This window comes from Micromonospora sp. C31 (genome assembly GCF_018070575.1).
In the GTDB taxonomy this organism is placed as follows: domain Bacteria; phylum Actinomycetota; class Actinomycetes; order Mycobacteriales; family Micromonosporaceae; genus Micromonospora.
This window is the reverse complement of record NZ_JAGPXN010000021.1, coordinates 57,202-111,834: the sequence shown is the minus strand read 5'-3', so window position 1 is coordinate 111,834 and position 54,633 is coordinate 57,202. Positions and strand designations below refer to the sequence as shown.

Annotated in this window: 56 protein-coding genes, 3 tRNA genes and 2 pseudogenes (2 of these 61 cut by a window edge); 25 read left to right on the top strand and 36 right to left on the bottom strand. The window is 73.8% G+C overall.

Annotation, left to right across the window (positions count from 1 at the left end; all coding sequences use genetic code 11):
- Positions 1–413, top strand: the 3' portion of a protein-coding gene (locus KBX06_RS23860) for a SigE family RNA polymerase sigma factor (RefSeq protein ID WP_374225673.1). The gene continues 115 nt to the left of window position 1, outside the view; the window shows 413 of its 528 coding nt (coding positions 116–528); the start codon falls outside the window, past its left edge; the stop codon is at positions 411–413.
- A complete protein-coding gene (locus KBX06_RS23855; RefSeq protein WP_210838813.1) occupies positions 406–1,254 on the top strand; it encodes a hypothetical protein in 849 nt (282 codons plus the stop codon). Before KBX06_RS23860 ends, KBX06_RS23855 begins: the two co-directional genes overlap by 8 nt.
- Before the next feature lie 9 nt (positions 1,255–1,263).
- On the opposite strand, the gene KBX06_RS23850 is transcribed toward KBX06_RS23855, so the two are convergent.
- The 3 genes from KBX06_RS23850 to KBX06_RS23840 form a co-directional block, all read right to left on the bottom strand.
- On the bottom strand, positions 1,264–2,700 hold the full coding sequence (locus KBX06_RS23850) for an MFS transporter (RefSeq protein ID WP_374225672.1): 1,437 nt from the start codon (positions 2,698–2,700) through the stop codon (positions 1,264–1,266).
- Between the two features lie 173 nt (positions 2,701–2,873).
- Positions 2,874–4,088: an acyl-CoA dehydrogenase family protein gene (locus KBX06_RS23845; protein WP_210838811.1), complete on the bottom strand. Its 1,215-nt coding sequence runs from the start codon at positions 4,086–4,088 to the stop codon at positions 2,874–2,876.
- 1 nt (position 4,089) lies between these two features.
- Positions 4,090–4,542, bottom strand: a complete 453-nt coding sequence (locus KBX06_RS23840) for an SCP2 sterol-binding domain-containing protein (RefSeq protein WP_210838809.1) — start codon at positions 4,540–4,542, stop codon at positions 4,090–4,092.
- 67 nt (positions 4,543–4,609) lie between these two features.
- Here KBX06_RS23840 and KBX06_RS23835 point away from each other — a divergent pair, with 67 nt between their 5' ends.
- Positions 4,610–5,254 carry a TetR/AcrR family transcriptional regulator gene (locus tag KBX06_RS23835; RefSeq protein WP_210838807.1) on the top strand — a complete coding sequence of 215 codons (645 nt, stop codon included), beginning with the start codon at positions 4,610–4,612 and terminating at the stop codon, positions 5,252–5,254.
- Positions 5,255–5,321: 67 nt separating this feature from the next.
- On the opposite strand, the gene KBX06_RS23830 is transcribed toward KBX06_RS23835, so the two are convergent.
- The 7 genes from KBX06_RS23830 to KBX06_RS23800 all read right to left on the bottom strand — a co-directional run bounded on the left by KBX06_RS23830 (position 5,322) and on the right by KBX06_RS23800 (position 12,627).
- A complete protein-coding gene (locus tag KBX06_RS23830) occupies positions 5,322–5,936 on the bottom strand; it encodes a DedA family protein (RefSeq protein WP_210838805.1) in 615 nt (204 codons plus the stop codon).
- Positions 5,937–6,018: 82 nt separating this feature from the next.
- Entirely contained in the window at positions 6,019–7,290 is a 1,272-nt protein-coding gene (locus tag KBX06_RS23825) for an adenylosuccinate synthetase (RefSeq protein ID WP_210838803.1), read from the bottom strand.
- Between the two features lie 46 nt (positions 7,291–7,336).
- The gene (locus tag KBX06_RS23820; protein ID WP_210838801.1) at positions 7,337–8,296 is read right to left on the bottom strand and encodes a hypothetical protein; all 960 of its coding nucleotides are present in this window, start codon (positions 8,294–8,296) and stop codon (positions 7,337–7,339) included.
- A 9-nt stretch (positions 8,297–8,305) separates the two neighbouring features.
- Complete coding sequence (locus KBX06_RS23815; protein ID WP_210838798.1) at positions 8,306–9,280, bottom strand: serine/threonine protein kinase; 975 nt, start codon at positions 9,278–9,280, stop codon at positions 8,306–8,308.
- Complete coding sequence (locus tag KBX06_RS23810) at positions 9,277–10,032, bottom strand: NUDIX domain-containing protein (RefSeq protein ID WP_210838796.1); 756 nt, start codon at positions 10,030–10,032, stop codon at positions 9,277–9,279. Before KBX06_RS23810 ends, KBX06_RS23815 begins: the two co-directional genes overlap by 4 nt.
- A gap of 172 nt (positions 10,033–10,204) precedes the next feature.
- Complete coding sequence (locus tag KBX06_RS23805; RefSeq protein WP_210838793.1) at positions 10,205–11,272, bottom strand: MaoC/PaaZ C-terminal domain-containing protein; 1,068 nt, start codon at positions 11,270–11,272, stop codon at positions 10,205–10,207.
- Positions 11,272–12,627: a 3-oxoacyl-ACP reductase gene (locus KBX06_RS23800; RefSeq protein ID WP_210838791.1), complete on the bottom strand. Its 1,356-nt coding sequence runs from the start codon at positions 12,625–12,627 to the stop codon at positions 11,272–11,274. Before KBX06_RS23800 ends, KBX06_RS23805 begins: the two co-directional genes overlap by 1 nt.
- Positions 12,628–12,682: 55 nt before the next feature.
- Between KBX06_RS23800 and KBX06_RS23795 the strand changes: the two genes are divergently transcribed.
- Positions 12,683–13,975 carry an acetyl-CoA C-acetyltransferase gene (locus KBX06_RS23795; RefSeq protein ID WP_210838789.1) on the top strand — a complete coding sequence of 431 codons (1,293 nt, stop codon included), beginning with the start codon at positions 12,683–12,685 and terminating at the stop codon, positions 13,973–13,975.
- Positions 13,976–13,991: 16 nt separating this feature from the next.
- Here the strand turns inward: KBX06_RS23795 and KBX06_RS23790 are convergent, their stop codons facing one another.
- Together KBX06_RS23790 and KBX06_RS23785 are read right to left on the bottom strand one after the other, a co-directional pair.
- On the bottom strand, positions 13,992–14,417 hold the full coding sequence (locus KBX06_RS23790) for a PIN domain nuclease (RefSeq protein ID WP_210838786.1): 426 nt from the start codon (positions 14,415–14,417) through the stop codon (positions 13,992–13,994).
- Positions 14,414–14,623 (bottom strand): type II toxin-antitoxin system VapB family antitoxin, encoded by a 210-nt coding sequence (locus tag KBX06_RS23785; RefSeq protein ID WP_121399140.1) that lies wholly within the window; start codon positions 14,621–14,623, stop codon positions 14,414–14,416. Before KBX06_RS23785 ends, KBX06_RS23790 begins: the two co-directional genes overlap by 4 nt.
- Positions 14,624–14,747: 124 nt before the next feature.
- Between KBX06_RS23785 and purB the strand changes: the two genes are divergently transcribed.
- Positions 14,748–16,169, top strand: a complete 1,422-nt coding sequence (purB, locus tag KBX06_RS23780; RefSeq protein ID WP_210838784.1) for an adenylosuccinate lyase — start codon at positions 14,748–14,750, stop codon at positions 16,167–16,169.
- Positions 16,170–16,305: 136 nt separating this feature from the next.
- Here purB and KBX06_RS23775 read toward each other — a convergent pair.
- Positions 16,306–16,870: pseudogene (locus KBX06_RS23775) on the bottom strand (YbjQ family protein).
- Between the two features lie 24 nt (positions 16,871–16,894).
- Positions 16,895–17,575 carry a trypsin-like serine protease gene (locus KBX06_RS23770; protein WP_210838780.1) on the bottom strand — a complete coding sequence of 227 codons (681 nt, stop codon included), beginning with the start codon at positions 17,573–17,575 and terminating at the stop codon, positions 16,895–16,897.
- 416 nt (positions 17,576–17,991) lie between these two features.
- On the opposite strand from KBX06_RS23770, the gene purS reads away from it, so the two are divergent.
- From purS to KBX06_RS23750, 4 genes are all read left to right on the top strand, one after another.
- Positions 17,992–18,255, top strand: coding sequence for a phosphoribosylformylglycinamidine synthase subunit PurS (purS, locus tag KBX06_RS23765; RefSeq protein WP_210838778.1), 264 nt, complete (start codon positions 17,992–17,994; stop codon positions 18,253–18,255).
- On the top strand, positions 18,252–18,935 hold the full coding sequence (gene purQ, locus KBX06_RS23760) for a phosphoribosylformylglycinamidine synthase subunit PurQ (RefSeq protein WP_210838777.1): 684 nt from the start codon (positions 18,252–18,254) through the stop codon (positions 18,933–18,935). The genes purS and purQ overlap by 4 nt, the downstream gene beginning before the upstream one ends.
- Before the next feature lie 67 nt (positions 18,936–19,002).
- Positions 19,003–21,708: a phosphoribosylformylglycinamidine synthase subunit PurL gene (purL, locus tag KBX06_RS23755; RefSeq protein WP_210838775.1), complete on the top strand. Its 2,706-nt coding sequence runs from the start codon at positions 19,003–19,005 to the stop codon at positions 21,706–21,708.
- A gap of 4 nt (positions 21,709–21,712) precedes the next feature.
- Positions 21,713–22,468, top strand: a complete 756-nt coding sequence (locus KBX06_RS23750; protein WP_210838773.1) for a 2-phosphosulfolactate phosphatase — start codon at positions 21,713–21,715, stop codon at positions 22,466–22,468.
- Positions 22,469–22,727: 259 nt separating this feature from the next.
- Here the strand turns inward: KBX06_RS23750 and KBX06_RS23745 are convergent, their stop codons facing one another.
- Positions 22,728–24,689, bottom strand: coding sequence for a hypothetical protein (locus KBX06_RS23745; protein ID WP_374225671.1), 1,962 nt, complete (start codon positions 24,687–24,689; stop codon positions 22,728–22,730).
- Between the two features lie 159 nt (positions 24,690–24,848).
- Here KBX06_RS23745 and KBX06_RS23740 point away from each other — a divergent pair, with 159 nt between their 5' ends.
- The 5 genes from KBX06_RS23740 (at position 24,849) to amcA (ending at position 29,600) form a co-directional block, all read left to right on the top strand.
- Positions 24,849–25,202: a sterol carrier family protein gene (locus KBX06_RS23740; protein WP_210838769.1), complete on the top strand. Its 354-nt coding sequence runs from the start codon at positions 24,849–24,851 to the stop codon at positions 25,200–25,202.
- Positions 25,203–25,372: 170 nt separating this feature from the next.
- Positions 25,373–26,911 (top strand): amidophosphoribosyltransferase, encoded by a 1,539-nt coding sequence (gene purF, locus KBX06_RS23735; RefSeq protein ID WP_210838767.1) that lies wholly within the window; start codon positions 25,373–25,375, stop codon positions 26,909–26,911.
- A gap of 58 nt (positions 26,912–26,969) precedes the next feature.
- Positions 26,970–28,124 (top strand): phosphoribosylformylglycinamidine cyclo-ligase, encoded by a 1,155-nt coding sequence (gene purM / locus KBX06_RS23730; RefSeq protein ID WP_210838765.1) that lies wholly within the window; start codon positions 26,970–26,972, stop codon positions 28,122–28,124.
- 170 nt (positions 28,125–28,294) lie between these two features.
- Positions 28,295–29,398: a cyclophane-forming radical SAM peptide maturase AmcB gene (gene amcB / locus KBX06_RS23725; RefSeq protein ID WP_305798310.1), complete on the top strand. Its 1,104-nt coding sequence runs from the start codon at positions 28,295–28,297 to the stop codon at positions 29,396–29,398.
- A complete protein-coding gene (gene amcA / locus KBX06_RS23720) occupies positions 29,367–29,600 on the top strand; it encodes a multiple cyclophane-containing RiPP AmcA (protein ID WP_210838761.1) in 234 nt (77 codons plus the stop codon). The genes amcB and amcA overlap by 32 nt, the downstream gene beginning before the upstream one ends.
- A gap of 144 nt (positions 29,601–29,744) precedes the next feature.
- On the opposite strand, the gene KBX06_RS23715 is transcribed toward amcA, so the two are convergent.
- Together KBX06_RS23715 and KBX06_RS23710 are read right to left on the bottom strand one after the other, a co-directional pair.
- Positions 29,745–29,960: a DUF3073 domain-containing protein gene (locus KBX06_RS23715; protein ID WP_089002617.1), complete on the bottom strand. Its 216-nt coding sequence runs from the start codon at positions 29,958–29,960 to the stop codon at positions 29,745–29,747.
- Between the two features lie 287 nt (positions 29,961–30,247).
- On the bottom strand, positions 30,248–31,330 hold the full coding sequence (locus KBX06_RS23710) for a Glu/Leu/Phe/Val dehydrogenase (RefSeq protein ID WP_210838759.1): 1,083 nt from the start codon (positions 31,328–31,330) through the stop codon (positions 30,248–30,250).
- Positions 31,331–31,503: 173 nt separating this feature from the next.
- Between KBX06_RS23710 and KBX06_RS23705 the strand changes: the two genes are divergently transcribed.
- Entirely contained in the window at positions 31,504–32,343 is an 840-nt protein-coding gene (locus KBX06_RS23705) for a hypothetical protein (protein WP_210838757.1), read from the top strand.
- Positions 32,344–32,594: 251 nt separating this feature from the next.
- Positions 32,595–32,804, top strand: coding sequence for a BldC family transcriptional regulator (locus KBX06_RS23700; protein WP_007073996.1), 210 nt, complete (start codon positions 32,595–32,597; stop codon positions 32,802–32,804).
- A 109-nt stretch (positions 32,805–32,913) separates the two neighbouring features.
- Here KBX06_RS23700 and KBX06_RS23695 read toward each other — a convergent pair whose 3' ends face one another.
- Positions 32,914–33,312 (bottom strand): PPOX class F420-dependent oxidoreductase, encoded by a 399-nt coding sequence (locus KBX06_RS23695; RefSeq protein ID WP_210838755.1) that lies wholly within the window; start codon positions 33,310–33,312, stop codon positions 32,914–32,916.
- A gap of 54 nt (positions 33,313–33,366) precedes the next feature.
- Between KBX06_RS23695 and KBX06_RS23690 the strand changes: the two genes are divergently transcribed.
- Positions 33,367–34,146 carry a bifunctional 2-polyprenyl-6-hydroxyphenol methylase/3-demethylubiquinol 3-O-methyltransferase UbiG gene (locus KBX06_RS23690; protein ID WP_210838754.1) on the top strand — a complete coding sequence of 260 codons (780 nt, stop codon included), beginning with the start codon at positions 33,367–33,369 and terminating at the stop codon, positions 34,144–34,146.
- Between the two features lie 91 nt (positions 34,147–34,237).
- On the opposite strand, the gene KBX06_RS23685 is transcribed toward KBX06_RS23690, so the two are convergent.
- Positions 34,238–34,534, bottom strand: coding sequence for a hypothetical protein (locus tag KBX06_RS23685; RefSeq protein WP_151455703.1), 297 nt, complete (start codon positions 34,532–34,534; stop codon positions 34,238–34,240).
- Between the two features lie 161 nt (positions 34,535–34,695).
- Between KBX06_RS23685 and KBX06_RS23680 the strand changes: the two genes are divergently transcribed.
- Both KBX06_RS23680 and KBX06_RS23675 read left to right on the top strand, forming a co-directional pair.
- Positions 34,696–35,553, top strand: coding sequence for a 3-hydroxyacyl-CoA dehydrogenase family protein (locus KBX06_RS23680; RefSeq protein WP_210838752.1), 858 nt, complete (start codon positions 34,696–34,698; stop codon positions 35,551–35,553).
- 55 nt (positions 35,554–35,608) lie between these two features.
- The gene (locus tag KBX06_RS23675; RefSeq protein WP_210838750.1) at positions 35,609–36,352 is read left to right on the top strand and encodes an enoyl-CoA hydratase/isomerase family protein; all 744 of its coding nucleotides are present in this window, start codon (positions 35,609–35,611) and stop codon (positions 36,350–36,352) included.
- 59 nt (positions 36,353–36,411) lie between these two features.
- Here the strand turns inward: KBX06_RS23675 and KBX06_RS23670 are convergent, their stop codons facing one another.
- Positions 36,412–37,761: an ABC transporter substrate-binding protein gene (locus KBX06_RS23670; RefSeq protein ID WP_210838748.1), complete on the bottom strand. Its 1,350-nt coding sequence runs from the start codon at positions 37,759–37,761 to the stop codon at positions 36,412–36,414.
- Positions 37,762–37,916: 155 nt separating this feature from the next.
- Between KBX06_RS23670 and KBX06_RS23665 the strand changes: the two genes are divergently transcribed.
- Together KBX06_RS23665 and KBX06_RS23660 are read left to right on the top strand one after the other, a co-directional pair.
- Positions 37,917–38,306: a hypothetical protein gene (locus tag KBX06_RS23665; RefSeq protein ID WP_210838746.1), complete on the top strand. Its 390-nt coding sequence runs from the start codon at positions 37,917–37,919 to the stop codon at positions 38,304–38,306.
- A 105-nt stretch (positions 38,307–38,411) separates the two neighbouring features.
- Positions 38,412–39,119, top strand: a complete 708-nt coding sequence (locus KBX06_RS23660; RefSeq protein ID WP_210838745.1) for a DUF2786 domain-containing protein — start codon at positions 38,412–38,414, stop codon at positions 39,117–39,119.
- A gap of 39 nt (positions 39,120–39,158) precedes the next feature.
- Here KBX06_RS23660 and KBX06_RS23655 read toward each other — a convergent pair whose 3' ends face one another.
- Positions 39,159–39,677 (bottom strand): SRPBCC family protein, encoded by a 519-nt coding sequence (locus tag KBX06_RS23655; protein ID WP_210838743.1) that lies wholly within the window; start codon positions 39,675–39,677, stop codon positions 39,159–39,161.
- 215 nt (positions 39,678–39,892) lie between these two features.
- On the opposite strand from KBX06_RS23655, the gene KBX06_RS23650 reads away from it, so the two are divergent.
- On the top strand, positions 39,893–40,984 hold the full coding sequence (locus tag KBX06_RS23650; RefSeq protein ID WP_210838837.1) for a hypothetical protein: 1,092 nt from the start codon (positions 39,893–39,895) through the stop codon (positions 40,982–40,984).
- A 39-nt stretch (positions 40,985–41,023) separates the two neighbouring features.
- Here the strand turns inward: KBX06_RS23650 and KBX06_RS23645 are convergent.
- The 5 genes and pseudogenes from KBX06_RS23645 to KBX06_RS23620 all read right to left on the bottom strand — a co-directional run bounded on the left by KBX06_RS23645 (position 41,024) and on the right by KBX06_RS23620 (position 44,069).
- A pseudogene (locus KBX06_RS23645) lies at positions 41,024–41,791 on the bottom strand (Stf0 family sulfotransferase).
- Between the two features lie 88 nt (positions 41,792–41,879).
- Entirely contained in the window at positions 41,880–42,320 is a 441-nt protein-coding gene (locus KBX06_RS23635; protein WP_210838739.1) for a hypothetical protein, read from the bottom strand.
- A 195-nt stretch (positions 42,321–42,515) separates the two neighbouring features.
- Complete coding sequence (locus KBX06_RS23630; RefSeq protein ID WP_210838737.1) at positions 42,516–42,950, bottom strand: VOC family protein; 435 nt, start codon at positions 42,948–42,950, stop codon at positions 42,516–42,518.
- A gap of 70 nt (positions 42,951–43,020) precedes the next feature.
- Positions 43,021–43,722, bottom strand: coding sequence for a cation diffusion facilitator family transporter (locus tag KBX06_RS23625; RefSeq protein ID WP_210838735.1), 702 nt, complete (start codon positions 43,720–43,722; stop codon positions 43,021–43,023).
- Entirely contained in the window at positions 43,719–44,069 is a 351-nt protein-coding gene (locus tag KBX06_RS23620) for a helix-turn-helix transcriptional regulator (protein ID WP_210838733.1), read from the bottom strand. The genes KBX06_RS23625 and KBX06_RS23620 overlap by 4 nt, the downstream gene beginning before the upstream one ends.
- A 72-nt stretch (positions 44,070–44,141) precedes the next feature.
- On the opposite strand from KBX06_RS23620, the gene KBX06_RS23615 reads away from it, so the two are divergent.
- Positions 44,142–44,468 (top strand): hypothetical protein, encoded by a 327-nt coding sequence (locus KBX06_RS23615; RefSeq protein ID WP_210838731.1) that lies wholly within the window; start codon positions 44,142–44,144, stop codon positions 44,466–44,468.
- A gap of 675 nt (positions 44,469–45,143) precedes the next feature.
- On the opposite strand, the gene KBX06_RS23610 is transcribed toward KBX06_RS23615, so the two are convergent.
- The 8 genes from KBX06_RS23610 to KBX06_RS23575 form a co-directional block, all read right to left on the bottom strand.
- A tRNA-Phe gene (locus KBX06_RS23610) sits at positions 45,144–45,217 on the bottom strand.
- Between the two features lie 99 nt (positions 45,218–45,316).
- Positions 45,317–45,393: transfer RNA gene (locus tag KBX06_RS23605), tRNA-Asp, on the bottom strand.
- Positions 45,394–45,425: 32 nt separating this feature from the next.
- Positions 45,426–45,498, bottom strand: a tRNA-Glu gene (locus tag KBX06_RS23600).
- Positions 45,499–45,652: 154 nt separating this feature from the next.
- Positions 45,653–46,456, bottom strand: a complete 804-nt coding sequence (locus KBX06_RS23595) for a polysaccharide deacetylase family protein (protein ID WP_210838730.1) — start codon at positions 46,454–46,456, stop codon at positions 45,653–45,655.
- A gap of 76 nt (positions 46,457–46,532) precedes the next feature.
- Entirely contained in the window at positions 46,533–47,483 is a 951-nt protein-coding gene (locus tag KBX06_RS23590) for a MerR family transcriptional regulator (RefSeq protein ID WP_210838728.1), read from the bottom strand.
- Positions 47,473–48,093 (bottom strand): isopentenyl-diphosphate Delta-isomerase, encoded by a 621-nt coding sequence (gene idi / locus KBX06_RS23585; RefSeq protein ID WP_210838726.1) that lies wholly within the window; start codon positions 48,091–48,093, stop codon positions 47,473–47,475. Before idi ends, KBX06_RS23590 begins: the two co-directional genes overlap by 11 nt.
- Before the next feature lie 34 nt (positions 48,094–48,127).
- Positions 48,128–49,636, bottom strand: a complete 1,509-nt coding sequence (gene crtI / locus KBX06_RS23580; protein ID WP_210838830.1) for a phytoene desaturase family protein — start codon at positions 49,634–49,636, stop codon at positions 48,128–48,130.
- Positions 49,636–50,790 (bottom strand): polyprenyl synthetase family protein, encoded by a 1,155-nt coding sequence (locus tag KBX06_RS23575; RefSeq protein ID WP_210838724.1) that lies wholly within the window; start codon positions 50,788–50,790, stop codon positions 49,636–49,638. Before KBX06_RS23575 ends, crtI begins: the two co-directional genes overlap by 1 nt.
- Before the next feature lie 65 nt (positions 50,791–50,855).
- Here KBX06_RS23575 and KBX06_RS23570 point away from each other — a divergent pair, with 65 nt between their 5' ends.
- Positions 50,856–51,794: a phytoene/squalene synthase family protein gene (locus KBX06_RS23570; protein ID WP_210838722.1), complete on the top strand. Its 939-nt coding sequence runs from the start codon at positions 50,856–50,858 to the stop codon at positions 51,792–51,794.
- 173 nt (positions 51,795–51,967) lie between these two features.
- Here KBX06_RS23570 and KBX06_RS23565 read toward each other — a convergent pair whose 3' ends face one another.
- Positions 51,968–53,032 carry a serine hydrolase gene (locus KBX06_RS23565; RefSeq protein ID WP_210838720.1) on the bottom strand — a complete coding sequence of 355 codons (1,065 nt, stop codon included), beginning with the start codon at positions 53,030–53,032 and terminating at the stop codon, positions 51,968–51,970.
- Positions 53,033–53,126: 94 nt separating this feature from the next.
- Here KBX06_RS23565 and KBX06_RS23560 point away from each other — a divergent pair, with 94 nt between their 5' ends.
- Entirely contained in the window at positions 53,127–54,581 is a 1,455-nt protein-coding gene (locus KBX06_RS23560; protein ID WP_210838718.1) for an NAD(P)/FAD-dependent oxidoreductase, read from the top strand.
- Positions 54,582–54,627: 46 nt separating this feature from the next.
- On the opposite strand, the gene KBX06_RS23555 is transcribed toward KBX06_RS23560, so the two are convergent.
- On the bottom strand, positions 54,628–54,633 hold the final stretch of the coding sequence (locus tag KBX06_RS23555; protein ID WP_210838716.1) for a crotonase/enoyl-CoA hydratase family protein. Its footprint extends 759 nt past the window's final position; 6 of the gene's 765 nt are visible here — the last part of the coding sequence; the start codon falls outside the window, past its right edge; it ends in the stop codon at positions 54,628–54,630.

The window sequence follows — 54,633 nt, the reverse complement described above, 5'->3', positions numbered from 1 at the left end:
TGGTGTCGACGGCGCTGGTCAGGTTGCTGCGGCACTGGCGGCGCGTGTCGCGGATGGACAGCCCCGACGCGTACGTCCGGCGCATCCTGCTGCGGGTGTGGCTGGACGAGCGGCGCCGGCCGTGGCGGCGGGAGGCCGCCTGGGCCGAGGTCCCCGATGCCACCGTCGGCTGCGCCACCGACGGCGTCGCGGATCGGCTGACCATTCTCGCCCTGTTGGCCGAGCTGCCCCCGCGCCGCCGCGCGGTCCTGGTGCTGCGCTACTTCTGCGACCTGTCCGTGGAGGAGACCGCCCGGGAACTCGGCTGCGCCACCGGCACTGTCAAGAGCCAGTCGGCGCGCGCGATCGAGGCGCTGCGGAGCCGCCTCGTGGGCGTGCCGGCCCGAGTCGAGGAGACCCGCACCGATGGATGAACTCGCCCAGCAGATGCGCAGCGCGGTGGCGTCGCCGCCGCCCACCCGAATCGACGTGGACCGGCTGATCGCCGACGACCGGCAGCGCCGCCGCCATCGGGCGTGGGTGGCGGCGGGCACCGGGGTCGCCGCGGTGGTCGCCGCAGTCGCGGTGACACCGACGCTGCTCGTCGGCCCGGCCACCGCACCGGGCGGGCTCACCCTGCCGGTTGGTGGCGGTGCGCCGTCCGCCGACGCGTCGCTCTGCCCGGTGGTGGAACCGGAGCCCAGCGGCCCACCGGCGCCTCAGCAGTCGTACGACACGGTGCGCGACCGGCCGACCGAGCGCCCTGACGCGGGCGTCGCCCGGCTGACCCTCGTGCTGCGTCCGGCGCTGGCGGCCGTCGTGCCGGCGGGGCTGTCGGTCGACGGCACGATTCCGGGCTGCGACCTGGTCCAGTTCACCTACGAGAAGAGCCACTGGCACTACTACGCACACGCCCGGCTGCACGGGAACGGCCAGGTCGACAACGTGACGGTGTCGCTCGCCCCGACGGCCGTCGACGCGCCTGCGGGATGCGCCGACGCGCCCGATCCCCGCACCTGCACGAGCAGCCGCCTCCCGGACGGCGGCACCCTTGCCACCAGCACCGCAGAACCGGGCGACGAGGGCTTCGTGCAGCGCTGGGCGCAGGTGCGCCGGACGGATGGCACGTCGGTGACGGTGACGACGGACAACTATCACGTCGAGGGCGGGGAGAACGGTGCGACACGTACGCACCGGTTCGGCCCGCCGCCGGTGCTCACCATGGTGCAGTTGACGGCCATCGCCACCACGCCCGGGTTGACGCTCCATCCCTGACCGGGGGCGTCATCTCCGGACGGGGACGTCCCGGTGCGGCGCGGGAGCCCACAGTTCGTCGAGCGGGGCGGGCCCCTGCGCTCCGGGCGCGTACCGGTGCGCCGCCGGAGCGCGTCGTCGCCGGGGCGGGGCGGGCTCCTCCGCCCGGCCCGCCGGGCCGCTGGGCGGGGTGGGTTCCGGTCTCGCCGGCGCGGTGGGCGGCACGGGGTCCGCCACCCGGTCGGGCCTGCCGCCGGGCGGGGCGGGCGGGTAGCGGGGCGGCTCGTCCAGCGCCCGCAGCGCCGGCAGCGGCGCGGCGGTCAGCGTCGCCACCAGCAGTGTCCCGGCCAGCACCAGGAAGGCGGTACGCAGCCCGAGCCACTCCACCAGCGGCCCGGCGAGCAGGTAGCCGGCCGGGCCGGCGGCGTACGCGAAGGAGGTCATCACCCCGACCACGCGCCCGCGCAACCGTTCGGGTGTGCGGGTCTGCATGGCGTAGTTGGACAGTGGGTTGACCGGCCCGTACGCGAGCCCGATCGCGACGGCGAAGCCGATCATGGCCGGAAACGGCGGCAGGGTGGCCAGTCCGACGAGGGCCACCCCGATGACGACGAGGGCGATCACCATCAGGGTGCGGCGACGGATCAGCCGGCCCGCCGCTCCGGAGGCGAGCGCCCCGACGACGCCGCCGGCGCTCATCGACATGAGCAGCGCGCCGAGCCGGGCCGGCTCCCCCTGACCGACGAACCACGCCGGCAGCAGCACGCCCTCGACCGGCAGGTAGAGCGCGGCCAGCACCATGGTGAGCAGCGCGATGGTCCGCAGCAGCCGGTCCCGCCAGACGAACCGCAGCCCTTCGGCGGTGCCGCGCCACAGCCCGGACGGGGGGCGTTCGGGGCGGCCGGCCCCCGGCAGGCGGACGGCGGCGATCATCGCGACGGCCAGCGCGAATCCGGCGGCGGTGACCCAGAGCGTCGAGCCGGGGCCGATCACGGCGATGAGCACGCCGCCGACGCCCGGCCCGATGAGGAAGGCGAGCCCCCAGACCGCCTCGTGCACCCCGTTGGCGCGTTCGATCCGCCAGCCGGCGGCCTGTGCGGCGGCCGGCAGCAGCGTCTCCCGGGCGGTCAGGCCGGCCGGGTCGAAGACCGCCCCGAGCACGGCCAGCGCCACGATCCAGCCGAGGTTCAGCCCCAGCAGCGCGTCGACCACCGGGATCGCGGCGACCGAGACGGCGGAGAGCGTGTCGGAGACCAGTGCCGTACGCCGCCGGCCGAGCAGGTCCACGACGGTGCCGGAGACGAGGCCGGAGAGCAGCAGCGGCAGGGCGGTGGCCGCCGCGACCACGCCGGCCGCGGTGGCGCTGCCGGTGCGTTCGAGCACCAGCCAGGGCAGGGCCACGTTGGCCACCCCGTTGCCGGTGTTGGACAGCAGCGTCGCCGCCTCGACCAGCAGCAGCGGTGCCATCCGGGGTCCTGGCTGGCGGTGCCGGGCATGGTGGCGGTGACGGGCACGGCGGCGAGGTCCGGAGCCGATCATGGTGCCGCCAGCCTAGGGGCAGCGGGGCATCCGGGCAGTAACGGCCGGGGAACGGTCAGCCGTGGTGAGCCGCAGCTCGCGGGCCGGCCGCCGGCGGCCGGTCAGCGGATCTGGACGCCGGAGATGGCCCGGGAGATGACCAGCCGCTGGATCTCGGAGGTGCCCTCGAAGATCGTGTAGATCTTGGCGTCCCGGTACCAGCGTTCGACCGGGTGGTCCCGCAGGAATCCGGCCCCGCCGAGCAGCTGCACGGCCTGCCCGGTGACGGAGACGGCCACCTCACCGGCCTTCAGCTTGGACATCGAGCCCTCGCCGGCGGTAAAGGGCCGGTTGTTGCGGCCCATCCAGGACGCCCGCCAGACCAGCAGCCGGGCGGCGTCGATCTCCGTCTTCATGTCGGCCAGCGCGAACGCGACCGCCTGGTTCTCGATGATCGGGCGGCCGAACTGGACCCGGTCCTTCGCGTAGTCGAGGGCGTACTCGTAGGCGGCCCGAGCCACGCCCAGCGCCTGCGCGCCGACGGTGGGGCGGGAGAGTTCGAAGGTGCGCATCGCGGCCTGCCCCGAGGCGCGCTTGCCGGAGCGGGCCCGGTCGAGGCGTTCGAGCAGGGCGTCCCGGCCGCCGAGCAGGCAGCGCCCCGGCACGCGTACGTCGTCGAGGAAGACGTCGGCGGTGTGCGACGCGCGCAGGCCCAGCTTGCGCAGCTTGCGGGTCGCGGTCAGGCCGGTGGTGCCGGGCGGTACGACGAACGCCGCCTGCCCCCGGGAGCCGAGCGACGGCTCGACCGAGGCGGTGACCACGTGCACACCGGCGATCCCGCCGTTGGTGGCGTACGCCTTCTGGCCGCTGAGCACCCACTCGTCGGCGGCCTCGTCGTAGACCGCCCGGGTGCGCATCGCGCCGACGTCGGAGCCGGCCTCGGGCTCGGTGGTGCAGAACGCGGCGACGGCCGGTTCGTCGACGGTGCCGAAGCACTGCGGCACCCATTCGACCAGCTGGTCGGGGGTGCCGGCGCCGTAGATGGCGGCCACCGCGAGGGAGGTGCCGAAGATGCCCAGCCCGATACCGGCGTCACCCCAGAAGAGTTCCTCGCTGGCGATCGGGAGGGAGAGGCCGGTGGGGTCGGCCCAGCAGGTGGCGAGGAACTCGAAGCCGTACAGGCCGACCTTCGCCGCCTCCTGGATGATCGGCCAGGGGGTCTCCTCCCGGGCGTCCCACTCGGCTGCGGCCGGGCGCACGACCTCGGCGGCGAAGCCGTGCACCCAGTCGCGCAGATCCCGCTGTTCCTCGTTCAGGTCGAGCGAGAACTCGGCCACGTCAGGCCTTGGGGATGTCGAACAGGTTGGCGATGTTGGCGGCCAGGCCCAGGTCGCCCTTGGCCTTGAGCTTGCCGGTCATGAACATCATGACGGGGTTCGCGCCACCGGAGACGATCTTCAGGAACTCGACCGGGCCCATCGTGAGGCTGAGCTTCGGGTCGTGCTGCGGGGTCTCGTTGACGGTGCACGTGCCGTCGGCGATGGCCACCTCGTAGGTGTCGGTGCCACCGTCGGGACGGCCGGTGATGTTCCAGTGGATGACCGCGTTGGTCGAGCCGGCCCGGTCGGCGCGGAAGAGCTGCGGCATCCGGCCGAAGACCTCGCCGAGGATCTTGCCGCGCAGGTCGCCGGACATCACCTCGGCGATCTTGTCGTCCGGGGTGGACTTGACCAGCTGGGCGAACTCCTTGGGGCCGACGTTCGCGAAGTTGGCCGGGTCGAAGTCAGTCATGGGGCTGCACCTTCCGGGTGTTGGCTACTCGTGCGTAACCTTACGGGCGAGTAGGTATGCTCGCAAGGTGTCCACCCCACCCACCTTCAAGCGCCTCCCCCGCGCCGTACGCGAGCAGCAGATGCTCGACGCGGCCGTGAAAGTGTTCTCCCGCAGGGGGTTCCACGCGGCCAGCATGGACGAGATCGCCGAGGACGCCGGCATCTCCAAGCCGATGGTCTACGCGTACCTCGGCACGAAGGAAGAAGTCTTCGTCGCCTGCCTGCACCGGGAGGGCACCCGGATGATGCAGGCCATCGCCGGGGCGGCCGCCCCCGACCTGCCCGCCGACGAACGGCTGTGGCGGGGGCTGCGCGCCTTCTTCGGCTTCGTCGGGGCGCACCGCGACGGGTGGGCGGTGCTCTACCGGCAGGCCCGTGGCGAGCAGCCCTTCGCCGGCGAGCTGGCCGGCATGCGGGCCCGGCTGGTCGAGGTGGTCTCCGGAATGCTCGACCACGCGTTGCGCGCCGAGGGCCGCGAGGTGGGCGAGACCGACCTGGAGGTCGTCGCGTACGCCCTCGTGGGGGCGACCGAGTCGCTGGCGGACTGGCTCGCCGACCATCCCGACGCGGACCCGGAGAAGACCGCGACCCGGATGATGAACGTCGCCTGGCAGGGCGCCGGCCAACTCCTCCGCGGCGCCACCTGGCACCCACGGACGCCCGCACCCTGACCGGCCCGCCGGGCAGCCGACCGGCGGCCCGCCCGACCGAACAGCAGGAACGGGGGCCAGGTGCGGTTCAGCGTTCCGGTGCGCCGCGTCGCCTGCGGTGGCGCAGCCAGCGGAACGACTCCAGCAGGAGCGTGATCGCCAGCGACAGGCCGACGCCGGCGAGGATGCCCTTGATCGGGTCGCGCTCGAAGGCCAGCCCGCCGAAGTAGCCGAGCCCGGTGCAGTAGAGCGCCCAGCTCACCGCCGCGACGGCGTCGAAGAGCAGGAACGACCGGAGCGGATAGCGGACCGCGCCCATGGTGAGGGTGACGGCCGTCCGGCCCCCGGGGACGTACCGGGCGGTGGTCAGCATCAGCCCGCCGCGCCGGTGCAGCGCCCGGCGGGCCCACTCGGAGCCGGCCCGGCGCCGGCTGCCGTCCGGGAGGCGGGCGAGCCGGCTCGCGCCGCCGCCGCGCCCGATGGCGTACGAGACGTGGTCGCCGGCGCAGGCGCCCAGTGCGGCGGCGACGATCACCGCCACCAGGTTGGGGTCGCCGCCGGTGGCGAGCACGGCGGCGCTGATCACGGCTGCCTCGCCGGGTACGGCGGGAAAGAACGCGTCGACCGCGGTGAGCCCGAAGATCAGCAGGTACACCCACGGTGAGGTGACCAGCTGCCGGAGCAGGTCGAGCGCGGATTCCATGCCTCCCATGCTGGCCGCGCGCGACCTGCCCGGTGGCCGAGTCGCCGGATCGACGGCCCGGAGCCTCCGACGCGGCCCGGCATCACGCCGGGGCCCCGGCCGGCGTGCTGGTCCGTGGGGCCAGCAGCGGGCCGTGCGTGGTCTTGTCGTGGGCCGTGGGGCCGTGCGAGGTCAAAACCACGGGGGCGCCCAGCTCCGCGTGCACCGCCTGCGCCCAGTCGGGCGGCGGGTCGTCGTGCACCGGGCGGGAGCGCAGCAGGCGGGCCGTGAGCGCGGCCTGCCGGTCCAGGTCCCCGGGCGGGCCCGGGGTGAGCCGGTCGGTGGTGTCGTAGCGGCGGCAGATCCGCAGCGCGGGGCCGACGAGGTCGAGGTGGGTCAGCGCCAGGCCGTCGACTCCGCCGGCGGCGGCGAGGGCGTACCGGTGGGCGACCGCGTCGAAGTGGCCGAACCGGAACCGCCCCTGCCACGGGTTGGTCGGGTTGTGCGGGTCGGTCAGCGGCAGGGCCGGGTCCTCGGTCACCAACGGACCGGGCCCGTGCCGGGTGGTGACCACGCGGAGCACCCCGATCCGGGTGGCGCCGCCCGGCAGGCCGGCCTCGGCGAGCAGGCTCTCGGCGTTGGCGAAGGTGGTGGTGCTCCACGTCGTGTACGGGTGGAAGCCGTGCCACTCGTCGAGCAGCACCCCCTGCGCGCCCTCGAAGACGCAGGTGCCGGCGCGCAGCGCCCCGGCCAGCCAGCTCCGGTCGACGATCGCGACCCGCCCGGCGAAGCCGGTGAACGCGGGCAGGCAGTCGGCGACGGGCGGCGCGTCCAACGGGCCGAGTTCGGCGGTCAGCCGGTCCCGCAGGGCGGTCAGTCTGCGGCGCAGCCGCCCCGGGTCGGCGCAGTCGGCCACCCGGGGCGCCTCGTCGGGGTGGGCGAGACCGTACGCGACGGCCTCACCCACCCCCAGCCCGCAGGAGCCGTGCCGGTCGGCTCCCCGGGCGATCTCCCGGGCCCGGTTGGCGGCCCGGTGGTACGGGGTGGCCAGCAGCGCCTCCCCGTCGACGGTCAGCCGGTCGAGCGCGTCGGGCACCCCGACCGAGGCGAGGTGGTCGGCCTCGGCGGCCAGCGCCAGCGGGTCCACCACCACGTGCCGCGACAGGTGCGTACGGACCCCGGGGTGGAACGTGCCGGCGCCGAACTGCGCGAACGTGTGGTGCCGCCCGTCGCGCAGCACGACGTTGTGCCCCGCCTGCGCGCCCCCGTTGAAGCGGACCACCGTGTGCACGGGCCGGGTGGCGCAGAGCCAGTCCACGACCGTGCCCTTGCCGGCGTCGCCGAAGCCGAGGTCGACCACCGCCACGTGTCTCATCGCCGGGTCACCTTTCCGGAGCCGAGGTCGACCACCGTCACGGTTCTCACAGCCGGGTCACCGCGCCGCCGGTGTCGCGGAAGGCGGGCAGCGTCGACACCTCGGCGTGCCGCCTTCCGCGCAGTCGGGCCAGCGCCTTGGACACGGTGCCGGTGGCGCCCGAACCCGCGCGGTCCAGGTCGCGCAGGCCCTCGTCCAGGTCGATGGCCTGTTCGCCGAGCCCGACGGTGAGCGCGATCGTCTCGCAGACCGCGTCGAGGTCGTCCAGCACGACGGCGTTCTGCCCGAGCAGGTCCCGCCAGGAGTCGAGCACCTTGGCGTTGCCGGAGTAGTGGCTGCCGGCGGGGAGCAGGTAGTAGGTGTCCCAGCGGCGGGTCAGCTCGTCGACGACCTGCCGCAGCGGCACGTCCTCGCGCAGGTCGTCGCCGACGACGCGGGCCACCTCCCGGGACTTCACCCGCGGGTACGCCAGCTCGTCGCCGATGATGAACAGGTAGCCGCGCCGGCCGCGCTTCTCCCAGGAGTCGGTCACGGTGTGCCGGGCCATGAAGTACATGGCCAGCTCGTACGACTCGGTCATCTGCCCGCCGCCGCCGCCCTCCAGCACGATGCGGCCCAGGTCGTCGTCCATCCGGTTGTCCGACTCGAACTGGCCGACCTGCAACGGCACCCGGTCGCAGGTGGCGTCGCCGATCGCGCCGAACATGATCTGCGGGTCGCTGGCGTAGCCCTGCCGTTGCAGCAGCCCGAGCAGCTGCGGCAGCTTGGTCTGCAGGACGCGCGGCACGTTGCGCATCGAGCCGGTGACGTCGAAGAGCACCGCGATGGGCGTCGACCGGGGGTGCTCGGCGGAGTCGCGGCTCTCCCGCACCGCGTCGCGCGGGTCGAGGGCGGGGTGCACGGTGCGCGCCCCGCTGTCGCTGTAGGAGAACGCGCTCCTGCCGGTGCTCCGGCGGTAGCGGTCGGCGGCGTCGTACACGTCGGTGGACCACATTCCACTGCCCATGACAGCTCCTTACGGGTTGAGGGTGAAGGGTCGGAAGGTGCGCGGCCCGTAGAGCCGGTCGAGCACCTCGTCCAGTTCGCGCAGCAGACGCCAGGCGTCGTCGGGCCGGGCGTCCAGGGCCCGCTGGCGGCAGCCCCGCGCGAAGGCGTCCAGCTCGCGGGGCGCGCGCGGCCCCATCAGCCAGCTCATGCATCCGCTGGCCATCGCGATGTCGGTGCCCGGCCCGCAGGGCCGCTTGCGGGGGATCTCGTCCGGGTACCAGTTCGCGTCGTAGCCGGGCACCAGCGCGGGGATCGTGCTGCCGACGGGCGCGGAGAAGCACCAGTCGACCAGCACCACGCCGTGCCCGTGCGGCTCGATCAGCACGTGCGGCGGCAGGACCGCGCCGTGCACGACGCCCGCCCGGTGGGCCAGGCCGAGCGCCACCAGCAGCCGCCGCCACATCCAGGCCACGTCGCGGGCGTCCAGCCCGTCCGGGTACGCGCGCCGCACCTCGTCGAGGTCGTGCAGGCCGGGCGCGGTGGCGAGCACGTTGATCCGCCGTTCGGCGCCGGTCGCGGCGTCGCAGTGCCGGAACTCGTCCACCAGCCGGGGCACGTACGGCAGGTAGCGCGGGTCGCCACGCTCGGCGATGGTGCGCAGGGCGTGCGCCTCGCGGGCCATCAGGTCGTTGTCGGTGGGCCGCCGGGGCAGCTTGAGCAGCCGGTCGTCCCCGACGTCGTAGAGGTCGGCGAGGTCGCCCGAGTGGGCCGGCGTGCCGAGCCGGTAGTCGCCGATGACGGTGACCTGCCGGGCCCGCCAGCGGGTGGTGACCCGGATGAACGCGTCGGTGGCCTCGGCGCGTACCGCCGGGTCGGCCGGCAGGCGGTCGGGGTGCAGGGCGGCGACCAGCTCGCGGTAGCGCCGGGCCGGCTCATCCGTGCCGAACAGGTCGGCGTCGGTGCGGGCTGCCGCGACCAGGCGGACGGCCTCCGGGGTCCTCACCGCACCGTCTCCTCCCGGGCGGGGCGCAGCAGCGCCGGGTGCAGCAGCCGGGCGTCGCCGGCCCGGTAGAGCCGGGCGCGGGGGCCGCCGCGGGCGCCGCCGCGCTCGGTGCTGCTGCCGGTGCTCTCCACGAGGCCCGGCACGGAGAGCACCTTGCGGTGGAAGTTGCCGGCGTGCAGCGGGTGGCCCCAGACCGTCTCGTAGACGGCGCGCAGCTCGCTGATCGTGAACTCGCCGGCGAGGAAGCGCGTGGCGAGCGGGGTGTATTCCAGCTTGGACCGGGCCCGCTCCAGGGCGTCGTCGATGATCCGGCCGTGGTCGAAGGCGAGCTGGCGGCTGGTCAGCGCGGTCACCGGCAGCCAGGTCGCCTCGTCGGCGTCGGTGCCGGCGGCCGGGTCCGGCAGGTCGGGGGCGAACGCGAGGTGGGCGACGGAGACGACGCGCATCCGCGGGTCGCGGTCGGGGGCGCCGTAACTGCCCAACTGCTCCAGGTGTACGCGGTGCAGCCCTTCGCCGCCGAGCCCGGTCTCCTCGGCCAGCTCCCGCCGGGCACCGGCGGTGAGGTCCTCGTCGGGGCGGACGAAGCCGCCGGGCAGCGCCCAGTGGCCCTCGAAGGGCGGCTGGCCGCGCCGGATCAGCAGCAGGTGCAGTGCGCCGTCCCGGATGGTCAGCGCCACCACGTCGACGGTCACGGCGACCGACGGGTAGGCCCGGGGGTCGTACGCGGCCAGGAAGTCCTGCTCGTCAACCATGTCTCTCTCATCCTGAGAACATCTCGTTATGAGAACAACCTAGCGCACGAGAACGCCCCTGCCAAGCCCGGGGCGCGGATCCGGCAGGGGGCGTCGGCCTGGTCAGGGGCGCCAGCCTCGGCGGGGACGGCTCAGCCTCGACGACGGCGGCTCAGCTTCGGCCGGGGGCGGCTCAGCGCACGAGGCCCGCCAGGTGCGGTCGGCCGCGCGGGTCGTGCAGGGCGAACCCGCCCTCCGGCAGCAGCCCGAAGCTCACCGTGCCCGGCAGCGGCACCGGCAGCTTGAAGGCCACCTCCACCGTGTAGGCGTCCGGCAGTCGGTTCTCCAGCGCGGCCAGGCAGCGCGCCTTGCTCCACATCCCGTGTGCGATCGGCCGGGGGAAGCCGAACAACCGGGCGCCGAGGCGGGAGGTGTGGATCGGGTTGTGGTCGCCGGAGACCCGCGCGTACTCCGTGCCGACGCGGGGTTCGACCCGCCAGCGGGCCGAACCGGCCGGTGCCGTGGGCCGCCCGGGCTGGTCGCGCCGCCCGCCGCCGCCCCCCTTGCCGTCCCTGCCGAGGTACGTCGAGACGCCCCGCCAGACCTCCTCGCCGTCGATCGAGCCGACCAGCACCACGTCGACCTGCCGCCCCCGGTCGTGCGGGCGCAGGTTCTCCGCGTACGTGTGGAAGTCGAGAGTCTCGTCGGCGGTGACCGGGCGGTGCACGGTGATCCGGTTGCCGACGTGCACCACGCCCGTCAGCGGGATGGGAAACTCCGGCGCGGTCATCAGCCGCAGGGCCAGCGGAAAGCCCATGACGTGCGGAAACGTCGCGGGTAGCCGATCGGTGAGCCGGAACCCGCAGACCCGGTCGTAGTCGGCCAGGTGCGTCCGGTCGACGGCGATCCCGCCGACGGCCAGCTCGACCGCCGGTACGCCCGCCGAGCGCCGCCCACCGCCGAGGCCGGGCAGCGCGCCGAGCAGCGCCCTTCGGTAGAGCGCCCCGGCCGCCGGCATCCGGGGCAGCTCGACTCGCTCCCGGGCGTGTCCGGCCGCGCCCCGGCCGGAGAGGTCCTGCGTCGCCTCGACCGAGGAGGCGGAGAGGTCGTGCGTCTGTTCGAGGCTCAGGTCGTGGCCGGACGCCTCCGGCCCGCGGATCGCGTCCAGGGTGTCCTGCGACAGGATCTCGGTCGGGCCGTCGATCAGCTCGTGCACCGACAGGTCGTCCGGCTCCGGTGCCGGCTGTCCTCGCCTCGCCATCACGCCCCCAGCAGGCTCTGGCCGCAGACCCGGACGACGTTGCCGCTGACCGCGCCGGACGCCGGCCACGCCAGCCAGCCGATCGTCTCGGCGACGTCCACCGGCAGCCCACCCTGGGACATGCTGTTCATCCGCCGGCCCGCCTCGCGGATCACCAGCGGGACGCGCGCCGTCAGCCGGGTCTCGATGAACCCGGGGGCGACCGCGTTGACGCTGATCTGCCGCCCGCGCAGCGCCGGGGCGAGCGACTCCACCAGCCCGATCACGCCCGCCTTGCTGGTGGCGTAGTTGGTCTGGCCCCGGTTGCCGGCGATGCCGGCGATCGAGGAGACCGAGACGATCCGGCCGCCGGCCGGGAGCAGCTCGCGCTCCAGCAGCACGTCGTTGATCCGTTCCTGGCTGGAGAGGTTGACGTCGACGACCGAGTCCCACCGGTCGGCGTCCATCCGGCCGAGGGTCTTGTCGCGGGTGATGCCGGCGTTGTGCACCACCACGTCGACCCGGCCGTGCCGGTCGGCGAGGTGCGCGGCGAGCCGCTCCGGGGCGTCGGGTGCGGTCAGGTCCAGTTGGACGGCCGTGCCGCCGATCTCGTTGGCGACCGCCGCCAGTTCGTCGCCGGCGGCCGGGACGTCCAGCGCGACGACCCGGGCGCCGTCGCGGGCCAGCACCCGGGCCAGCGCCGCGCCGATGCCCCGGGCCGCCCCGGTGACCAGCACGACCTGCCCGTCCAGCGGGCGGTCCCAGTCGGCCGGGGCGACGGCCGTGCCGGCACCGACCCGCACGACCTGCCCCGAGACGTACGCGGACCGCCCGGAGAGCAGGAACCGCAGGGTCGCCTCCACGCTGGTCCAGGTGCCGGCGTCGGGCTCCTTCGTCACGTGGACGAGCTGGGCGGTGACGCCCCGGCCGAACTCCTTGCCGATGCTGCGGGTCAGCCCCTCCAGGGCCCGCTGGGCGGTCGCCTCCCGGGGCGAGCCGCACTCGTCGGGCGGGGTGCCGAGCACGACGACCCGCCCGCTGGGCAGCACCGAGCGGGCGTGCGGGTGGAAGAAGTCGTACAGCTGGCGCAGCCCGGTGGAGTCGGTGACGCCGGTGGCGTCGTACACCAGGGCGGCGAAGCGCTCGGTGGACTCCCCGGCGGCGGGATCGCGCAGCTCGACCCCGGCGGCGGTCAGGACCTTGCCCACCTGCTCGGCGAGCCGGCCACCGGTCGCGGCGCCCAGCAGGACGGGGCCGGGCACGACGGGGTCACCGGGGGTGTGTCGGCGCAGTCGCGGCGGGTCGGGCAGCCCCAGGCGCTTGACCAGCGTGCGGCCGGCCCCCGATCGGACGAAGCTCGCGTACCTGTCGGTCATAGGCGTAGCCTACTGGCGAGTAAGGTAAGGGCAAGTATTTCGAGGAGGCGGGATCGTGCAGAGCATCCGACGGGTCGCGGTGATCGGCGGCAACCGCATCCCCTTCGCGCGGTCCAACTCGCGGTACGCCAGCGCGTCGAACGCCGACATGCTGGGCGCCGCGCTGGACGGGCTCGTCGCCCGGTTCGGCCTGGCCGGCCAGCGGGTCGGCGAGGTGGTGGCCGGCGCGGTGCTCAAGCACGCGAAGGACTTCAACCTGACCCGGGAGGTCGTGCTCGGCTCGAAGCTCGACCCGCACACCCCCGCGTACGACATCCAGCAGGCCTGCGGCACCGGCCTGGAGGCGGCCATCCTGGTCGCCAACAAGATCGCCCTCGGGCAGATCGAGGTCGGCATCGCCGGCGGCGTGGACACCACCTCCGACGCGCCGCTCGCGGTCAACGAGGAGATGCGCCGCACGCTGCTCCGGTTGAACAGCGCCCGCACCCTCGGCGAGCGGCTGAAGATCGCCGCGAAGCTGCGCCCCACCCAGCCGTTCAAGCCGGAGATCCCGCGCAACGCGGAGCCGCGTACCGGGCTGTCGATGGGGGAGCACGCCGCCCGCACGGCGCTGCGCTGGCAGGTCGACCGGCAGGCCCAGGACGAGCTGGCGCTGCGCTCGCACCAGCGGCTCGCCGCCGCGTACGACCGGGGGTTCTTCGACGACCTGCTGACCCCCTACCTCGGGCTGACCCGCGATGCGAACCTGCGCCCCGACACCAGCCTGGAGCGGCTCGGCTCGCTGAAGCCGGTCTTCGGCGCGAAGGGGCCCGACGCCGACGCGGCGACCATGACGGCCGGCAACTCGTCGCCGCTGACCGACGGCGCCTCGACCGTGCTGCTGGCCAGCGAGGAGTGGGCCCGCGCGCACAACCTGCCCGTGCTGGCCTGGTTCTCCTGGTCGGAGACCGCCGCCGTCGACTTCGTGCACGGCGACGAGGGGCTGCTGATGGCCCCCGCCTACGCGGTGCCGCGGATGCTGTCCCGGGCCGGGCTGACCCTCCAGGACTTCGACTTCTACGAGATCCACGAGGCGTTCGCCTCGCAGGTGCTGGCGACCCTGGCCGCCTGGGAGTCGCCGGAGTTCTGCAAGGACCGGCTGGGGCTGGACGCCCCGCTCGGGGCCGTCGACCGGGAGAAGCTGAACGTCAACGGCTCGTCGCTGGCGGCCGGGCACCCGTTCGCGGCCACCGGTGGCCGGATCGTGGCGACCCTGGCGAAGCTGCTCGCGGAAAAGGGCGGCGGCCGGGGCCTGATCTCCATCTGCGCCGCCGGCGGCCAGGGCGTGACCGCCATCCTCGAACGCTGACCCGGCACGGGCCGAGCTACTTGATCGTGCCGGCCGGGGCGAGCCAACGCACGGGCTGGCCGGTGACCTCGGAGATCTGGTCGAAGTCGCGGTCGTAGTGCAGCAGGGACAGCCCTTGGTATTCGGCCATCGCCGCGATCAGCAGGTCGACGGCACCGGCGGACCGGTGGGTGCCCCGTGCGGTGAGCTGGTCCTGGATCTCGGCCGCCCGCTCGTAGATCCGGTCCGGCATGCCCACCCAGGTGAACGCCGTCCGGAGCCGGTCGCCCAGCCACCTGCGGTCGGCGTGCGAGCGGGCCGAGTACAGGAACTCCAACTCGACCAGCGGACAGACCGCGAGCAGGCCGGCCGTGAGCGGTTGTTCCCACCGGGCCTGGGTGTCGGGGTCGCGCAGGAGGGGGACCAGCGCACTGGTGTCGACCAGGTAGTCCGCGAGCCTCACGACCGGTATGTGCCCTTGTCGAGCAGTTCGTCGAAGTCGCCGGCCTGGGCCCGTCCGCTGAGTTCCGCGAGGGCACGGGCGCGACGGAGGCGGGCAGCCCCTTCCCGCAGCGCGACGTTGACCGTGTCCTTCTTCGTCTTGGTGCCGAAGGCCGCGGCCGCGTCGGCCAGCGCCTCGTCGTCGACGTCCACCAGGATCTTGGTCACGCACACCCCCTATATACGTACCGGCGTCCGAGTATATCCTGCGCCGGTCGAGCGGGGTGTCCGAGCAGCCGGGCGGAGGACGTCCTCGTCGGGCCGTCCCGTACGACGTGAAAGACTGAGGTACGTGACGATCCCGAACGTGCTCGCCAACCGGTACGCCTCACCCGAGCTGGTCGCCCTCTGGTCGCCCGAGGAGAAGATCCGGATGGAGCGGCGGCTCTGGCTCGCCGTGCTCCGGGCCCAGCGGGACCTCGGCGTCGGAGTGCCCGACGGCGTGGTCGAGGCGTACGAGCGGGTGCTCGACCAGGTCGACCTGGTCTCGATCGCCGAGCGGGAGCGGGTCACCCGGCACGACGTGAAGGCCCGGATCGAGGAGTTCAGCGCGCTCGCCGGGCACGAGCACGTGCACAAGGGGATGACCTCCCGGGACCTCACCGAGAACGTCGAGCAGCTCCAGGTGCGCCGCTCGCTGGAGCTGATCCGCGACCGCGTGGTCGCCACCCTGGCCCGGCTGTCCCGGCTCGCCGTCGAGCACTCCGACCTGGTCGTGACCGGCCGCTCGCACAACGTCGCGGCGCAGGCCACCACGCTGGGCAAGCGCTTCGCGTCGGCCGCCGAGGAACTGCTCATCGCGTACGAGCGGCTGGACGACCTGATCAACTGGTACCCGCTGCGGGGCGTCAAGGGCCCGGTGGGCACCGCCGCCGACCAGCTCGACCTCTTCGACGGAGACGCCGAGCGGGTGGCGGAGCTGGAGCGCCGGGTGGCCGGGCACCTCGGCTTCAGCCGGGTCCTCGACAGCGTCGGGCAGGTCTACCCGCGCTCGATCGACCTGGCGGTGCTCTCCGCGCTGGCCCAGGTCGCCGCCGCCCCGTCGTCGCTGGCGACCACGATCCGGCTGATGGTCGGCCAGGAGTTGGCCACCGAGGGCTTCAAGCCGGGCCAGGTGGGTTCCAGCGCGATGCCGCACAAGATGAACACCCGCTCCAGCGAGCGCGTCAACGGTTTCGCCGTGATCATCCGGGGCTACCTGTCGATGGTCGGCGAGCTGGCCGGCGACCAGTGGAACGAGGGCGACGTCTCCTGTTCGGTGGTCCGCCGGGTCGCCCTGCCGGACGCGTTCTTCGCCGCCGACGGGCTGTTCCAGACCTTCCTCACGGTGCTGGACGAGTTCGGCGCGTACCCGGCGGTGATCAACCGGGAGCTGGAGCGCTTCCTGCCGTTCCTGGCCACCACGAAGATCCTGGTGGCGGCGGTCCGGCGCGGCGTCGGCCGCGAGGTCGCCCACGAGGTGATCAAGGAGCACGCGGTCGCGGTGGCGCTGGCCATGCGCGAGAAGGGCGCCGCCGAGAACGATCTCTTCGACCGCCTGGCGGCGGACGGCCGGCTGGGCCTGACCCGCGCCGAGATCGACGCGCTGGTCGCCGACCGTTCCGCCTTCGTGGGCGCCGCCCCGGCCCAGGTCGAGGCGGTCGCCCGCCGCATCGCCGCCGTGACTGACGCTCACCCCCAGGCCGCCACCTACACCCCACCCCCCATCCTCTGACCCGCCCCCCACCCCACCCCACTCCCCCCTCTCGGGCGTCCGGCGTTGACCAAGAGGTCTGGGTCCGATTCGGAGATCGAAGAGGGCGAAAACTTCTTGATCAACGACGTCTGGCGGGTGGGCAGGGTGGGGTGGGTCAGTCGCGGGTGGGGGTTTCGGCGGCCGAGCGGAGGTTGGGGGCGCTCGCCGGTTCGGCGATGCCGCCCGGTGACTCGGCGATGCCGGGTTCCTGCGCGGTCTCCGCGGCGACCAGCGGCTGGTCGGGCGGCATGACGTCGGGCATCTTGGGCGCCACGACCACGGCGGTGCCGTACGCGCAGATCTCCATCCACATCTCGCCGCAGTCGCGGCTGTCGAAGCGCATCCCCACCACGGCGTTCGCGCCGATGCGGCGGGCCTCCTCGCCGAGCCGGGCCACCGAGTCCGTACGCCACCTGGTGAGGTTGTCCGGCGCCATCGGGTCGTACGCGCCGCCGCGCAGGTTCTTGACCCCCTCGCGGTACGGGTTCCGTGTCCTGGCCATCGAGGACACCACTTCGCCGAGGATCTGGCGGATCTCGTACCCGGGTAGTTGCTCCGTCGTCACGACCAGCACGCCTTCGATGCTGTCAGGGCGGCGGGGCGCCCGATCGTCGGCCGTGTTCACCTGATCGGATGCTGCGAAACGGCGCGGCGCGGACGGCCGGCGCGCTGCCGGCCATCCGCGCCCAGCGTGGCGCTAACCGTCAGACACCGGCCACCTGGGAGATCCAGGCCCGGTTGTACGCGACGCTGCCGTAGTTCTGGATGCTCTGGCCGTCGGCGGTGGAGGCGACGCCGACCTGCGCGCCGTTGTAGAACTGCGGGCCGCCCGAGTCGCCCCGCCAGGCGTTGCCGTTGATCCGGGTGCTGCGGATCGCCTGCCCGCCGTACGCGTCGGTGGCGCTGTTGCTGGTCACCCGAACCGACGCGGTCTTGAGCTGGGTGGAGGCCGAGCAGCCGCTGTAGCAGGTCATGCCCCAGCCGTAGATCGAGTTGGTCGAGTTGATCGGCGGGTTGCTGTTGGCCAGCGTGACGTACGAGGTGCTCACCGAGCTGGACAGGCGCAGCAGGGCCAGGTCGTACCGGCCGTAGGTGGCGCTGACGGTGCGGGTCTGGCCGCCGGAGGAGCGGTAGACGCTGCCGACCCGGACGGACATCGTGCCGTTGACGCAGTGCCGGGCGGTGAGCACCCACTGCGGCGCGATGATCGTGCCGGAGCAGGTGAACGAGCCGTTGCTGAGGACCGCGGCGGCCCACGGCGCGGACGAGACGGTGCCGCCGCCGATGATGTACGGGCTGACGGGTGCGGCGACGGCGCCGGAGCTGGCGCCGAGCAGGCCGGCCGCTGCGGTGGCCAGCACCGCGATCATGGATCGGATGCGCATGGGGGGCTCCTTCGGGGACGGGGCACGGGTTCACCGGGTCGAGCTGTCGGCCGGCGGGCGGGGGTGGCCCGACGGCCGGGCACGTCCGATCGACGTACGACGATGTACGGTAGGGCTCCTGAGATGTGGTTCACAAGAGATCCATCGAAAATGATGGATGAGGCGGTATGGCGGGCGGGGTGCCGGGGAGGTGCCCCGGCGGCCCGACGGAGCGGGGCGAAACGGGCCGGTCGGCAACGGATGCGCATCGGGATCGCAACGAACCCGTATCGGTCTCCGGGCCCCGCGCCGGGAATGCCGATCACTGTCCGAACCGCGTCCGGCCGGTGCGTCCGGGGCGGTATCTGCCAGGTAGGCTGGCTGCGCTCGCCCGTTGTGGGTCGGCACCCAACTGCGTACACAGTCAGGAGTGCCCAGTGCCTCGCGTCGTCGTCGACGTCATGCTCAAGCCCGAGATCCTCGATCCGCAGGGCCAGGCCGTCGCAAACGCGCTGCCCCGGCTCGGCGTCAGTGACGTCGCCTCGGTTCGGATCGGCAGGCGGATCGAGATCGAATTCACCGGTGAACCGGACCTGGACCGGGCCCGGGAGATCGCCGACAAGCTGCTCGCCAACCCGGTCATCGAGGACTTCACGGTCCGCCTGGCCGAGGCCGACGAGACCGTGGACGCCCGCTCGTGACCGCCCGGGTCGGTGTGGTCACCTTCCCCGGCTCGCTCGACGACGGGGACGCGACCCGCGCCGTACGGATCGCGGGCGCCGAACCGGTCCGCCTCTGGCACGGTGACCCGCAGCTGCACGGGGTGGACGCCGTAGTCCTGCCCGGCGGCTTCTCCTACGGCGACTACCTGCGCTGCGGCGCCATCGCCCGGTTCGCGCCGGTGATGCAGACGATCGTGGACGCGGCCCGGGGTGGCCTGCCCGTGCTCGGCATCTGCAACGGCTTCCAGATCCTCTGCGAGGCCCACCTGCTGCCCGGGGCGCTCACCCGCAACCAGCACCTGCACTTCCGCAACCGCGACCAGGCCCTGCGCATCGAGTCGGCCGGCACCGCGTGGACCAACGCGTTCCAGCCCGGCCAGGAGGTGCTGATCCCGGTCAAGAACGGCGAGGGCTGCTACGTCGCCGACACCGCGACGCTGGACCAGCTCGAGGCCGAGGGCCGGGTGGTCGCCCGCTACGTCGGCGGCAACCCCAACGGTTCGCAGCGCGACATCGCCGCGATCACGAACCCCGCCGGCAACGTGGTCGGCATCATGCCGCATCCCGAGCACGCGGTGGAGGCGCTCACGGGCCCCTCCCTGGACGGTCTCGGCTTCTTCACCTCGGTGCTCAAGCACCTGGTGGGGGCGCCGGCGTGACCGTGCGCGGCATCATCGGTCGGCTCACCCGCCCGTCGGGCGGACGCGAGCGCAGCGAGGAGAGGTCATGACCACCCATCCGGACGAGGTACGGGAGAACCCGGAGGCCTTCCCGGCTGCCCCGGCGCAGCCGGTGGAGCCGCGTCCGGCCGCCGTCGTGCCGCCGGCCGGGCGTCCCGGGCCGGCGACCGCCGACTGGGCCGACGGCCCGGACACCGTGCCGCGCGCCGCTGACACCCCCGGTGAGCTCCAGCCGTACGCCGACCTGGGGCTCCGCGACGACGAGTACGAGCGGATCCGGCAGATCCTCGACCGGCGGCCCACCCAGGCCGAGCTGGCGATGTACTCGATCATGTGGAGCGAGCACTGCTCCTACAAGTCGAGCAAGGTGCACCTGCGCCAGTTCGGCGAGAAGGCCCCGCCGAGCGACCGGCTGCTCGCCGGCATCGGCGAGAACGCCGGAGTCGTGCAGGTCTCCGACGAACTGGCGGTGACCTTCAAGGTCGAGTCGCACAACCACCCGAGCTTCGTGGAGCCCTACCAGGGCGCGGCCACCGGCGTCGGCGGCATCGTGCGGGACATCCTCGCCATGGGCGCCCGCCCGGTCGCGGTGATGGACCCGCTGCGCTTCGGCGCCGCCGACCACCCCGACACCGCCCGGGTGCTGCCCGGCGTCGTCGCGGGCGTGGGCGGCTACGGCAACTGCCTGGGCCTGCCGAACATCGGCGGCGAGGTCGTCTTCGACCCCTGCTACCAGGGCAACCCGTTGGTCAACGCGCTCTGCCTCGGCGTGCTGCCGGTCGACCGGCTCCAGAACAAGGCCGCCGCCGGCCCGGGCAACGTCGTCGTGCTGATGGGCGCGCGGACGGGCCGGGACGGCATCGGTGGCGTCTCGGTGCTGGCCAGCGCCACCTTCGACGAGGGCAGCGAGCAGCGCCGCCCGTCGGTGCAGGTCGGCGACCCGTTCATGGAGAAGCTCCTCATCGAGGCGTGCCTGGAGCTCTACGACGCCCGGCTGGTCGTCGGCATCCAGGACCTCGGCGGTGCCGGCCTGACCTGCGCGCTGACCGAGACCGCCGCGGCGGCCGGCACCGGCATGCGGGTCTGGCTGGAGCGCGTGCCGCTGCGCGAGGCCTCGATGGAGCCGCACGAGATCCTGGCCAGCGAGTCCCAGGAGCGGATGCTGCTGGTCGTCGAGCCGGAGAAGCTCGAAGCGGTGCTCAAGACCGCCGAGAAGTGGGGCGTCTGGGCCACCGCGATCGGCGAGGTCACCCCGCCGGCGCCGGACGGGCAGCCGGGCCGGCTGCTGATCACCTGGCGCGACCAACTGGTGGTCGACGTGCCGCCGGGTTCGCTGGTCGACGACGGCCCGGTCTACGCCCGCCCGATGCGTGAGCCGGCCGACCTGATCCTGCTCCAGGCCGACCGCGCGGAGACGCTGCCCCGGCCGGCCGACCCGGAGGCGCTGCGCGAGACCGTGCTGCGCATGATCTCCTCGCCCAACCTGGCCGACAAGACCTGGGTCACCGAGCAGTACGACCGCTACGTGCTGGGCAACACCGTGCTCGCCCAGCCGGAGGACTCCGGCGTGATCCGGATCGACGAGCGGACCGGGCTCGGCGTGGCGCTGTCGGTGGACGGCAACGGCCGGTACGCGCGGCTCGACCCCTACCACGGCACGAAGCTCGCGCTGGCGGAGGCGTACCGCAACGTCGCCGTCACCGGCGCGAAGCCGATCGCCGTCACCAACTGCCTCAACTTCGGCTCGCCGGAGGACCCGGGCGTGATGTGGCAGTTCGCCGAGGCCGTCCGTGGCCTGGCGGACGGCTGCGCCGAGCTGGGCATCCCGGTCACCGGCGGCAACGTCAGCTTCTACAACCAGACGGGGGCGGCGCCGATCCACCCGACCCCGGTGGTCGGTGTGCTCGGCGTGCTCGACGACGTGGCCGACCGGGTGCCGATGGGCTTCGTGGCCCGGCCGGGCGGCGAGCACGACCAGATCTTCCTGCTCGGCGAGACGCACGTGGAACTCTCCGGCTCGGAATGGGCCTGGGTCACCCACGAGCACCTGGGCGGCGTACCCCCGCAGGTCGACCTGGCCCGTGAGCGGCTGCTGGCCGACCTGCTGGCGGAGGCCGCGCGGGTCGGGCACCTCAGCTCGGCGCACGACCTCTCCGACGGCGGTCTCGCGCAGAGCCTGGTGGAGTCCTGCCTGCGGCGCGGCGTCGGCGCCCGGATCGGGGTCCCGGAGCGGTTCGACGGCGGCTCGATGCCGTTCGTCTACCTGTTCAGCGAGTCCGCCGGCCGGGTCCTGGTGTCGGTGCCGCGCGGCCACGAGAAGGCGTTCACCGCCCTCTGCGCCGAGCGCGGGGTGCCGTTCGAGCTGATCGGTGTCACCGACCCGTCCGGCGGCGCGCTCGAGGTGCACGGCCAGTTCCGGATCGGCCTGGACGAGCTGCGGGCCGCGCACGGCGGGACGCTGCCGCGCCTCTTCGGGGGCGTGGGGGTCGTCGAGGTGCCCGCGCCGGCCACCGGTGTGGCGGGTGCCGTCGAGGCCGTGCCGCTGCCCGTCGCCGATTCGGCCGGGATGACGCCGGTGGGCCCGTCGACTGTCGCGGCCGAGCCGATCGCCTCGGCCGCGCCGGTCCCGCCGACCGGTGCCGTCGAGCCGGTGGCCCCGGCCGAGGCGGCAACCCCGGCGGAGCAGCCGGCGGCCGAGGCCGCCGGGTCGTCGGCTCCCGGGCCCGGTGACACCGAGCCCGGTCAGCGCTGAGGCGGTGGCGGCGGCCGTCCACGTGCAACCCGGTGCCGGCGCCCGGTTCGACTGGGGGCTGACGGGGGCGGCCGAGCTCGGCCGGGTGTGCGCGGTGCTGGTGGTGGTGGACGTGCTGTCGTTCACCACCGCCGTGGACGTCTCGGTCGGGCGCGGCATGCGGGTGCACCCGTTCCCGTGGGGCGAGCAGGCGGCCGACTACGCGCGGCGGGTCGGCGCGGTCGCGGCGGTGGGCCGCCGTCAGACGACCCCGGACCATCCGTGGTCGCTCTCGCCGGCGGCGCTGAGCACCGCGCCGGTCGTCGCCGACCTCGTGCTGCCGTCGCCGAACGGTTCGGCGATCAGCGCGGCGGCCAGCGCCCCCGGGCTGCCGGTGGTCGCGGCGTGCCTGCGTAACGCGCAGGCCGTCGGCCGTTGGCTCACCCGTCAGGGGTACGGCTCGGTGGACGCGCCGATCGGCGTGATCGCCTCGGGCGAGCGCTGGCCGGACGGCTCGCTGCGGCCCTCCGTGGAGGACCAGTTGGGGGCGGCCGGCGTGCTGGACGCCCTGTCGGGTGTGCCCGGCGGTCTCTCCGTGGAGGCGGCCATGGCGCTCGCCGCGCTCGCCAGCACCCCCGACGTGCCCGCCGCTGTCCGCGGCAGTGTGTCGGGCCGCGAGCTCATCGAGGGCGGCTTCGGCGAGGACGTCGAGGTCGCCGTCCGGGTCGGTGTCTCGGGCGTGGTCCCGGTGCTGCGCCAGGGTGTCTTCTCCGCCGCCTGACGGCCCTGCCACGCGCCCGGCCCCGGCTCGGGCGTGTGCTTTGCTCCGCCCACCGGCCCCGGCTCGGGCGGTGTCCCTGTTCCGCGCACCGGCCCGGCTCGGCGTGTGCCCTGTTCCGCGCACCGGCCCGGCTCGGCGTGTGCCCTGTTCCGCGCACCGGCCCGGCTCCGGGTGGGCCCGCAAGCAGCGGCGAGGGCCGCCCGGCAGTCCGGACGGCCCTCGCCGTGGTGCTGTGGTCGGGGTGCGTGCCCCAAGCGGGTCAGTCGTCGAGCCAGTCCAGCCGGCGTCCGCCCCGGTCCTGCTGCGGTGGGCCGTCCGGGCGACCGCGACCGGTCGGCGGTTCGTCGTAGCCCCCCGGCTGACCGCCGTAGCCACCCTGGCCGCCGTAGCCGCCGCGGTCCTCGTAGCTACCGCGCTGCTGCGGGGGCTCCTGCCCGTAGCCACCCTGCCCGTAGCCACCCTGGTTGTCGTACGAGGTGGGCTGGTCGTAGCCGCCACGTGACGCCGGGGGCTCCTGGCCGCCGTAGCCGCCCGGCTGGCCGTAGCCGCCCCGCTCGTAGCCGCCGGTCGGCTCGCCGCCCCGGCCGTACGCCCCGGGCTCGGACTGGCCGTAGCCCTGACCCTGCTCCGGCTGGTAGACGCCGGTCGCGTACGGGTCGGCGGGGGCCGGATACTGCGTGGCGTCGCCGGTGTAGCGGCCGGTCGGCTCGTCGTACCGCTCGCCGTAGCCCCGCCCGCCGCCCGCCGGCGGGTAGCCTGCGGCACCCGCCGCGCCGGCCGCGCCCGCCGGAGCGCCGTAGTCGTTGCTGCCGTAGCCGCCGCCCGAGGCGGGCGCGCTGTTGCCGTAGCCGCCACCGGCTCCGCCGTAGCCGCTCCCCGAGGACGGCGCGTTGCCGTAGCCGCCACCGGCCCCGCCGCTGCCGTAGCCGCCGCCGGAGGCGGGCGCGTTGCCGTAGCCGGCACCGCCGTAGCCACCCGAGCCGGCCGGCTCGTCGCCGTAGCCGCTGCCGCCCCAGCCCTGCTGGCTGCCCGCCGCGCCGTAGGGCTGCGGGGGAGCGCCGTACGGGTCCGGCGGCACGTCGTCGACCACGGGGCGGTGCATCATCGTCGGGGCGTCGCTCAGCGCGGTGCCGCCGACCATCGTCGGATCGGGCGTGGTGCCCACCCGGTTGACCACCCGGGTCTGGTCGTCCGCGCCCCGGAACGCCCCGCGCGCCGCCGGGACCGCGCCGGCCGCCGCCGCGCCCGCGGGGGCGTCGTCGTCGGCCTCGTCGCCGCTGTCCTTGCGCCGCATCCAGAGCAGCACGATCGTGCCGACACCGGCGGCGACGAGCAGGCCGCCGAGCAGGATGATCAGCCAGGAGCCCATGCCGCCGGAGTCCTCGTTGCTGGCGTTGGCCGCCGCGCCCGGGGTCGCCTCGGCGGTCTCCTCCGGGGTCTCCTCGACCGGCTCCTCGGTGGGGACTGGCTCCTCGGTGGCCGAGGGGGTGGGGCTCGGCGTCGTCTCCACCTTGATCGCCAGCGCGATGCGCTGGCCGGTGACGCTCTGCCCGGCGGAGGCGTTGAAGCTCTTGGTGGCGTAGACCGTACCGACGCTGGCGCCGACGGCGAGCCGGCCGGGCGCGATGGGCTTTCCGCTGCTGCCGGTGAACCGGAAGTTGCCGTTGTCGTCGCTGATCGTGTCGATCTTCTTACCGGCGCCGTCCTGGAGCATGACCACGGCGTTCGGCACGGCCTCGCCGTTGGCCTGGGCGACCACCTTGCCGGAGACCGACTTGACGGTCTGCACCGGCGCGGGCTCTGACGGCTGGGCCTTGCCCTTGACGCCGAGCTGGAAGGTGGCGGTGCCGGGGCCGGACTTGTCGCCCTCGACCGCCACCGTCACGGTGACGTTGGCATCGCCGGCGTTGTCGTTGGCCCTGAGCCGCAGTAGCTGGGATTTCGGCCGGTCGTTGTTGAAGTCGATCGTTCCGCAGCCGCCGGCACAGCTCACGCCACCAGGCAGGCCGGCGAGGCTGATCTGGACCTTCTCGTCGTCGTCACGCGGGGTGACCTGAACGGTGACGGCGGCGTCGCTGCCGGCGTTGACGGTGACCGAGCCGGGCGACACGCTGACCTCGGCGGCCAGGGCTGGTGTGGCGGGGGCAGCGAGCAGAGCGCCGACAACCAGCGCCACGACCACACCCGCCCGCTGCTTCCAGGCACGTCGGTGCGTTGACACGTCCACCGCCTTCCGGACTGACTTCCCTCGGCGGCGGGGCGCCGGGCCGGGGATCATCACGGTACGAATACGCCGTCGGCAACTATGCCTTGTCTGACCGGATCGGCGCGACCCAGGGCCAACGTCAGGCGCGGCGTGCCGAAGCCGTATCGTCCCGTCGTGTCCTCTCCGCACATTAAGTCCGCCGCGGTCGCGACGGCGTTGTCGGCGCTCGACGAGGGGCGTACGCCCGACCGGCCGGTCCTCCGGGAGGCGGTACGTGCCCTGTTGACCGTCCTCGCGGAACGCGCCCCCGGCCGATCGGTGGAGGTGCGTGTCCCACCTTACGGTGCAGTTCAGTGCGTTCCCGGTCCCCGACACACCCGTGGCGCCCCCGGAAACGTCGTCGAGATGGAGCCCGAGGCCTGGCTGGCGGTGGCCACGGGGCGGCTCGGCTGGGCCGACGCGATCACCCAGGGTCGCGTACGGGTGAGCGGAATCCGGGCGGATCTCTCCGCGTACCTGCCGCTCTAGCTGCGACGACACGCATCGACGGATGACGTACTGGAGCCGGATCGTGACTTTCTGTGCCGACGCGGATTCGCGTACACTGTCAGGCGACGACAGTGGTCCCGGCCGACGAGTGCGGATCCGCCCCCGCGTGATTCCGCAAGGCCGGTCCAGACCAGCATGAGGGAGCGCAGGTGCCCCGAGGCGACGGCCGGCTGAGCCACGACCTTGATCCCCAACGACCAGGCCCTCAGGACGCGTGTGGCGTCTTCGGCGTCTGGGCGCCGGGGGAGGAGGTCGCCAACCTGACCTACTTCGGGCTCTACGCCCTTCAGCACCGGGGTCAGGAGGCCGCCGGCATCGCGGTCAGCGACGGTTCGGGCGTGGTGGTCTACAAGGACCTCGGCCTGGTCGCCCAGGTCTTCGACGAGCCGACCCTGGCCAGCCTGCGCGGGCACGTGGCGATCGGGCACGCCCGCTACTCCACCACCGGCGGATCGACCTGGGAGAACGCCCAGCCGACCATCCGGTCCACCACGTCCGGCACCACCATCGCGCTGGCCCACAACGGCAACCTGGTCAACACCGCCGAGCTCCAGCGCGAGGTCAGCGAGCGGGGCCTGGTCGCCGACGGCTCGACCAACGACACCTCCCTGGTGACGATGCTGCTGGCCAGCCGCCCGGACCTGTCGGTCGAGGCGGCGGCGCTGGAGGTGCTGCCGCAGCTGCGCGGCGCGTTCAGCTTCGTGTTCATGGACGAGTCGACCCTCTACGCGGCCCGCGACCCGCACGGCGTCCGCCCGCTGGTGCTCGGTCGGCTGGAGCGCGGCTGGGTGGTGGCCAGCGAGACCGCCGCGCTGGACATCGTCGGCGCGAGCGTGGTCCGCGAGGTCGAGCCCGGCGAGCTGATCGCGATCGACGAGGACGGCCTGCGCTCCAGCCGGTTCGCCGCCCCGGAGCCCAAGGGCTGCCTGTTCGAGTACGTCTACATCGCCCGCCCCGACGCGACCATCGCCGGGCGCAACGTGCACTCCGCCCGGGTGCAGATCGGCCGCCAGCTCGCCAAGGAGCACCCGGTCGAGGCCGACCTGGTCATCCCGGTGCCGGAGTCCGGCACCCCGGCCGCGATCGGCTACGCCGAGGAGTCCGGCATCACCTACGGCGCCGGCCTGATGAAGAACCCGTACGTCGGGCGCACCTTCATCCAGCCGTCGCAGACGCTGCGCCAGCTCGGCATCCGGCTCAAGCTCAACCCGCTGCGGGAGAACGTGCGGGGCAAGCGGCTGGTCGTGGTGGACGACTCCATCGTGCGCGGCAACACCCAGCGGGCGATCGTGCGGATGCTGCGCGAGGCCGGCGCACTGGAGGTGCACGTACGCATCTCGTCGCCGCCGGTCAGCTGGCCGTGCTTCTACGGCATCGACTTCGCCACCCGTGCCGAGTTGCTGGCCAACGGGCTGGACAACGACGGCATCCGGCGCTCCATCGGGGCGGACACGCTCGGCTACGTGTCGCTCGCGGGCCTGATCGCCGCCACCGAGCAGCCGAAGACCCGGCTGTGCCGCGCGTGCTTCGACGGGGAATACCCGATCGAGCTGCCCGCCGGCAACCTGATCGGCAAGCACGTGCTCGAAGGGGTGGGCCGGCGGGTCGCCGCGCAGGCGTCCGACACCCCGGAGCACACCGCCCCGCTCGTCGCCACTCCGGGCGGCGTGAGCACACACCGCCCGTAGCGCCACCCGGCGCGGCCCGGTCACCGCCGGCGCGGCGCCAGAACCAAAGGGGAGAACCGTGACGCACGTGTCCGAGCGCAGCGGCGCAGGAAGCAGCCCGACCGGCGCCGGCGACGACCGCCAGCCCTGGACGGCCGGCGCCGGCCGTCAGGCGCGCAAACGCTCGGTCTCGTACGCGGACGCCGGGGTCTCGATCGAGGCGGGCGACCGCGCGGTCGAGCTGCTGAAGTCGAAGGTGAAGCAGACCCGGCGCCCCGAGGTGATGGGCGACCTGGGTGGTTTCGCGGGCCTGTTCCGGCTGGACACGAAGAAGTACAGGAACCCGATCCTGGCCTCGTCCACCGACGGCGTGGGCACCAAGCTGGTGATCGCGCAGCAGATGGACATCCACGACACGGTCGGCATCGACCTGGTCGCGATGGTCGTCGACGACCTGGTGGCCTGCGGTGCCGAGCCGCTCTTCCTGCTCGACTACATCGCCACCGGCGAGGTCGTGCCGGACCGGGTCGCCGAGATCGGCGCGGGCATCGCGGACGGCTGCCGGTACGCCGGCTGCGCCCTGCTGGGCGGCGAGACCGCCGAGCACCCGGGCGTGCTGCGTCCGGACGAGTACGACATCTCCGCCACCGGTGTCGGCGTGGTGGAGGAGAGCGACATCCTCAGCCCGGACCGGGTCGAGGTGGGCGACGTGGTCATCGCGATGCGCTCCTCCGGCCTGCACTCCAACGGCTACTCCCTGGTGCGGCACGTGCTGCTGGGCGCCGGTCGGATGCGGCTCGACGTGGTGATCGACGACTTCGGCCGGCAGCGCACCCTCGGCGAGGAGCTGCTCACCCCGACGAAGATCTACGCGCAGGACTGCCTCAAGCTCATCGCCGAGGCCGAGGTGCGCTCCATCGCCCACGTCACCGGCGGCGGCATCCCCGGCAACCTGGTCCGGGTGCTCCCCGAGCACGTCGACGCGGTGGTCAACCGGTCCACCTGGAAGCCGCAGCCCATCTTCGACCTGATCCAGTCCAAGGGGCGGATCGAGGACCCGGAGATGGAGGCGACCTTCAACATGGGCGTCGGCATGTTCGCCATCGTCTCCGCCGAGGACGCGGACCGCGCGCTGGCCACCCTCACCGGCCGGGGCGTCGACGCGTGGCAGGCCGGCGAGATCATCGAGGGCTCCGGCAACGTGCAGATGATCGGCCAGCACACCCGGGGTTGATCAACTCGCGGTGATCGTACGGGCACCTGATCAGGGCTTCACCCGAGTGGCCGTCGCCGCCTAGCCTGAAGGGCACCCTCAAGCTGTCGGGGCCACCCGCCCGGGTTTCCCCGACAGCCCTTCAGGCGCTGAGGAGGGCAATGGCTGCTCGGGGACGGTCGTTCAGCGGGATGCGCGGCCTGGCCGCCGTCCCCTCGTACGTGGTCATGCAGCCCACCACCCTGTGCAACCTGGACTGCGCCTACTGCTACCTGCCGTTGCGGGCGGTCGACCAACGGATGCCGGTGCGGGTGGCCGAGGCGGTGGCCGCGTCGGTCAACTCCTGGGCGGCGGCGGGCCGCTTCTCGGTGGTGTGGCACGGCGGCGAGCCGCTGGCCGCCGGCCGGGAGCATCTCGCCGCGCTGATCGCGCCCTTCGGGCCCGAGGTCGAGCACCACGTGCAGACCAACGCCACGCTGATCGACGACGCCTGGTGCGCGTTCTTCGTCGAGCACGGGGTGCGGGTGAGCGTGAGCGTGGACGGGCCCCGGGAACGCAACGGCGACCGGGTCACCCGGGGCGGCGTGCCCGCGTACGACCGGATCCTGCGGGGGGTGGCGGCGCTGCGCCGGCACGGCCTGCCGTTCTCGGCGCTGGCGGTGGTGGGTCGCCCCGAGCCGGGCCTGGCCACCGAACTGTACGACTACTTCCTCGACCTCGGCTGCGACGTGCTCGGCGTCAACATCGAGGAGACCGAGGGGGTCAACCTCCGCGACAACTCCCACGACGCGCGCCTGGTGACCGCCTTCTGGGCGGAACTGGTGGCGGCCTGGCGTCGGGAGCCCCGGATCCACCTGCGTGAGGTCGAGTGGTCGCTGCGCTACACAGCGGCGGTGCTGGACGGCAGCGCGGACGACGTGCTGCCCCGACGGCTGGACCCGATCCCGACCGTCGGCCACGACGGCTCGGTGATCGTGCTCTCGCCCGAGCTGGCGGGTTTCACCGATGTCCGGTACGGCGACTTCAGCAGCGGCAACGTGCTGGCCACCCCGCTGGCCGAGATCCTCGCCCACGCGGACCGGACGCCCTGGGTCGGCGAGTTCCTCGCCGGCGTCGAGGCGTGCCGTTCGTCCTGCCCCTACTTCGGGTTCTGCGGCGGCGGCCACGCGGCCAACCGCTACTTCGAACTGGGGCGTTTCGACGGTACGCAGACGGCGCACTGCCGCAACAGCAAGATCCACTTACTGGAGGGAGTGTTGGAGCATGCCCGAGACCACCAGTCACCGGCAGCCTGACCGGAGGGCGGACGCCCCGGACGCGGTCGCCGACCGGGTGCGGCAGGCCGCGCCGGGACTCAACGCGCTCCTTCACGAGGCCGAGGCCGCGCGGCGACTACGCGCCGAGGTGACGGGCGGTGACGGCGCGAGCGCCGTGTGCGCCTGGAACCACTTCGAGAACATCCCGACGTTCTACAACTGGAACAACCGTCCCCGCTGAAACAGACCGTGATCAGGGACCTGCCGATCGACCGGAGGGCTCTCCGGAAGTGGTGCAGGTCCCTGATCACGGTCTTGTCGCCGCTTCGATGGGCACATGCGTGAGCACGCGGGCGATCACCGCGTGCTCAGCTGCTACCGGAGGTCAGCGGGGCGGACGTACCCAGGGATCCGGGTCTTCGTCCGCGTGATCCTCGTCGTCGTCGTCGACATACTCTTTGTAGTCGTCGTCGAAGTTGTGCTCAGACTTACCAGCACCCGCCAGTTCGCGCTGCAAGGCGGTGAGGTCGGTGTTCGGGGAGTGGTACTTCAACTCCCGGGCCACCTTCGTCTGCTTGGCCTTAGCACGGCCGCGCCCCATGGCTCGACCCCCTCGCACAGAATGCGGGGCAGCCCGAAGGCGGGCCCCGATGACGTCAGGCATCTCTCGTGGCTCTTACGGTACATGGGGATGCCATCGTTCGGCACCTCGGGTTACCGCCGACCGACACCGCGCGTCGCGGTCATCCGGCCGTTACCGATTGTACCCGGTAAGGAGCGGTGCTGGGAGTGCCCGTGACACCGGGCAAAGGCCCGCGAAATTAGCCTAACCGGACGAGGTGTCCGGGTGGGCCGGGGGCGGAACGGCCGCTCCGCCCCCCGCGGCGCTCAGCGCAGGTGGATCGTGCGTAGCCGGCCGACGTCGGCCATCCGCCGTTCCGCCAGTCGGTCCGCCGCCACCGCCGGCGGCACGCCCTCGGCGTCCGCCAGGCGCAGGATCTCCCGCGTGGTGTCGTAGATCCGGGTCGCGCGCAGCTTGGCCCGCTCGAAGTTGAAGCCCTCGATCTCGTCCGCCACCTGGATCACGCCGCCGGCGTTCACCACGTAGTCCGGGGCGTAGAGGATGCCGCGGTCGGCGAGGAGCTTCTCGATGCCCGGGTGGGCGAGCTGGTTGTTGGCCGCGCCCGCGACCACCCTCGCGCGCAGCGCGGGCACCGTGTCGTCGTTGAGCGCGCCGCCCAGCGCGCACGGGGCGTACACGTCGATGTCGGCGGCGACGAGTGCGGCGGCGTCGTCGACCAGCGCGACCTGCGGGTGGGTCGCGCGCGCCCACTCCAGGGCCTTCGGGTTGACGTCCGTCGCCACCACCTCGGCGCCGTCGTCGACCAGGTGACCGAGGAGGTACTTGCCGACCTTGCCCAGGCCGGCCACGCCGACCCGCCGCCCGGCGAGGGTCGGGGCACCCCAGACGTGCTCGGCGGCGGCCCGCATGCCCTGGAAGACGCCCCAGGCGGTGAGGATCGAGGAGTCGCCCGCGCCGCCGTGCTCGACGCTGCGGCCGGTGACGTACGAGGTCTCGCGGGCGATCACGTCCATGTCGGCGACGTAGGTGCCGACGTCGCAGGCGGTGTAGTAGCGCCCGGCGAGGGACTCCACGAAGCGGCCGTAGGCGCGCAGCAGCGCCTCGCTCTTGATCCGCTCGGGGTCGCCCCAGATGACCGCCTTGCCGCCGCCCAGGTCCAGCCCGGCGAGGGCGTTCTTGTAGGCCATGCCCCGGGAGAGGTCGAGCACGTCGGCGAGGGCGTCGGCCTCGCTGGCGTACGGGTAGAACCGGGTTCCACCGAGCGCGGGGCCGAGCGCGGTGGAGTAGATGCCGATGATCGCCTTGAGGCCGGTCTGCTTGTCCTGGCAGAACACGACCTGTTCGTGACCGCTGGACCCCGGGTCGTCGGTGGTGGCGAATACGCCCATGACTCGCTCCTGGTGTGGGGTGCGTCCTTGTGGGACGCGGACCTGTGGAACCGCCGGCGGGATGCTGCCGGTGCCGCTGAGCCTAGTATCGGCCGACGCCGTCCGGCCGCCCACGGCGTGCGTGATCGGGCCGCCGACGTAGGTCGGGTTCCGATTCGTGGGAGGATCGCGCCGTGCCGTCGCTTTTCGCTTCATACCTGCGCGTGTACGAGCCGCTGACCGCCTTCGACCGGGACCGTCAGTCGTACTGGCGGCGCTACGTCGAGCAGGGGCGGGCGGTGGCACCGGTGGAGGGCCCGGGCCGGCAACGGACGGCGGTGCTGGAGGCGCTCGGCGCCGGCTGGACCCGGCTGCCCGACCTGCCGGACGAGGCGTACGTCCTGGAGACCGACGAGACCCTGCTGGTCTGCCCGTGGAACCTGCGCATCCGGGTGGCCGAGGCGGCGCTGAGCGCCCGCGACGGGGTGCCGCCGGTGCTGGCCGACGCCTTCGTCCCGCCGGTGCTCGCCGGTCAGGCGAAGGCCGTGGTGGAGGACTGGCGCAGCGGGGCCCGGGTGCTGGAGCACGGCGTGCCGCGGGTGCACGAGCAGACCGCCACGTGGGGCGTGCCGCTGCGCTGGTTCGTGCTGTTCGACCCGGAGGAACGGCACCAGGTGACCGGTCCCGGGCGGCGGGCGCTGCGCTACCGGACGGAGATCTCCAAGGCGCGGCGCCGTTCCTCGCGGGCCCTGTCGGTGCTGCGCAAGTCGATCGGCGACGCCCCGATCACGGAGGTGGTCGAGGAGGCCGCCCGTTGGCTGGAGGAGTTCCACCCCCGGTCGATGGTGGAGCTGGACTACGGGGGCCTGGTCGAGCTGCTCTCGGACGAGACGTTGACCGCCGACGACTCACCCGAGCTGGTGGCGAGCGGGTTGGCCGGGCTGTCCAGGGGCGAGGCCGAGGAGGCCTCGGCGGCGTACGACCGGCTGGTTGCGCGCTGGCGTGCGGTGCAGTTGCTGGAACGGTGCAACTAGTGATAAATCACCCAGGGAGCGCTCCCAGCCCGAGGCGAGCTCGTAGTTGACGCATCACGAACCGTGATCATGAGTCCGAATAAGGTACTTTCTGCCGTGTAAAAGTCGCATAAATCGGGCATGGTTCATCCGTCCGTCTAGGGACGTTCGGCCGTTCGGCCCATGTCGGACATCGGGGACTAGCCGGACCATGGGAGACGCGTCGGCCGGCGGGACCCCGGCCGATGTCTATACATGTGGAGGAGTGACCCATGGCATCGCGAACGCACGAACCGGAGCCGCTACTCACACCGGCCGAGGTGGCGTCGATGTTCCGTGTCGACCCGAAGACGGTGACCCGGTGGGCCAAGGCGGGCAAGCTCAGCGCCATCCGCACCCTGGGTGGCCACCGTCGGTACCGGGAGTCGGAGGTCAGGGCACTGTTGCAGGGCCAGATCCCGCAGCAGCGTCAGGGGGACTGACCAGAAGCGAATAGATGTGGACGAAGGGCGGCGGACATGGTCCGCCGCCCTTCGTCAGGTCCGGGCCCGCCCGCCCACGCGGACGTGGGTCGGCGGGCGCGGGTGTGGGTCAGGCGGCGGCCGGCGGCCGGTCCGTGAGCACGACCCGGATGCCGACCGTGCCGCTCTCGCCGCGACGCAGGCGGCTGCCGAGCAGGGTGAGCCGGCCGACCAACCGGTACTTCTGCTTGATCAGCTCGCGCACCCGCCGGGTGCCGGTCGCGTCGCAGAGGGTCGCGTGGGCGGCGACCGCCCCACCGTGCGGCCGGCCCCGGACGTCGCACGGCGCCACCGTGACGTCGCCACTGCGCCGGATCCGCTTCACCTTGCCGGCGTCCGCCGCCGACCACACCATCAGCGCGTCGCCGTCGCGCGCCGCCCAGACCGGCGTCGGCACCGCCCGACCGTCCTTGCGGAAGGTCGTGAGCAGGATGTACTTCTCCGCGCCGAGGCGGTCCAGGGTGGTCATCCCGACAGGATACGGCCGTCGCGGCCGACCGACCGGCCGGATAGCGTCAAGCACGTGACGGTGGAGCCACGGATCGGTGACGTGTTCGGAGAGATGCTGCGCGACGCGTACGCCGTGGCCACCGGGGTCGGCCCCCGGCCGCTGGCCGGCGGGCGGCTGCCGCGACCGGTCATCGAGATCATCGAACGCGACGACGGGCTGATCAACGGCGCGCCCGCCGCGCACTACCTGGATCCGCCGGCGGACTGGCAGCCGTACGACCACCGGGCCGTGGACCAGGTCCGGGGCGCGACCCTGGACGTCGGCGTCGGGGCGGGCCGGATCGCGCTGCTGCTCCAGGAGCGGGGCGTGCCCGTCACCGGGCTGGACACCTCGGCCGGGGCGCTGGCCGTCTGCCGCCGCCGGGGCGTACGCGACCTGGTGCACGGCACGGTCGACGCGCACGTCGCGGACGGCCGCCGCTACGACACGTTCCTGCTGCTCGGCAACAACGTGGGCCTGCTGGAGGGGCGGGACCGGGCACCGGCCCTGCTGGCGGCGCTCGCCGCGCTGGCCCGGCCGGGGGCGCAGGTCATCGCCCAGGGCACCGACCCGTACGGCACCCGGGACCCGGTGCACACGGGCTACCACGAGCGCAACCGGCGGCAGGGCCGCTTCGGCGGGCAGCTCCGGCTGCGGCTGCGCTACCGGGAGCTGGGCACCGGGTGGTTCGACTACCTGGTCTGCTCGCCGGACGAGCTCGCCGAGCTGGTCCGGGGCAGCGGCTGGCGACTGACCGACGTGGACGACCGGGACGCGCCGTACTACCTGGCCACCCTGCGCCTCGCCGCCTGACGGCCGGAAGCGGCGGCGGGGCCGTCGGACGACGCGTCACCGGACGCCGACGCCGGGTCCCCTCGGGAGTGGGGAACCCGGCGCGCGGGTCTCAGACCTGGACGGTCGGGGGGAGCTGCTCGGGCGGTAGTCCGCCGTCGCCGTCGACCACCTCGTCCGGGGTGCCGTCCTCGTCGAGGTCGACCATCGTGATGTCCACCTTGCCGTCACCGTCGGTGTCGAACTGGAACAGGTCGGGCTTGCCGTCCCCGTCGGTGTCGACCACCCAGACGTCGGTGCGGCCGTCGTTGTTGGTGTCGGCGCGCAGCAGGTCGACCCGTTCGTCCCCGCGGGTCTCCACGGTCTCCGCAGCGTCGGCGGCGTGCACGGTCTCCGGTGCCTGGCTCATCTGGCCCGTCCTTCCCTCGGTTGGGTGCCGTGGTACCCGGTCTGTCGCGCCCCCACGCATGCCGGGGAGATCGCCGCTGCATAGGGTCGGCCCATGAGCGAGTGGAGCGGGCGGCGGTGCACGGGTCGACCCCGTCCCGCCACCGGAGACAGGGAGGCGTCATGAGCGACCGCTTTGTCGTCGTCGGGGCCGGCACGATGGGGCTCGGCATCGCGTACGTGGCGGCCGGGGCCGGGCACGCCGTCGAGCTGGTCGAAGTGGACCGGGCCCGGGGGGCGGCGGCCCTCGAACGGCTCGGCGAGCTGTGGGACAGGGCGGTGACGCGCGGCAAGCTCGACGCCGACCGGGCCGCGGCGAACCGGGAGCGGGTGACGCTGCGGGCGGGGCTCGCCGAGGTCGCCGAGGAGCCGGCCGTGGTGGTCGAGGCCGTACCGGAGCGGCCGGACCTGAAGCGGGCGGTGCTGCGCGAGGCCGAGGCGCTGCGCCCGGCGCTGTTGGGCAGCAACACCTCCAGCATCCCGATCGCCGCGCTGGCCGAGGGGCTGGCGCGGCCCGAGCGCTTCCTCGGGCTGCACTTCTTCAACCCGGTCTGGGCGATGGCCCTGCTGGAGGTCGTGGTCGGCCCGGCCACCGCCGCCGAGACCACCGCCGAGGCGGTCGCGCTCGCCGGCCGGCTGGGCAAGGACCCCGTCGTCGTACGCGACATGCCCGGCTTCGCCACCTCCCGGCTCGGGGTCACCCTCGGGCTGGAGGCGATCCGGATGGTCGCCGACGGGGTGGCCAGCCCGGCCGACATCGACAAGGCCATGGTGCTCGGCTACCGGCACCCGGTCGGCCCGCTGGAGCTGACCGACATCGTCGGCCTGGACGTGCGGCTGGACATCGCGCGTACCCTCCAGGCCGCGTACGGTGACCGGTTCGCCCCGCCGCCGCTGCTGACGGAGATGGTTGCCGCCGGTCGCCTGGGCAAGAAGTCCGGTCAGGGCTTCTACCGCTGGGAAGGCGGGGTGCGCCGGTGAGCGCGAGGAGTGAGCTTGCGAGCCCCGCAGTCGCGAACGGAAGGGGGACCTGCTCATGAGCGGGCTGCGGATCGAGGAGGGCCCGGACCGGCTGGTGGTGACGCTCGCCCGGCCGGAGAAGCGCAACGCCATCGACGCCGACCTGATCGCCGAGCTGCACCAGGTCTGCGCGGAGCTGGAGGCCCGGCCCCGCCTGCTGCTGCTCACCGGCGGCACCGAGGGGATCTTCGCCGGTGGGGCGGACATCGGGCAGCTGCGCGAGCGGGGTCGGCTGGACGCCCTCGCGGCGATCAACTCGGCGGCCTTCGCCCGGATCCGGGCGCTGCCGATGCCGACCGTGGCGGCCGTGGACGGACCCGCGCTGGGCGGGGGCGCCGAACTGGCGTACGCCTGCGATCTGCGGGTCTGCACGGCGCGGGCGGTGTTCGGGCAGCCGGAGGTGCGGCTGGGGATCCTGGCCGGCGCGGGCGCGACCCACCGGCTGCCGGCGCTGGTCGGGGAGGCCCGGGCCAAGGAGCTGCTCTTCACCGGCCGCCGGGTCGACGCCGACGAGGCGCTGCGCATCGGGCTCGTCAACCGGGTGGTGGCCGAGCCCGGTGAGCTGCTGCCCACGGCGCACGGGCTGCTCGACGAGATGGCGAAGGGCTCCGCGTTGGCGCTGCGGCTGACCAAGCTGGCGGTCGACGCGCCGGCCGCCGCGCACCCGCACCTCGACCTGGTCAGCCAGGCGGTGCTCTTCGAGGACGAGGAGAAACACCGGCGGATGACGGAGTTCCTCGAACGGCGACGACCCCGCTGAGCCTTGCACGACGACGGCCGCACCGGTCACCGGTGCGGCCGTCCGTGTCCGAGGGTGGATCAGTGCCGGATCTGCACTCCGGCGTCCGCCAGGGCCCGGATCACCTGAGCGGACTCGGCGAAGCCGATGATCAGCACGGCCTCGGCACCGAAGTCCTTGATCTCCTTCGCGCCGGCGCCGAAGTCGATCGGATTCGCCTTGGCGTCGGCCGGCACGTCGTAGGTCAGCAGCTTCAGCCGGTCGCCGCCGATGCCCGCCCGCTCCAGCTCGGCCCGGACGGTGCCCTGGAGCCCTTCGCCGTAGGAGTCCTTACGGGCCACGATGGCGATCTTCTGCGGGCCGTCGCGGAGGATCACGTCGGCCAGCGCCCGACCCTGGAGGCTGTCCGGCGGGGCGGTACGGAAGTAGAGGCCGTTGTCGTCCAGTTCGGTCAGGCTGGCGTCGGTGTTCGACGGGGCGAACAGCACCTTCCCCGCCTGCACCACGTCGGGCAGCACCGCACGGGAGATGCCGGAGGCGCCGGCGCCGATGATGACGTGGACGTTCTGCGCGACGTGACTGGCCACGGTGGCCTTGGCGACCGCCGGGTTGGTGCCGTCGTCGCCGTCGATCCACACCACCGGCTCACCGAGCACCCCGCCCGCCGCGTTGATCTCCTTGATCGCCAGCTTGGTGCCGGCGCCGATCGGCGGGTACGCGAGGGCCAGGTCACCGCTCTGCGGCAGCAGACCGCCCATGATCAGCGGCGAGCCGTCGCTGCGGTCGGTGCGGCCGCCGCGCTGCTTCTTCGGCTTCGGCGGGGCCTTGGTGCTCGCCGCCGACTCGTCCCCGGCCCCGACGAACTCCGTCTTGCCGTCGTTGAGCCGCTGGCCGTCGAAGTGCAGGGTGCCGTAGCTCGCGGTGGACGGCTCGCCGGCGTCGGTGAAGCCGGCCCGGGTCAGCGAGACGCTGCGGTACTCCACGTCCCGCCCCGCGCGGGCCAGGGACAGGCACTGCGCCACCCGCTCGCAGCGCTGCCCGCCGTTGGTCACCCCGACGATCTGCTTCGCGATGGCGGCCGGGTCCGTCGTGCCCGCGAGCTGGGCGGCGATCGCGCTGATCGCCACCGCGTCGTACGCCTCGGCGGAGTAGAGGAAGTCGCCCAGCTTCGGGTCGACGGACCGGAGCCGGTTCTTGAAGTCCTCGGGCAGGGGCGTGAGCGGTGTGGTGCCCTTCATGCCGTCGACCAGGCTGGCGCGATCCTTCAACTCGGCAGGGTACGAGTTCAGCATGTTGCCGTCGGTGCCGTAGAGGCGCACCTGATGGGTGGTCGCCTCCTTGGGCTCTTCGGTCCCGCAGGCGCTCGTGGCGAGCAGGAACGTCGCGCAGGCAGCCAGGATGGCAGCCCGCGAGGCGCGTGACTTGAACATGGTCGTCCTTCCTCCGGCGAAGGTCCGCTGCGCACATTAGCGTGCTGGGCCCTGCCGCGGGACCACGGAGGCGACTCAATCCGCAGGTCGCCCGCCCTGACTACGGAACGTAACCGCTGTGCGGAGGCTTGACCCTCCCCCGTACCGTGCTGTGGGTGACGGACTCACCACAGCAGACGCTCGACGACGCGACCGCCGTGCTCCGCTCGGCGCTGACCGGGAACGGCGACGCGGTGGCGGGGGCGTTCGACGCGGTCGTCGACCGGTCCGGCCTGGCCGGCGCGTACGGGGTGGCCTGGTGTCTCGCCGCGACGATGGTAGGCGAGCCGGCGCCGCCGGGCACGTGCGCGCTGGACTTTCCCGGCATCGAGGAGGCGGGCTACGACACCCGCTGGGTGGCGCGCTTCGTGAGCGCGTACGCCAACGCCGACGCCGACACCGGCGAGGCGCTGTTCGGGGCGGCGGCGGCCGACGGGCTGCTGCCGGAGTGCCTGCTCACGCTCGCCGGCTCTACCGTGGCGACGCTGCGTAGCCGGGCCGCCTGACCCGTCCGGGCCGCTCGGCGTCCCAGGTGGGCGACCGGACGGCGCGGGCCCCGCTCGGCCGGTCGCCGGGTGGGGAGCTCGGGCCGGCGTGACAGGCTGAGGGACATGTCCGACGCCATGCTCAGCAAGGTGCGCAAGCTGCTGGCCCAGGCCGAGGACCCGGCCTGCACCCCCGCCGAGTCAGCCGCGTTCACCGCCAAGGCGACCGAGCTGATCGCCCGCTACGGCGTGGACCGGGCACTGCTGGCCGCCCGCGACCCGGCCACCGACCCGGTGGGCGACTGGGTGGTCGAGGTCGTCGCCCCGTACGCCCGGGACAAGGCCGGCCTGCTCGCCGCGGTCGCCGATCCGCTGCGCTGCCGCTGCGTCCGCCGCCGGGAGGGCGCCGGCTTCGCCATGCACCTGTTCGGCTTCGCCAGCGACCTGGAGCGGGTCGAGCTGCTCTTCACGTCGCTGCTGGTGCAGGCCGCGCACGGGCTGGCCGGCGCCGAGATGCCGGCCGGCGCGCATGTCGCCGCCTTCCGGCGCTCGTGGCTGGCCGGGTTCGCGCACGTGATCGGCGTGCGGCTCCGGGCGGCGGAGGCCGGCGCCGTCGCCGAGGCGGGCACGCCCTCGGTGGCGCTGGTGCTGGCCGACCGGTCGGACCGGGTCCGGCACCGCGTCGCCGAGGTGTACCCACGGTTGCGTACCGCCGCGCCGCGCCGGCTGGCGGGCGGCGGGTTCGGCCCGGGTGCCGAGGCGGGCCGCCGCGCCGACCTCGGCGGGCGGGGTGTCGCCACCGCGCCGGTCGCGCGTCCCGGCCTCGGCCGCTGACCCGCCGCAGCCGCTCGGCTGTGGGGTGGCGGAGGCCGGTCAGTCGGCGTTGCGGTCGGCCACCCGGGCGGCGTAGCGGGTGAGCAGCTCGTGCCAGCCGGCGGTCAGGGCCTGCCGGTAGCCCTCCGCCGCCTCGCCGTGCCGGTCGAAGTGCCGGTGCTCGACCTGTACCCGGGTCCGCTCCGGCCCCTCCGGGTGGAAGAGCACCTCCACCTCGCTCGCCTTCGCGGGATCGGGCACCGGTGCCCGGTCCGCTCCGATCTGCCACGTGAAGACCAGCCGCTCCGGGGGATCCCAGGTCAGCACCCGACCCCAGTCGCAGCGGAAGCCGTGCGGGCCGATCTCGTAGAGCATGCCGCCGGCGCGCGGCTCCACGCCCAGGTCGGCGAGCTGCTCCGGCCCGGACCAGGTGTATTCCACCACCCACCACTGGGCCAGGCCACCGGTGAACATCTCGAACGCCCGCTGTGCGCGGGCGGGGACCAGGAGGGCGCTGCGCAACGTGAATCGTCCGGACTCCTGCCGGATGCCGGCCGGGTCAGCCATCTCCTGTCCCATAGGCCCGGACCATACCGGCTGATGCCCGGGTGCGCAGCTTCCTACCTGCCCGCTTCGAGCCTGCCCGCCGTACGCCGATCGGGCCCGGCCGGCGACGTCGCCCCGTGGTCGGTGCCTACCGGCGCGCCGCCGTCCGGCGGGATGTTCGACCGGATTGCGGGTACCCGCCCCGAACGGTCCCGGCCGGCCCGGCCGGAGGAGGCGGAGCGGGGAGCATGAGCGAGAACGCGCAGCAGCGGGAGCCGGACCGGCCCGGCGGTCGATCGAACCGGCGTGACGGGGAGGCCGAGCCTGCCCGTCGCGACAGAGGGGCGGAGCCCGCCCGGCGGGGCGGGGAGACCGAGCCGGACGTCCTGCTGGACATACCGGAGGTGTCGGTCGACTCGATCCGGCTCACCGTGGACGAGCTGGACGCCGACGTCTCCCTGCGAACCCGGTTGGCCAACCTCCTCCAGCTCGACGCCGGGGTCCGGGTGCACCTGAAGGGCGTCGAGGTGGACATCACCGGGGTGCACGCCGAAGCGCTGCTCAAGGTGCGGCTGGAGAAGCTGGTGGAGATCCTCGACCGGGCGTTGACCACCATCGACCGCAACCCTCAGGTCATCGACGCGCTGTCGCGTACGGCGTCGGCCTCGCTGGACGACGTCAACCGGGCGACGCAACGGGTGGCCAACGTCGGCGAGCGGGCCGTCGGCCCGGTGGAGCGGCTCACCGGCCCGGTGGAGCAGCCCCCGGCGGAGCGGGCTGGCGGCGCGACCGACGATCTCGGTCAGCAGGTCGGCGCGATCGGTGCGGTCGCCGACCAGTCCCTGCGGGAACGGGGCGACCCGGGCCAGGGCGGGAAGCCCGGGGCCGGCCAGGGCGGGGCCATCGAGGGCGGGCAGGGTGAGGCCCCCGAGGGCGGCCGGGGTGAGGCTCCCGGGGCCATCGAGGGCGGGCAGGGTGAGGCGCCCGGGGCCGGGCAGACCCGGCGAGGCGGTGGCCTCGCCAGCGGATCGGGGGGCGGGGGTGAGCAGGGGCAGGCACAGCGTGCACGCGAGCGGTCGGAGCGCGAGGCCGTCCGTCGGCAGCCGACCGGGCCGGAGGGCGGTGGGCCCGGCAGTGGGCAGGAGAGCGGGCGGGCTGAGTCGTCGGGCGGCCCGTCGGAGGGCGGCGCGGACCGACCGGCCGAAACCTCCGGCGGTGGCGGCCCGCAGAGCGCGGCTCAGCTCGCCGAGCAGGCGGGGGAGACGTTGTGGCAGGCCGGCCGGAGCGTCTGGGAGGCGATCCAGGGCGGGGTGGCCCAGCACCGCCAGCAGCGGCGCTGACGCCGACCCGCGACGGGCCGCGACGGGCGGCCCACCGGATCAGCGGTCGATCACCTCTGCCCGGTATCGCGCGATCCACTGCCGGTTGAGTGCGTCGGCCTGGCGTCGGTGCCGCGGAACGACGGTGCGCGCGGCCCCGGGCACGTCGAGCCCGAGGAATTCGAGGATGCCGCGCGTGGTGCCGGCCATGTCGTCGGCCAGTTCCTCGTAGCGCACCACGTGCGGTCGGATCCCCCGCGAGGCGAACCACGCCGCCCAGGCCGCGTTGTGCTCCCTGATCTCCTCGACGTAGCGCCGGATCTCGTCGGCGTCGAAGCGGGGCGGCTGCCCGTTGCCGGCGTCGCCGCTGATCTCCCCACTGCCCCCGACGAACCACCTGCCGGTCTGCTCGGCGCGCAGCCGGGACACCGCCTGTGCCAGCTCGTCGTCGCGTCGCAGGAAGACGAAACCGGTACGACCGAACGCCCTGCCCAGCAGGGCGACGTCGTCGCCGGCGAGGTCGGGATGGATCGTCGCGAGCCTGGCGAGCACCTCCGCCAGCGTCCCCCACATGAGCTTCGCGCCGAACACGCCGTTGTCGGTCCGGCCAGCGGCGAGCGCGGCCCGCACGAAGTCCGCGTAGTCGAAGCCGCCGTCCACCGTGCCGGGGAGCCCCCACCGCGCGGCCCACAGCGGCTCGTCCGGGGAGCGGAAGTAGGCCTAAGGACGTCCGGCGACACCGGTGGACTCCAGCAAGCCGAGCAGGAGCGAACTGCCGGTCCGCGGAGTGCCGCAGACGAAGTACGAGTCGACTCGATCCGTCAGCATGGCCGTACGAAACCGCGGTGCGGCCGCCCGCCGCAACCGAATTCGTCGGCCGCGCCGGCCGGTTCGTCGACCGCGCGAGTCAGGACCGTCAGTCGAGGGCTCGCAGCACGGCCGTGCCCACGACGAAGAGGGCGATCAGCGCGGCGGAGGCGATCCGTACCTGTCGTGACCGGCCGAAGACGCCTACCACCAGCGCCGCCCCCAGGCCCAGCAGCCAGTGGCCGGCCTCGGGGTGCCGGCCGGGCTCGAAGCCGAGTTGATCGAGCGCGGCCCGCCCGTAGCCGACGAGCGCGGCGCCACCGGCCCAGACGAGCAGGGTCCAGCCGCACCGGCGCCCGGGACTCTCGGTCAGCCGCGAGCCGTGGCGGGTGAGCGTGCCGAGCAGGTAGGTCACCGCGAGCAGCACCAAGGCGCCGGCGAGCAGCACGGCGTGCACGCCCACGAAGAGGGCGAGCAGCCCCCACGGGCCGCTGTCGGTGTCGCGCAGGAACAGGGCGGCTGTCGCGCCGACCACGACCATCTGCCCCACCGTCAGGCGCCCTGAGTTCACCAACTGCGGTGCGGTCGGTGTCGACCGTACGGTCGAACGCTCGGCCACGTGCTCCCCCCGTTGCGCCGGCCCGGCGTACACGGATCGCCAGGGCGGGTCGGTGGTCAGCGTGGCACGGCCGGGCGGTCTACCGCTGCCCCGGATCCGTCCGTCGGCGGCGGCCGGCGCACGCCGTCATGCCGAGGTCGCGGCGACGCAGAACTCGTTGCCCTCCGGGTCGGCCATGACGACATGGTGCCCGGTGAAGTCCTCCAGGACGCTCGCGCCCGCCTGCACCAGCCGCTCGGACTCGGCCCTGATCCGCGCCCACCGCTCATCGGGGGTGCCGTGTCCCGGCACCCGGACGTCGATGTGCAACCGGTTCTTCGCCGTCCTGGCCTCGGGCACCCTGAGGATGGAGAGCGCGGGCCCGACGCCCTCGGGATCGCAGAGCCACGCCGCGTCGTCCACCGAGTCGTCCTCCGGCAGGTCGAGGCTCGCGTGCCACTCCTCGCGGGTGCGGAAGGGAGCGGGCGGCGCCTCGTCGACGTAGCCCAGCGCCGTCTTCCAGAACTCGCCGAGGACCTTCGCGTCGCCGCAGTCGAGGGTCAGACTGATCCTGTTCGCCATGGCGGGACGGTAGCGCGCGCCTCCGACACCGTAGCTGAGCTGGGCCGCAACAGCGCGAGCCGGGCCGTCGTCACGCCTCCCGGTCGGCGCGGCAGCAGCCGTCGGCGCAGTCCGGGGCCTGGCCGGTGGCTACGTCGGTGGCCGGGAGGGGCGCGCAGTCGTCGCAGTGTTCCCCACGCCAGGCTTCGACGCCTTCCTTGACCGCGACCCCGGCGATGACGAGGGCGGCGAGCGGGTCGGCCCACGACCAGCCCCAGGCGGCGTTCAGGACCAGGCCGACGAGCAGCACCGCGGAGAGGTACGTGCACAGCATCGTCTGTGTCGAATCGGCCATGACCGTCGCCGAGCCGAGTTCGCGGCCGGTGCGCCGCTTGGCCCGGACGAGCAGCGGCATCACGATCAGCGACGCGACGGCAAGGCCGATTCCGACCGGGCTGGCCTGGGCGTCGTCACCGGCCAGCAGCGAGCGGGCGGCATCGAAGGTCACCCAGGCGGCCAGCGCGAAGAACGACACACCGATCAGCCGCAGCGCCAGCCGCTCCCGGTCCTCGGGCACGCGCGAGCGGAACTGCCAGATCAGCACCGCCGCGCTGGACACCTCGACGAACGAATCCAGGCCGAAGCCGATCAGCACCGTCGAGGAGGCCGCCGCACCGGCGGCGATCGCGACCAGGCCCTCCAGGACGTTGTAGCCGGCGGTGGCGTACGCCAGCCACAGGCTGCGCCTGGACAGCGCTGCCCGACGCTGCGGGGTCAGCAGCGACGCGTTCACGTGTCCACCCGCCCGGCGGGGCTCCCGTAGGTCGGGCAGAGCGCCACCGCCTCGCCCGTGGCGGCCAGAACCTGTTCCGCCGCCCTGAGCAGATCCAGCAGCTCCGGCCGCGTCAGCGCGTAGAACGACTGGCGGCCCTCGACCCGGTAGTCGACGAGGCCGCAGCCGCGAAGGCACGCCAGGTGCTTCGACACCGTCGACTGCGCCAGCCCCAGCTCGCCGGTCAGGTCCACCACCCGGGCCTCCCCGGTCGCGATCCGGCGCAGGATGGCCAGCCGGGTGGGATCGCCGAGGGATCTGAACAGGGCCACTGCAGCAGCCGGCCCGGGAGGACAATCAATCGCCATTGCGCGATGATAGCCGAGGTCGGCGATTGGTAGCGGGTATGCGGCCTTGACGCCAGTGCCGATGATGGGCGCATGAATCTGGACGGCGAGGACCCGGTCACCACCGCCTTGCGCCTGGTGGCCGTGGTCCTCGGCCTCGCCACGATTGCCCTCGGCGTGCGGGTGGCCGGGTCACGACGGTTTCCCGCAGCCTGGGTCCGGCTCGCCCGCCTGACGCCGAGCCAGCGCTCCCAGCCCGTACGCATGGGCAGCGCCCAGGCCATGATCGGTGCGGGCGTGGTGTTCCAACAGGCGCCCTTCCTCTTCTCCGTGCCCTATCCCGTTGGAGTCGCCCTGTTCGTGGTGTCACTGCTGTCGATCCTGGCGGCGGCGGGGTCGTTTGCGCTGCTTCGCCGCTGACGCCGCCACCTGTCGACGGCGTCAGCCGCCGCCGGGACGCGATGCTGGCCGGCGGGGTCCCGATCGAGATCGTCAAGATGATCCTCGGTCAATCCGCACCGGTAGTCACCCCGCCGGGTCCCACGGGCTCACCCTGCAAGCAGAAGGGCGGATTGCAGCGCGTCTCCCAACGTCCCTTACGTGTGCGCCGGCTTGTGACTGAGGTCATGTACGCCGCGTCGCACCGGGTGGCCGGCATCCCCGAGCACGACTGACCGGCCTGCGGTCAGCGCACTACCGGACGGGGGAGGCGGTCAGGCCCACCACTTCGGGTACCACCTCAGGACCTCTTCCGCGGACTTCGGCGGCTTGGACTCCCGCTCCCGCCAGGCGGCAACGGCGGTCGGACCATGAGCCACCAGTCCCCCGACGAGGAGAAGTGGCGACGTGACCTGTTCGGGCCAGTCCAGCCACCACCCGACACCCGACGCAAGAATGAGCAGAAACCCTGCGAGCTGCGTCATCCGGAGACGCGAGCGCTTCATGCCGGCAAGGTAACGTTCGGTCGCCAACGAGGCGGGGTCCCCGAAGTGGGCAGGGGGTGGCGGCAGGAGTGGGGCGGCGAGGGCCGCAAAAGCAAGATCCCCACCGGCGTTTCCGCTGGTGGGGACCTCTGTAGCCCGGCGAAAGGCTATGTGGCCAGGGGCGGGGTCGAACCGCCGACCTTCCGATTTTCAGTCGGACGCTCGTACCAACTGAGCTACCTGGCCGTGTTGCTCGGTTCATGCTACCCGCACGACGGCTTGCCCGCCGGGAGGGGTCACACGCCCCGATACGCAGAACGCCGCGCAGGGCGCGGCGTTCAGCGCTGGCGGTCCTGACGGGACTTGAACCCGCGACCTCCGCCTTGACAGGGCGGCGAGCACTCCAACTGCTCCACAGGACCTAGCTTTGTTGCCTCCGGCCGAAGCCGGACCGTGCCCCCAACGGGATTCGAACCCGTGCTACCGCCTTGAAAGGGCGGCGTCCTGGGCCGCTAGACGATGAGGGCGGCCCCGCCATCATTGCACACTCGCAACTTCAAGCGGACTTGCTCCCATCCGGCCCCGCCGGAGGCTTGGATAGCTTACGTGATGATCGGTCCGTCGACCAAACCGGTATGGCACTAGCCACAACGGCTCGTGAAAGCGCAGGTCAGACGGCTCCTAGCGGAGTCGGGCGACGCCGTAGCGGCGCTTCAGGTCGGCGATCAGCGGTGGGCAGGCGGCCAGCGTGGCCGCCCGGTCTCCACCCCCGTCGTGCAGCAGCACGACCGAGCCGGGCCGGGCCGCGACGTGCACCCGCTTGGCGATCGTGGCGGCGGTCGGCTTGCCCCAGTCCTGCGGGTCGACCTGCCAGTGCAGCCCCCGCATGCCGAGCTGTCTGGCGACCGTCACCACCTCGCTCGTCCACCGGCCGCCCGGCTGCCGGTAGAACGGCACCTTGGCGCCCGGCACCGCCGCCCGGATGGCCGCGTTGGTGCGCAGGAGGTCCCGTCGGATCTCGGCGGCCGGCCGCCGGGCGAGGTTCAGGTCGTGGTTCCAGCTGTGGTTGCAGAGCTGATGTCCCTCCCGCACGATCCGCCGGACCAGTTCGGGGTGGCGCCGGGCCTGCGTCCCCACCACGCAGAACGTGGCGGTGACCCGGGCCGCCCGGAGGCGGTCGAGGATCTTCGGCGTCCAGGCCGGGTCCGGCCCGTCGTCGAAGGTCAACGCCACCGTTCTTACGCCGGTCGTGCGACGCAGCCCCGCCGGCAGCTTGGTCGGCAGCGGGCGTACCAGGCGCCTGGGCGGGGCGCTGCGGGTCGGTCGCGGGCCGGCCGACGGCGCCGGCTCGGCCGGCAGCGGGGCGGAGGCGACGGGGTCGGGGTCGGGACCGGCGGCCCACCGGCCGCTCGCGGTGCCGTCGCCGCAGCCGCCGAGAAGGAGGAGCAGGGCCAGACCGGTGGCCAGCACGGTGCGTGGGCGCATCGTTCGCTCCCGGAGGGGGTCGGGGTCGGCGGACCTCCCGACGCTAGTGGACGACGCCCCGCGGCGGGATCCGCCGTCAGTCCGCCGACGCCTGGTCCAGCGAGTCGCGCAGGGCGAGCGCCAGCGAGACCGCCTCGGCGAGGTCGACCGGCCGCACCACCCCGGCGGGCAGCGAGTCCGCCAGCCAACCCGGCCCGGCGGCGAGCACCAGCAGCGGCCGGCGGGGCGCGGCGAGCAGGGCGTTGAGCTGCGCGGGGTCGGCGGTGGCCCGGGTGTGCGACCAGATCACCACGGCGGCCGGCCCGGTCCGGTTGACGGCCTCGACCAGCGCGGGCAGCGGCATCCGCGCGCCGAGCATCCGGTAGCCGACTCCCGCCTCGGCGAGCGCGGCGGCGAGCGCCTCCAGCGGAAGGGTGTGCTGCTCGTCGTCGGCGCAGGAGAGCAGGACGCGTGGCGGGCCGGCGGGCGCCCCGGCCCGGGCGACCACCGCGAACGCCTCCGAGACGCAGCGCGACATCAGGTGCTCGACCTCGATCAGGCCACCGGTGGCGGCGTGTCGCTCCCCGATCCCGGAGAGCACGGGCCGCAGCAGCGCGTCCCAGGTGACGATCACACCGTCCGCCTGGAGAGCCAGCGCGATGGTCTCGCCGATCGCGACCGCGTCCAGCCGCATGGCGGCGCGGGCCAGCCCTCGGGCCGCCGGTCCCGCCCGGCCGACCGGGATCGTCGACCCGCCGCCGTCCCGGCCCGCGACGGCGCGCACCCGCGCGCGTACGTCTGCGTCGGCGGGCACGGCGTCCGGTGCCCGGCGGGCCCAGCGGGCCGCCTCCGCCGGAGTGACCCCTTGGGCGGTGAGCCGCCGCATGATCTCCAGGCGCGCGAGGTCGGCCGGTGTGTAGCGCCGGTGGTGCCCGGGTACGTGCTCGCTGGGCCCGAGGCCGTAGCGCTGGTGCCAGGTGCGCAGGGTGGTCACGGCCACGCCCAGCCGCCGGGCGACGGCTCCCGCGCTCAGTGCCTCATCGGCCACCCGACCGCTCCGACGCGTCCTTCGCCGGCGGGCCGGGCGGGGTGGCGGGCGGGTGCGGCGGGCCGGCGGCCGGTGTCGAGGGGTGCAGCAGCCGGTTCACCACCCCGCCCAGCCACGGTGCGTACGTGCGTGGATCGGTGTCGAGGTCTGCCACCAGCGCGGCGGGGTCGGCCCAGCGCAGCTCGGCCACCTCGTCGGGATCGGGCAGCAGCGGATCGCCCGGCTCGAAGTCGCCCCGCAGGACGTGGTCGTACTCGAACTCGACCCGACCGGTGGCCGGATCCTCGGCGTAGTAGACGTACACCCCGACCTCGGTCAGCTCGACCGGGCCGGCGCCGAGCTCCTCGCGCAGCCGGCGGTTGGCGGCCTCGACGAGGGACTCGCCCGGCGCGGGGTGGCCGCAGCACGCGTTGGCCCAGCGCAGCGGGAAGCGGGTCTTCACCGGCGCCCGCCGTTGCAGCAGCACCCGGCCCTCGGAGTCGACGAGCAGCACCGAGAAGGCGCGGTGGAGCTGGCCCGGGGGCTGGTGGGCGGCGGACACGGTGGTCTCCCCCCGCGGTCGCCCGGCGTCGTCGACGAGCTCGACGAGGTGATCTTCGCGGGTGGTCACGGCAGGTGTCTCCCGGGTCCGAGGGGGAAGGCCATCAGACGTCCCCGGTGATGCGGCCGGCGGCCAGCTTGCCGGAGATCAGCACCATGGGCACGCCGACGCCGGGCTGGGTGCCCGAGCCGACGAAGACGACGTTCGACAGTGTCCGGTGCAGGTTCGACGGGCGGAAGGGGCCGGTCTGGAAGAGGCTGTGCGCGGCGGCGAACGGGGTCCCGGCGGCCATGCCCTGCTCCGCCCACTCGGCCGGGGTCACGGCCCGCAGCACCTCGACGCCGGCGCCGAAGCCGACGTAGCCGCGCTCCTCGAGGGTCCCGACGAGCTGGTCGGCGTAGCGCTCGGTGAGGTCGCCCCGCCAGTCGAACGGCGCCCGGTCGAGGTTGGGCACCGGGGCGAGCACGTAGTAGGTGTGCCGCCCGGCGGGCGCCACCGACGGGTCGGTCCGGCTCGGGTTGGTGACCAGCAGGGACGGGTCGCTCATCAGCTCGCCCCGCCGGATGACCTCATCGAAGGTGCCCTTCCACGACCGTCCGAAGTGGATATTGTGGTGGGCGATCTTCCCATATCCCTGCGTCGACCCGACGTGCAGGACCACGCAGGAAGGGGAGTAGGTGAGCTTGCGCGTACGGCCCGGCGGCAGCAGGTCGCGGTAGGCGACCGGCAGATCGGGATTGAGCACGACCACGTCGGCGGGGATCAGCTCGCCGTCGGCGGTCAGCACGCCGGTGGCCCGGCCGTGCGCCGTCTCCACCCGGCTCACCGTGGTGTCGTAGCGGATCTCGACGCCGTGCTTCTCGGCCGCGCCGGCCATGCCGCGCGAGACCGCGTGGATGCCGCCGCGCGGGAAGCAGACCCCGGCGACCGAGTCGAGGTACGCGATGACCGCGTAGATGGCCAGCGCGTCGTGCGGCGCGAGGCCGGCGTACATCGCCTGGAACGAGAAGATCCGCTGGGTGCGCGGGTCGCGGAAGAACTGGTTGATCTTCGTCTGGAGCCGGCGGAAGGCGCCGCCGGCCAGCAGCTTGACCAGGTTGCCGGTGAGCAGGTCGGTGGGCGCGTCCAGGTTGCGTTCGATGAAGTCGGCGCGTTCCCACTGCCAGAGCTTGCGCGCGTAGTCGACGAAGCGCAGGTAGCCGTCCGCCTCCCGGGGGCCGCACACCCGGGCGATCTCGGCGGCCATCCGGGTGGTGTCGGTGATGACGTCCAGCGTCGACCCGTCCGGGTAGTACGCCCGGTAGGCCGGGTCGAGCGGGGTGAGGTCCAGCCAGTCGTCAAGTTCCTCGCCGACCGCGCCGAGCGCCTCGGCGATCAGGTCGGGCATGGTGAGCACGGTGGGCCCGGTGTCGAACTCGTAGCCGTCCACGCCGAGCCGCCCGGCCCGGCCGCCCGGCACCGGCTCGCGCTCCAGCACGGTCACCTGCCGACCGCTGCCCGCCAGGTGCAGCGCGCAGGCGAGCCCGCCCAGCCCGGCGCCGACGACGACCACCCGGTCCGTACGCCCGTCAACGGTGCGCACGCGACCACCTCCTTGTGCGAAGTTGACCATCATGCCCGCCGGTTGGTGGCGGCGGTGGCGAGACCGGTCAGCGCGGTGCGCGCGGTCTCGTCGATCGACGCGGTGCCGAGCGCGGTCAGCGCCTCGGTGACCCGGTCGGAGATCATCCGTTCGATCCGCGCGACGGCCCCGGTGTCGGCGACCACCTCGGCGAGGCGGGCGACCTCCGCGTCCCCCACGCCGGTGCCGACGCCGTCCAGCACGCGCCGCTGGGTCGGCGTGGCGAGCTGCCGGGCCAGCATGAGCAGCACGGTCGGCTTGCCGGTGCGCAGGTCGTCGCCGGCCGGCTTGCCGGTGGCGGCCGGGTCGCCGTAGACGCCCAGGAGGTCGTCGCAGAGCTGGAACGCCTCGCCGACGGCGAGCCCGTAGCGGGTGTACGCGGCGGTCAGCGGGGCGTCGCCCCCGACGCCGGCCAGGCAGGCGCCGAAGATCAGCGGCCGCTGCACCGTGTAGCTGGCGGTCTTGTAACGGGCCACCCGCAGCGCCCGGTCGACCGACCAGTTCACCGCGTCGCTCTCGCCGAGCACGTCGAGGTACTGCCCGGCGATCGTCTCCACGCGCATCTGGTCGTAGCAGCGCCGGACGTCGAGCAGGCGGGCCGGCGGCAGCGCCGCGTGCGCGAGGAGCCGGTCGGCCCACACCATGCAGAGGTCGCCGACCAGCACCGCGACCGCCTCGCCGAAGCGACGCGGGTCTCCCCGGTGGCCGGCTGCGGCGTGCCGGGCGGCCAGCGCCTCGTGCACGCTCGGCTGGCCCCGGCGGGTCGCGGAGGCGTCCATCACGTCGTCCTGCACGAGGGCGAAGGTGTGCAGCAGCTCCAGGGCGGCGAAGGCGGGCAGCACCGGCGGCAGCGCACCCGTGCCGCCCGGCACGCCGCGCCACCCCCAGTAGGCGAACGTGGGGCGCACGCGCTTGCCGCCGGCCAGCACGCAGTCGCGCGCCGTCGCGGCGAATCCGCCCATCGCCGCGTCGATCTCGTCGAGCGCGTCGACCTCCCGGGCCAGGAAGGCGGCGAGGGTGTCCTCCACTGCCGTGACCAGGTCTTTCGTGTACGCGGCCAGGACCGCGCGAACCGGGTCGTCCCCGTCTGCCCGGCCGGCGGGGGCCACGCGGAGCGAGTTACCCGCAACTGCGTCGTTGGCCATGCCTTCGAGCGTACCCTAGGCTTACGAGTTGCGTCGATTTACGCGTCGATTACTGAGGAGGGCCGGTGGACACCGATCTCACCGCGGCCTATGGCCGCTGCCGTGAGCTGCACAAACGGCACGGTCGCACCTACTATCTCGCCACCCGGCTGTTGCCCGCCTGGAAACGGCGGCATGTGCACGCCTTGTATGGATTCACGCGCTACGCCGACGAGATCGTCGACCGCACCGAGGAGTTGCCGCCGGCGGAGCGCGCCGCGCGACTCGACGACTGGGCCGGCCGCTTCGTCGCCGGACTGCACGGCGAACCGGTGGACGACCCGCTGCTCCCGGCCGTGCTGCACACGATCGCCGTCTTCGATCTCGACCGGGACGACTTCGCGTCGTTCCTCAAGAGCATGGCGATGGACCTGACGGTCACCTCGTACCGCACCTACGACCACCTGCTCGACTACATGGAGGGCTCGGCGGCGGTGATCGGCACCATGATGCTGCCGATCCTGGGCAGCTCGGACCCGGCGGCGGCCCGGGAACCGGCCCGCCAACTCGGCTTCGCGTTCCAGCTCACCAACTTCATCCGGGACGTGGCCGAGGACCTCGACCGGGGGCGCACCTACCTGCCCGACGACGACCTGGCCCTGTTCGGCGTCACCCGCGAGGAGTTGGCCGAGGCACGCGCCCGGGGCCACGCCACGTCGCGGATCCGGGAACTGATCGCGTACGAGGTGACCCGCGCCCAGGCGCACTACGTCGCGGCGGCTCCCGGGATCACTCTGCTCGCGCCCGCCTCGCAGGCCTGCATGCGCACCGCCTACGCGTTGTACGGCGGCATCCTGGACGAGGTGGCCGCGCGGGACTACGACGTCTTCGCCGGCCGGGCGCTGGTGCCGCAGCGCCGCCGGATGGCGGTGGCCGCCCGCGCCCTGCTCACCCCCGTCGGCACGCCGGTGGTGATTCCCGGACCCGCCCTGGTGCCCGGCCCGCTGACCGTGCCGGCCCCGTGACGCCCTCCCGCTGCCGCTGACCGTCCGCCCGCGCGCCGCCGGTCCCGGTCTGCCCAGCGCCGCCGGTCCCGGGAGTACCCGGGCCGCCGGTCCCGGTCTGCCCAGCGTCGCCGGTCCCGGGAGTACCCGGGCCGCCGGGACCGACGGCGACCGGCGGCGGTCGGCGAAGGCGGTCAGAGGCAGGAGTGCAGGGCGTCCACCAGGGCGTCGACCCGGTCGTGGTCGGCCAGGTGGGAGGTGGCGTAGGCGAAGGTGTAGCCGCGCCCGGAATCCGCCCAGGCGGAGCTTCCACCGATCCCGCCCATGCCCCAGCTACCGTCCTCCTCCCGCTGCATGCCCAGCGTCCACCGGGTCCGCCGGCCGAGCAGCAGGTCGTCGCCGTCGTACTGGACCCGGGTCGCCTCGGCCACCAGCTCCCGGCTGAACAGCCGTACGCCGTCGAGGACGCCGCCGGCGAGCAGGCCCGCGTAGAGGCGGGCCAGGGCGCCCGCGGTCGAGTGCAGGTTGACGGCCGGCACCTCGGCGCCCCGCCACAGCGGGCTGTTCACCACCGACAGGTCCCGGCCACCAGGCGGGTTGTCGAGCGCCCGCGCCCGGAGCGAACCCGGCTCGCCGGCTACCCGGTCCGGCCACCCCGGGTCGCCGTACCGCAGCTCGGCGCAGCGCCGCTGGTCCGCCACGCCGAGACCGAAGCCGAGGTCCAGCCGCCACGGACCGGCGATCTCCTCGGCCAGGAAACGACCCACCGACCGCCCGTCGACCCGCCGCACCAGCTCGCCCACCAGGTGCCCGTACGTCCAGGCGTGCTCGCCCGCGACGGACCCGGGCGGCCATTCGGGCTCGGCGGCGGCGAGGTCGGCGCAGAGCAGGTCCCAGTCGGCGACGGCGGCGGCCGGTCGGGGCACCGGGAACGCCGGCAGCCCGGCGGTGTGCGTCAACACCTGGCGTACGGTGGCCGGGGCGCGGAAGCCGGGCCAGTGCTCGGCGACGTGGTCGTCCAGGTCGAGCCGGCCCCGGTCAACCAGCGCCAGCAGGCAGAGCGCGGCGACCGGCTTGGCGACGGAGTAGACGTTCACCAGCGTGTTCGGCAGCCACAGCCGCCCCGGTGACCGCTCGCCGCCGACGACGTCGACCACCGGCTCGCCGTCGTACCAGATCGCCAGGCCGGCCCCGGTCTCCCGGCCCTCCGCGAGCAGTTCGGCGAAACGGTCGTGGACGGCGGAGAAACGTGCGCGCATCCGGCCACGGTAGGAGGTCGGGGACGTCGGCGGGCAGCGGATTTCCGCCGTCGACCGGTTGGCCGGCCGCCGGACGGTACGCGATGCTGGCGGCATGGCTGATCCGGAACTGGTGGACGTGGTCGTGATCGGGCTCGGCGTCGGCGGCGAGGAGGTGGCCGGGCGGCTCGCCGAGGCGGGGCTGAGCGTCGTCGGTGTCGAGCGTGACCTGGTCGGCGGAGAGTGCCCCTACTGGGGGTGCGTGCCGAGCAAGATGATGATCCGCGCGGCCAACGCGATCGCCGAGGCCCGCCGCGTCGACGGGCTCGCCGGCTCCGCCGAGGTGCGGCCCGACTGGGCGCCGGTGGCGCGGCGGATCCGCGCGGAGGCCACCGACACCTGGGACGACACCGTGGCGGTGCAGCGGTTCACCGGCAAGGGCGGGCGGTTCGTCCGGGGCACCGCCCGACTCGACGGCCCCGGCCGGGTGCGCGTGGACGAGCGGGTCTTCCAGGCCCGGCACGGGATCGTGCTCGGCACCGGCACCAGGCCCTCCGTGCCGCCGGTCGACGGTCTGGCCGACACGCCGTACTGGACCAACCGGCAGGCGGTCGAGGTCGAGGAGCTGCCGGAGTCGCTGCTGGTGCTGGGCGGCGGCGCGATCGGGCTGGAGCTGGCGCAGGTCTTCGCCCGGTTCGGCGTACGGGTCACCGTGGTCGAGGCGCTGGACCGGGTGCTCGCCGTCGAGGAGCCGGAGGCGTCCGAGGTGGCCGCCGCCGCGCTGCGCACCGACGGGGTGGAGATCCACACCGGGGTACGGGCGGAGCGGGTCGGCCACGACGGTCGCGCCTTCACCCTGCGCGGGGCGGGCGGGGTGGAGTTCACCGCCGATCGGCTGCTGGTGGTGACCGGTCGCCGGGCGCACCTGGATGAGCTGGGCCTGGACACCGTCGGGGTGGACGCCGGCCGGCGCTACCTGGCCGTGGACGACCGGCTGCACGTGACCGAGGGGATCTGGGCGGTCGGCGACGTCACCGGCGAGGGGGCGTTCACGCACGTCGCGATGTACCAGGCGGGGATCGTCGTCGCCGACGTGCTCGACCACGTCCGGCGCGCCGACGCCGGGGCCGATCCCAGCGGCACCGCGAGCGCGACGGGTGGCGCGGCGGGTGCCGATGCGGGCGGTGCCGCCCGTGCGGTGCCGCGCGCCGACTACCGGGCGCTGCCCCGGGTGACGTTCACCGACCCGGAGGTCGGCGCGGTCGGCCTCACCGAGCGGCAGGCCCGTGAGCGGGGCGTCAACGTGCAGGTCGGCCTCGCCCGGTTGCCGTCGTCGGCCCGGGGCTGGATCCACAAGGCCGGCAACGAGGGCTTCGTCAAGCTGGTCGCGGACGCCGACGAGGGCGTGCTGATCGGCGCGACCTCGGTGGGACCGGCCGGGGGCGAGGTGCTCTCCGCGCTGGTGGTGGCGGTGCACGCGGCCGTCCCGCTCGCCCGGCTCCGGCAGATGATCTACGCGTACCCGACCTTCCACCGGACGATCGAGGACGCGCTGCGCGACATGTCCTGACGGGGCCGGCAGCCGCGCGTCGCGTGCCGGCCGGGCCCGCGCCCGGTCAGTG

Excerpts from the sequence above, each read along its gene's own strand:
- KBX06_RS23810 (WP_210838796.1), bottom strand. The coding sequence starts at position 10,032 with ATGGTTGACGAGCAGGACTTCCTGGCCGCGTACGACCCCCGGGCCTAC.
- KBX06_RS23850 (WP_374225672.1), bottom strand. The coding sequence starts at position 2,700 with ATGGCACCGCTGCTGCTGGTCGAGGCGGCGACGCTGCTGTCCAACACC.
- KBX06_RS23800 (WP_210838791.1), bottom strand. The coding sequence starts at position 12,627 with ATGACCGACAGGTACGCGAGCTTCGTCCGATCGGGGGCCGGCCGCACG.
- KBX06_RS23770 (WP_210838780.1), bottom strand. The coding sequence starts at position 17,575 with ATGCGCATCCGATCCATGATCGCGGTGCTGGCCACCGCAGCGGCCGGC.
- crtI (WP_210838830.1), bottom strand. The coding sequence starts at position 49,636 with ATGGTCAACTTCGCACAAGGAGGTGGTCGCGTGCGCACCGTTGACGGG.
- KBX06_RS23830 (WP_210838805.1), bottom strand. The coding sequence starts at position 5,936 with ATGGAATCCGCGCTCGACCTGCTCCGGCAGCTGGTCACCTCACCGTGG.
- amcB (WP_305798310.1), top strand. The coding sequence starts at position 28,295 with ATGCGCGGCCTGGCCGCCGTCCCCTCGTACGTGGTCATGCAGCCCACC.
- KBX06_RS23560 (WP_210838718.1), top strand. The coding sequence starts at position 53,127 with ATGGCTGATCCGGAACTGGTGGACGTGGTCGTGATCGGGCTCGGCGTC.
- KBX06_RS23595 (WP_210838730.1), bottom strand. The coding sequence starts at position 46,456 with ATGCGCCCACGCACCGTGCTGGCCACCGGTCTGGCCCTGCTCCTCCTT.
- KBX06_RS23710 (WP_210838759.1), bottom strand. The coding sequence starts at position 31,330 with ATGGGCGTATTCGCCACCACCGACGACCCGGGGTCCAGCGGTCACGAA.
- KBX06_RS23805 (WP_210838793.1), bottom strand. The coding sequence starts at position 11,272 with ATGGCGAGGCGAGGACAGCCGGCACCGGAGCCGGACGACCTGTCGGTG.
- KBX06_RS23660 (WP_210838745.1), top strand. The coding sequence starts at position 38,412 with ATGTCCGACGCCATGCTCAGCAAGGTGCGCAAGCTGCTGGCCCAGGCC.
- KBX06_RS23630 (WP_210838737.1), bottom strand. The coding sequence starts at position 42,950 with ATGGCGAACAGGATCAGTCTGACCCTCGACTGCGGCGACGCGAAGGTC.
- KBX06_RS23655 (WP_210838743.1), bottom strand. The coding sequence starts at position 39,677 with ATGGGACAGGAGATGGCTGACCCGGCCGGCATCCGGCAGGAGTCCGGA.
- KBX06_RS23855 (WP_210838813.1), top strand. The coding sequence starts at position 406 with ATGGATGAACTCGCCCAGCAGATGCGCAGCGCGGTGGCGTCGCCGCCG.
- KBX06_RS23670 (WP_210838748.1), bottom strand. The coding sequence starts at position 37,761 with ATGTTCAAGTCACGCGCCTCGCGGGCTGCCATCCTGGCTGCCTGCGCG.
- KBX06_RS23840 (WP_210838809.1), bottom strand. The coding sequence starts at position 4,542 with ATGACTGACTTCGACCCGGCCAACTTCGCGAACGTCGGCCCCAAGGAG.
- KBX06_RS23565 (WP_210838720.1), bottom strand. The coding sequence starts at position 53,032 with ATGCGCGCACGTTTCTCCGCCGTCCACGACCGTTTCGCCGAACTGCTC.
- KBX06_RS23685 (WP_151455703.1), bottom strand. The coding sequence starts at position 34,534 with ATGAGCCAGGCACCGGAGACCGTGCACGCCGCCGACGCTGCGGAGACC.
- KBX06_RS23825 (WP_210838803.1), bottom strand. The coding sequence starts at position 7,290 with ATGAGACACGTGGCGGTGGTCGACCTCGGCTTCGGCGACGCCGGCAAG.
- KBX06_RS23650 (WP_210838837.1), top strand. The coding sequence starts at position 39,893 with ATGAGCGAGAACGCGCAGCAGCGGGAGCCGGACCGGCCCGGCGGTCGA.
- KBX06_RS23680 (WP_210838752.1), top strand. The coding sequence starts at position 34,696 with ATGAGCGACCGCTTTGTCGTCGTCGGGGCCGGCACGATGGGGCTCGGC.
- KBX06_RS23700 (WP_007073996.1), top strand. The coding sequence starts at position 32,595 with ATGGCATCGCGAACGCACGAACCGGAGCCGCTACTCACACCGGCCGAG.
- amcA (WP_210838761.1), top strand. The coding sequence starts at position 29,367 with ATGCCCGAGACCACCAGTCACCGGCAGCCTGACCGGAGGGCGGACGCC.
- KBX06_RS23695 (WP_210838755.1), bottom strand. The coding sequence starts at position 33,312 with ATGACCACCCTGGACCGCCTCGGCGCGGAGAAGTACATCCTGCTCACG.
- KBX06_RS23620 (WP_210838733.1), bottom strand. The coding sequence starts at position 44,069 with ATGGCGATTGATTGTCCTCCCGGGCCGGCTGCTGCAGTGGCCCTGTTC.
- KBX06_RS23575 (WP_210838724.1), bottom strand. The coding sequence starts at position 50,790 with ATGGCCAACGACGCAGTTGCGGGTAACTCGCTCCGCGTGGCCCCCGCC.
- KBX06_RS23615 (WP_210838731.1), top strand. The coding sequence starts at position 44,142 with ATGAATCTGGACGGCGAGGACCCGGTCACCACCGCCTTGCGCCTGGTG.
- KBX06_RS23675 (WP_210838750.1), top strand. The coding sequence starts at position 35,609 with ATGAGCGGGCTGCGGATCGAGGAGGGCCCGGACCGGCTGGTGGTGACG.
- KBX06_RS23820 (WP_210838801.1), bottom strand. The coding sequence starts at position 8,296 with ATGGGCAGTGGAATGTGGTCCACCGACGTGTACGACGCCGCCGACCGC.
- purL (WP_210838775.1), top strand. The coding sequence starts at position 19,003 with ATGACCACCCATCCGGACGAGGTACGGGAGAACCCGGAGGCCTTCCCG.
- KBX06_RS23715 (WP_089002617.1), bottom strand. The coding sequence starts at position 29,960 with ATGGGGCGCGGCCGTGCTAAGGCCAAGCAGACGAAGGTGGCCCGGGAG.